The following is a 57,330-nucleotide window of genomic DNA, read 5'->3' on the forward strand; positions in this document are numbered from 1 at the left end:
CGCGACACCCTGGTGTCGCGCGCCCGCATTAGAAAGAAGACGAAAAGCAAGGCCTACGAGGAAGAACAATGAAATCCAGACTCGACAGATGGATGATGCTGCTCGCCATCGCGGCAGCAAGCACGGCACAAGCACAAACGCGCGTCGGAGGTAACCCGCTCGACTCCCTGCCCCAGATCAACGCGCCGAAAACCGGCCCGAACGTCACCGTGCAGGTCGCGCCCCAGGCACCGCAACTGCAGGAGCTGCTGTCGCGGCGCCTGACGCCGAAGACGTTCCAGGTCGAAGGCGTGAAGTCGGTGCCGTTCGACGAAATCTCGCGTCGCTTCACGCCCCTCGTCGGCAAGGACATCACGATCGGCGAGCTGATCGAAACCGCCAACGGCGTGACGAAGCTCTACCAGGATCGCGGCTACGCGCTGTCGTTCGCGTTCGTTCCCGCGCAGACGTTCGAGAACGGCGTCGTGCGCATCACGGTTGTCGAAGGCTACGTGTCGGACGTCAAGGTCACCGGCAAGCCCGGTGCGATGGAACCGAAGATTCGCGCGATCGCCGCGCATATCACGGCCGATCGCCCGCTTCGCCGCGCGACGTTCGAGCGCTACGTGAACACGTTCGGCCTGCTTCCCGGCCTCACGGTGAAAGCGAACGTGCCGCCGCCGCAAACCACCGATGGCGCCACGACACTCGAACTCGCGGTCGACCGCAAGCCGTTCAACGTCAGCACCGGTATCGACTTCAATCACCCGGGTGTCCAGGGCCTCATTACCGCGACCGAAAACGGCCTCACGTCGTTCGGCGAGCAACTGAGCATCTCCGCGCTGGCGCCGCCGGGACGCGACAAGCAAACCTACTTCGCATTCAGCGGTGCGGTGCCCGTCGGCAGCAGCGGCCTGATCACGCGCCTCGACGCGAGCACCTATCGCGGCAAGCCGACCGACAACCCGGGGCTGCCGTCGTATGTCCAGCGTACGGTCAAGAACGAAAAGCTCGGTCTTTCGGCATCCTATCCGATACTGTTGAACAACCAGCGCAGCCTGCTCGGCACGGTATCGGGCTATGCGGCGCACAACGAGGACAATTACCAGAACCAGATCAACGGCGCGACGCTCGACAACCGGTCGCAGGTTCGCGTGCTGCAACTGCAACTCGACTACACGAACGTCCAGCCGAAACAGGTGCGGAAGCTGAGCGTCAACGTCGCCAAGGCGTTCGACATCCTCGGCGCATCGAAATCGCAAATCGGCACGAACGGCGGCACCACGACGACCTATGCCGACCCGACATCGCTGACCTTCGTGCGCACCGGCGCGACCTTCACGCAAACCAACGAATGGCCGTTCCGGATCGGCACGTCGGTTTCGCTGACCGGGCAATACAGCCCCGACTCGCTGCCGACGTCTGAGCAGATCTCGTTCGGCTCGACGCGCTACGCGCTCGGCTACCAGCCCGGCGAAGCATCGGGCGACTCGGGATGGGGGATGTCGCTGGAGGTCAACCGCGGCTTCACGCCGGGCTGGACATACATGAAATCCGTCACGCCGTACATCGCGTATGACATGGCGCGCGTGTATCTGCACGCGGGCACGCCATCGCCGAGCCGCATGTCGTCGGTCGGCATCGGCGTGCGGTTCACCGACAGCCGTTTCTACAGTCTCGACCTGAACGTCGCGAAACCCGTCGGCGATGCGCCCGTCGAAAGCGCATCGCGCAGCCCGCGCATCAACGCAGCATTCTCGTATCAGCTCAACTGATCGTTCACCAAACAGCCCGCGTCACGCGGGCTGTTTCGATTAGAGTCCCCTCTATAAAACTTGGCGCGCGGTTTCACGTATTCTGGCGAAGCTCGCAACATGCCCGCCCCATGCAGACGGTCGTGCGGGCGCATCGAACACGACATGCAAAATCAAGGAGGATGACAATGATTCAACTGACCCGCCCGTTGCGCGCGCTGGCTGTCGCCGGCGCATTGCTCGCCTGTGCTGCCCACGCATTCGCACAAGCCGACAGCCCGATCGGCATGTGGCAGACGATCGACGACAACACGGGCAAGCCGAAAGCACTCGTGCAGATCGCCGACGAAGGCGACGGTGCGCTGTCGGGCAAGGTCGTCAAGGGCCTCGGCGCGAACGATACGCCCGATCGCCGCTGCACTGCCTGCTCGGACGAGCGCAAGGATCAGCTCATCAAGGGCATGACGATCATCAAGGCGATGAAGAAGGACGGCGATCACTGGGATGGCGGCAACATTCTCGACCCGGAAAACGGCAAGGTCTACAAGTGCAAGATGACGCTTGAAGATGGCGGCCAGAAACTCGTCGTGCGCGGTTACATCGGCGTGTCGCTGCTCGGCCGATCGCAGACCTGGGTTCGCCAGCAATAACGCGGCATGCGCTGAAACGCGCGGCTCAATGAAAAAATCGGCCTGCGACGAAGTCGTCAGGCCGATTTTCTTTGGGTGCGTGCGCAGCAGAAACCGACAGGCATCACGCCGCGTGCTTCATCGTGTCCGACGCATAACCACCCGGTGTGCGATATGCGGGTGCGGCGTTGCTACGCGCCTCCGCCGCCTTCGATTGCGTGTGCTTGCGCATTCGTGCGGACAACTCGTTGCAAAGATTCATGCCTGCGTCGCCATAGAGTTCACGCATGATATTCATCAACGTGCCCGTCTCGTGCCAGACCTTGAAGCGGCGATGGCACGTCTGATACGAAGGGTAACGGCGTGGCATGGCCGACCACGTTGCGCCGCTGTAGATCACCCATAGCACGCCGTTCAGAACGGCACGCGTATTGGCTAACGGCCGGCCGCGCAACTCGGTGCGCGGCTGCATTTCGGGCAGAAGCGGCACGACGCAGCGCCACTCGTGGTCGGTCAAATCGCGATACGGTGTCATGGACATCTCCAGCCTTGGTAACCATGACACAACGATATCGGCTCACCTCAACGATGAATATAAGACAAATCCGAAAATACCCCGAGATTCCGAGTATTTGACCGGAATTGACGTTTGAATCCCGTCAATTGCCGAAAATCGCAATCAAGTCAGCGAAGTATCGACGATGCGGCGCGGCGTTTCGAGATACTCCTTCGATTGCATCTCGGTAATTCGCGAGACAGTGCGCGTAAATTCATTGGCCATCGGGCCTTCGACGTACAACTGCTCCGCCGGCACCGCCGCGGACATCAGCAGCTTGACCTTGTGGTCGTACAGTACATCGATGAGCCAGGTGAAGCGGCGCGCCTCGGACGCCATCCGCGGCGACATCTGCGGCACCTCGGACAACACGATCGCGTGGAAGCGGCTCGCGAGTTCGAGATAGTCGTTCTGCGATCGCGGGCCGCCGCACAGCGTCGCGAAGTCGAACCATACGACGCCGTCCGCCTTGCGCAGCGCCTTCAGCTCGCGCTTCTCGATATGCAGGATCGGGCTCTCGTCGGGTACCGCGGCAAGCTGCGCGAATGCGTGGCGCAGTTCGCGATCGACGTCCGCGCCAAGCGGCGTGTGATACATCTTCACCTGCGCGAGCGTGCGCTGGCGATAATCGACGCCCGCGTCGACGTTGAGCACGTCGAGCTTGTCCTTGATCAGCGCGATCGCCGGCAGCATGCGGTCGCGATGCAACCCGTCCGGATACAGGTCGTCGGGATCGTAATTGGACGTCATCACGAACTGCACGCCGTTGTTGAACAGGCGGTCGAGCAGACGGTACAGGATCATCGCGTCGGCAATGTCCGATACATGGAACTCGTCGAAGCAGATCAGCCGGTAGCGCTTCGCGATGCGCCGAGCAAGTTCGTCGAGCGGATCGGCCTGCCCTTTCAGCTCCTCGAGCTCGCGGTGCACTTCGCGCATGAATTCGTGGAAATGCAGGCGCGTCTTGCGCTGCACGGGTGCGACCGCGTAGAAGCTATCCATCAGGAAGCTCTTGCCGCGACCGACGCCGCCCCACATGTAGACGCCGCGCGGGAGGTCCGGATGATTGATGAGCTTCTTGAACGCGTTCGAGCGGCGCGCCTTGTACTCGACCCACTCGTCGAAACAGCGCTGCAGGCGATCGACGGCCGCGCGCTGCGCGGGATCGGACTGATAGCCGCGCGTGGTCAGTTCGCGCGTGTAGTATTCGGTGACGTTCATCGGGCAAACCGGAAAGAACGAAGGCGAGCGGGAAACCCCGCCCGCCTTCGTCATGAGACGGCTGCGCCGGCCGATGGCCGGCAGGCGCTACACCGTGCTCAGCTGTTCAGCGAGCGCTTGTCGACGGCGAGCGCCGCTTCGCGCATCACTTCCGACATCGACGGGTGCGGATGGCAGATGCGGGCGATGTCTTCCGACGCCGCCTTGAATTCCATCGCCACGACGGCTTCCGCGATCAGGTCCGACGCGTTCGCGCCGATCACGTGCACGCCGAGCAGCTCGTCGGTCTTCGCGTCCGCGATCATCTTCACGAAGCCGTCCGGCGCGTTCATGCCGAGCGCGCGGCCGTTGATCGAGAACGGGAACTTGCCCGACTTGATCTCGCGGCCTTCCGCCTTCAGCTGCTGCTCCGTCTTGCCGACCCATGCGATTTCCGGGTACGTGTAGATCACCCACGGAATGCAGTTGTAGTCGATGTGCGGCTTCTGGCCGTCGATCACTTCCGCGACCAGCACGCCTTCGTCTTCCGCCTTGTGCGCGAGCATCGGGCCGCGCACCACGTCGCCGATCGCGTAGACGTTCGGCACCGCCGTGCGGCAGTGGTCGTCGACGTCGATGAAGCCGCGCTCGTTCGCCTTCAGGCCGATCGCCTCGAGGCCGAGGTTGTCGGTGTTCGGCACGCGGCCGACCGACACGATCAGGCGGTCGGCGTCGAGCGTTTGCGCGTTGCCGTCCTTGTCCGTGTAGGCGATCGACACGCCGTCCGCGGTCGTCTTCACTTCGCCGATCTTCACGCCGAGATGGATGTCGAGGCCCTGCTTCTTGAACAGCTTGGCCGCTTCCTTCGCGAGCGCTTCGTCGGCTGCGCCGAGGAATGCCGGCAGCGCTTCGAGCACCGTCACTTCAGCACCCAGGCGACGCCACACCGAGCCGAGCTCGAGGCCGATCACGCCTGCGCCGATCACGGCGAGCTTCTTCGGCACCGAGTCGAACGTCAGCGCACCTTCGTTGTCCGACACGATCTTGTTGTCGACCGGGATGCCCGGCAGGTGACGCGCCTTCGAGCCCGTCGCGATGATCACGTTCTTCGCGGTGACGACTTCGGTTTCACCCTCGCCGCTCACTTCGATCTGCACACCGGCGTCGGTCTTGCCGGCGAACTTGCCATGGCCCTTCAGCCAGGTGATCTTGTTCTTCTTGAACAGGAACTCGATACCGGACGTCATCTTCTCGACGATCGCGTCCTTGCGGCCGATCATCTTCGCGATGTCGATCTTCACGCCGTCGGCGGTGATACCGTGGTCGGCCAGGTGGTGCGACGCGTTCTCGAACTCTTCCGACGAAGCGAGCAGCGCCTTCGACGGAATGCAGCCGACGTTCAGGCACGTGCCGCCGAGCTTCAGCGCGCCGGCCGGGTTCTTCCACTTTTCGATACAGGCAACGGTCTTGCCGAGCTGTGCGGCGCGGATCGCGGCGATGTAGCCGCCGGGGCCTGCGCCGATCACGACGACGTCAAATTCCTTGGACATGACAATCCTTTCTTCTTGTGCATCCGCACGGTCGCGCGTCTGCGCGCCCGTGCGGAGCGGGTCAATGCGGTGAAACTCGGCTTACAGGTCGAGCAGCAGGCGTGCCGGATCCTCGAGCGCATCCTTCATCGCGACGAGCGACAGCACGGCTTCGCGACCGTCGATGATCCGGTGGTCGTACGACAGCGCGAGGTAGTTGATCGGGCGGATCACGATCTGGCCGTTTTCGACGACCGGACGTTCCTTCGTCGCGTGCACGCCGAGGATTGCCGACTGCGGCGGGTTGATGATCGGGGTCGACAGCATCGAGCCGAACACGCCGCCGTTCGAGATCGAGAACGTACCACCCGTCATTTCCTCGATCGACAGCTTGCCGTCCTTCGCCTTCTGGCCGAATTCGGCGATCTTCTTCTCGATGTCGGCGAGGCTCAGCTGATCCGCGTTGCGCAGGATCGGCACGACGAGGCCGCGCGGCGAGCCGACGGCGATACCGATGTCGAAGTAGCCGTGGTAGACGATGTCGTTACCGTCGATCGACGCGTTCACGAGCGGGAACTTCTTCAGCGCATGCACGGCCGCCTTCACGAAGAACGACATGAAGCCGAGCTTCACGCCATGTTCCTTCTCGAACTTGTCCTTGTACTTGTTGCGCAGCTCCATGACCGGAGCCATGTTGACTTCGTTGAACGTCGTCAGGATCGCGTTGGTCTGCTGCGATTCGAGCAGACGTTCGGCGATACGCGCACGCAGGCGCGACATCGGCACGCGCTGTTCCGGACGGTCGTTCAGCCAGGTCGTTGCCGACGCCGGCACCTTCACGTCCGGCAGCGACGGCTTCGCAGCGGCCTTGGCCGGTGCGGCGGCCGGAGCGGCCTTCGGTGCGCTGCCCGCGGCCAGCGCGTCGCCCTTCGTGACGCGGCCGTCGCGGCCCGAACCTGCGACGTCGCCTGCCGACAGGCCCTTCTCAGCCAGCAGCTTCGATGCGGCCGGCGATGCGGTGGTCGACGATGCGGCTGCGGCGACCGGCTGTGCTGCCGGTGCGGCTGCAGCAGGCGCTGCTGCCGGCTGGACTTCGGCGGCGCCCGCCGCTGCTTCGGCTGCACCTGCCTTCGCTTCGGTGTCGATCGTCGCGATCAGCTGATCGGCAACCACCGTGTCACCGTCGTTCTGCAGCACTTGCGCGAGCACGCCCGCGGCCGGTGCCGGCACTTCGAGCACGACCTTGTCGGTCTCGAGTTCGATCAGGATTTCGTCCTGCGCGACTGCTTCGCCCGGCTTCTTCTTCCACTGCAGCATGGTGGCTTCCGAAACCGACTCCGAAAGCTGGGGGACTTTGACTTCTACGATAGCCATGTGATTTTCCTGGATGCTTAATCTGGGGTGTGACGAGGTTCGTGCGATTCCTTCGGCCGAAACGGCGCGCAACGCGCCCGGCGGGCCAAAAGAGACGGGAAAGCGCAGCGCGCCTTCCCGTTTCGCTTCCGTCGGTTATTTCGCGATCGATGCGCTCTTCAGGCGGCCGAAAGCACCTTCGATCAGGGCCTTCTGCTGCTCGTAGTGCTTCGCGTAGTAGCCAACCGCCGGCGAGGCCGAAGCCGGACGGCCGCTGTATGCCAGCTTCTGCCCGTCCTTCATGCCTTCCTTCAGATGGTGCTCGACGTAGAACCAGGGACCCTGGTTCTGCGGCTCGTCCTGCACCCAGACCACTTCAGTCGCGTTCTCGTACTTCTTCATTTCCGTTTCGAACTGCTTGTGCGCGAACGGATACAGCTGCTCGATACGGATGATCGCGACGTCGTTCGCCTTCGCTTCGCGGCGATGTGCGACGAGGTCGTAATACACGCGGCCCGAGCATGCCAGCACGCGCTTGACCTTCTTCGCGTCGATGCCGCCGTCGGTTTCGCCCAGCACCGGCTGGAACGAACCCTTCGCCAGTTCCGACAGGTCCGACACGGCTTCCTTGTGACGCAGCAGCGACTTCGGCGTCGCGACGATCAGCGGCTTGCGGAACAGGCGGATCATCTGGCGACGCAGCAGGTGGAAAATCTGCGCCGGCGTCGTCGGCTGAACGACCTGCATGTTGTGATCCGCGCACAGTTGCAGGAAACGCTCGATACGGGTCGACGAGTGCTCCGGACCCTGGCCTTCGTAGCCGTGCGGCAGCAGCATCGTGAGACCCGACACGCGGCCCCACTTCACTTCGCCCGACGAGATGAACTGGTCGATCACGACCTGCGCGCCGTTGACGAAGTCGCCGAACTGCGCTTCCCACAGCACGAGCGTGTTCGGCTCGGCGGTCGAGTAACCGTATTCGAAGCCCAGCACCGCTTCTTCCGACAGCACCGAGTCGATCACCGTGAACTTCGCCTGGCCTTCGGCGATGTTCTGCAGCGGCACGTACGTGCCGTCGTTCCAGCGCTCGCGGTTCTGGTCGTGCAGCACCGCGTGACGGTGCGTGAACGTGCCGCGGCCCGAATCCTGGCCGGTCAGGCGTACCGAGTAGCCCGATGCGACGAGCGACGCGAACGCGAGGTGCTCGCCCATGCCCCAGTCGAGCGGCTGGTCGCCGCGCGCCATGTTGCGGCGGTCGTTGATCACGCGCTCGACGAGCGGGTGAACCTTGAAGTTCTCCGGAACCGTCGTGATGCGTTCGCCGAGGCGCTTCAGTTCGGCGAGCGGCACGGCCGTGTCGGCTGCATCCGTCCACTTGCGGTTCAGGAACGGCACCCAGTCGACCGCGTACTTGCTCTTGTAGTTCGACAGGACCGGGTCGACCGTGTGGTGACCGTCGTCCATCGCCTTGCGGTACGCCTTCACGAAGTTGTCGGCGTCTTCCGCGGTGATCACGCCCTGCTGCACGAGCTTCTCGGCGTACAGCGCACGGGTGCCCGGGTGCTGCGCGATCTTCTTGTACATCAGCGGCTGCGTGACGGCCGGCGTGTCCTGCTCGTTGTGACCCAGCTTGCGGAAGCAGACGATGTCGATCACGACATCCTTGTGGAACTGCATCCGGTAATCGATCGCGATCTGCGTCGCGAGGATCACGGCTTCCGGATCGTCGCCGTTCACGTGCAGCACCGGCGCCTCGATCATCTTGACCACGTCGGTACAGTACAGCGTCGAACGCGCATCGCGCGGGTCGGACGTCGTGAAGCCGATCTGGTTGTTGATGACGATGTGCAGCGTGCCGTGCGTGCCGTAACCGCGCGTCTGCGCGAGGTTCAGCGTTTCCATCACGACGCCCTGGCCCGCGAAGGCCGCGTCGCCGTGGATCTGCACCGGCAGCACCTGCAGGCCGTCTTCGTCGCCGCGACGGTCCATCCGCGCCTTCGCCGAACCTTCGACCACCGGGTTCACGATTTCGAGGTGCGACGGGTTGAACGCGAGCGACAGGTGGACCGGGCCGCCTTCCGTCGACACGTCCGACGAGAAGCCCTTGTGGTACTTCACGTCGCCGGCCGGCAGGTCGTCGACGTGCTTGCCTTCGAATTCGGCGAACAGGTCGGCCGGCATCTTGCCCAGCGTGTTGACCAGCACGTTCAGGCGGCCGCGGTGGGCCATGCCGATGATGATTTCCTGCACGCCGCGCTTGCCCGCGTGCTGGACGACTTCGTCCATCGACGCGATGAAGCTTTCGCCGCCTTCGAGCGAGAAGCGCTTCTGGCCGACGTACTTGGTGTGCAGGTAGCGCTCGAGGCCTTCAGCGGCCGTCAAGCGATTCAGGATGTGCTTCTTCTCGTCCGTCGAGAAGTTCGGCGTCGCGCGGGTCGACTCCAGACGCTCCTGCCACCAGCGCTTCTGCTCCGGATCGCTGATGTACATGTACTCGGCGCCGATCGTGCCGCAGTACGTGTCGCGCAGACCCTTGACGATGTCGCGCAGCGAAGCCTGGTCGAAACCGAAATACAGGTTGCTCGCGCTGTACGTCTGGTCGAGGTCGCCTTCGGAGAAGTCGTAGAACGCAGGTTCGAGTTCGGGAATGGCGGGACGTTCGCGACGCTTCAGCGGATCCAGATTGGCCCATTGCGAACCAAGGAAGCGATATGCGCTGATGAGGGACTGGACGTGGACTTGCTTGCGCGCCGCAGCCAGATTGGTGCCGCTTTCGCGCGGGATGAAGGCATTGGCCTTCGCTCGCTCGGCGAACGATTCGACGATCGGGAAATGCGCGACGTCATTGGCATTCGAACCGTCCGTTGCAGGCACATTCTGCAGCGCGTCGAAATACTCTCGCCAGTTCTCGGGCACTGACGCCGGATTATTGAGGTATGCATCGTACAGTTCTTCAACGTACGAAGCATTGCCGCCGAACAGATAGGAGTTCAGCTGAAACTGCTTCATTACATCTGACATTTTACGCTCACCTTTCTTCGAGCTTCTCGAGAAATAGCGGGTTACTCAACCTTCCGCGACACGGCCTGACCGTTTAGCGGATTGCGAATCAAGTCTTGCTTGGAAGGACCTAAAACTTGCGTGCGCGCAGCATATCACAGAACCGATACCAAAGTTCACGGCGAAATGTGCCTGAAAGCACCGCGTGGCGGGGTTTTGCCGGATTGCCACGCGCCCCGGTAACAGTGCTTTGCAGACAACCCGATTGCGCTCCGCGCAGATGCAAAAAAGGCTGCCCGGGGGCAGCCTTTTCCGTCATGCACGGGAACGGTCGAAACGCTTAGTCGACCGCGCCTTCGCGGCTCGCGCGGCGACGCTCGTGCTCCTTCAGGTGACGCTTGCGCAGACGGATCGACTGCGGCGTCACTTCGACCAGTTCGTCGTCGTCGATGAACTCGACCGCGTATTCCAGCGACATCTGGACCGGCGGCACGAGACGCACGGCTTCGTCGGTGCCCGACGCACGCACGTTGGTCAGCTGCTTGCCCTTGATCGGGTTCACGACGAGGTCGTTGTCGCGGCTGTGGATGCCGATGATCATGCCCTCATACAGCGCATCGCCCGGCTTCACGAACATGCGGCCGCGATCCTGCAGCTTCCACAGCGCATATGCCACGGCGGCGCCGTCGTCCTGCGAGATCAGCACGCCGTTGCGGCGCTCGAAGACCGAGCCTTCCTTGACCGGTGCGTACGAGTCGAAGATGTGGCTCATCAGGCCCGTGCCGCGCGTGAGCGTCAGGAATTCGCTCTGGAAGCCGATCAGGCCGCGCGCCGAGATCTTGTATTCCAGACGCGTGCGGCCGCGGCCGTCCGACGCCATGTCGAGCATCTCGCCCTTGCGGCGGCCGAGCTCTTCCATCACGCCGCCCTGGTGCTCGTCCTCGACGTCGACCGTCAGCAGTTCGTACGGCTCGTGCTTCGCGCCGTCGATTTCCTGCATCACGACGCGCGGACGCGACACGGCCAGCTCGTAGCCTTCGCGACGCATGTTCTCGACGAGAATCGTCAGGTGCAGTTCGCCACGCCCCGACACTTCGAACACCGTTTCGTCGCCGGTGTCCTTCACGCGCAGCGCGACGTTGTGGTTCAGTTCCTTCATCAGGCGGTCGCGGATCTGGCGGCTCGTCACGAACTTGCCTTCGCGGCCGGCGAGCGGCGACGAGTTGACGAGGAAGTTCATCGTCAGCGTCGGCTCGTCGACGGTGATCATCGGCAGCGCTTCCGGCGTATCCACCGCGCAGATCGTCGCGCCGATGCCGACGTCTTCAATGCCATTGATCAGCACGATATCGCCCGCTTCGGCCGACTCGACCTGCACGCGCTCGAGGCCCGTAAACGACAGCACCTGGTTGATCTTGCGGTTCAGCACGTCGCCTTCCGGGCCGAAGCGCATCACGACCGGCTGGCCCGGCTTGATGCGGCCGCGCGTGATGCGGCCGACGCCGATCCGGCCGACGTACGTCGAATAGTCGAGCGACGTGATCTGGAGCTGCAGCGGCGCTTCCGGATCGGCCGGGCGGACCGGCACGTGCTCGAGGACCGCCTCGAACAGCGGGCGCATGTCGCCCTCGCGCGCAGCCGGGTCGAGCGACGCATAGCCGTTCAGGCCCGATGCGTAGACGATCGGGAAGTCGAGCTGCTCTTCGGTTGCGCCAAGCTTGTCGAACAGGTCGAAGGTCTGGTTGATGACCCAGTCGATCCGCGCGCCCGGACGGTCGACCTTGTTGACGATGACGATCGGCTTCAGGCCGAGCGCGAGCGCCTTCTTCGTGACGAAGCGCGTCTGCGGCATCGGGCCCTCGACCGCGTCGACGAGCAGCAGCACCGAGTCGACCATCGACAGCACGCGCTCGACCTCGCCACCGAAGTCCGCGTGCCCCGGCGTGTCGACGATGTTGATGTGCGTGCCTTCGTATTCGACCGCGCAGTTCTTCGCGAGAATCGTGATCCCGCGCTCCTTTTCGATGTCGTTCGAGTCCATCACCCGCTCCGCAATCTGCTGGTTCTCGCGGAAGGTGCCGGACTGGCGGAGCAGTTGGTCGACGAGCGTAGTCTTGCCGTGGTCGACGTGGGCGATGATGGCGATATTGCGAAGGGCGCGGGTCATAGAAACCTGGAAATCGTTTGAACGCGCAAACGCGCCCGCTCGTTTTTCACGGGCGCGCGCATTGCAGTTTGGAAAGCATGAAATTATAGCACGTGGGCGTGTCGAGAGCTGGCGAGTACGTTGCAGCGCAACAAACCGGGCCTGCCCACCCTCCCCCGAACGCGCAAATCGACTGAAGGCGCCGCCTTCGGCAAGCCGAAAAACCTTATCGCTACAAGGGCTTCTGGCAACACAAAGCGCGCCCTTTGCCGTTCGATTAACATTTGCCGCGGCAAGCAATTGTACCTATAATGCTGCCTAGTCAACTATTGCAGTTTCAGGGTTTTATGTCGGATTCCTCTACCCCATCGCCCGTTTCGCCGCTGTCTTCGTATCAGATGAACGACAGCGTCGGTTATCTGATGTCGCGCGTGAAGTCGGTGATGACCAACCTCGTCACGCAACGCACGCAGGAAGAGCTCGGCATCACGGGCACGCAGGCGAGCATGCTGTTCATGATCGCGGTCGGCAAGTGCTCGACGGCCGCCGAACTCGCGCGCGAATACGGGATCGATGCGAGCGCGGTCACGCGCCTGCTCGACCGGGTCGAGAAACGCGGGCTGCTGTCCCGCGTCCGCAGCATCGAGGATCGGCGCGTCGTGCGCCTCGAGCTGACCGACGAAGGCCGCGCGCTTGCCGAACGGCTGCCGCCCATTTTCCGCAGCGTGCTCGACCAGGTGCTGGACGGGTTCACGCCGGAAGAAGTCGGGTTCCTGAAGAGCATGCTGCGCCGCATTCTCAGCAACTATTGCGAGACGGCCGGCGGCAGCATCGCGTAATAGTTGCCATAACAATTACTTTTGACAGATTAATGTAAGGAAATCCTTGCAGTGTCCATCATTCATTCCGAGTCAGGGGTCAGCGCGATGAAAACCTCCCCGTTGTCCGTGCGCACCGGGTCGTGCCGCGCCGCCGTCGCCGCCGCGGTCGCCGCACTCGCGCTGGCGGGCTGCGCGAACTACATCGGCATCAAGAGCGACAAGCAGATCGCCCCCGCGTCGCAATTCGAATCCGCCCAGAGCCTGCCGGCCCAGGGCGGCCAGTGGCCGGCGCTCGACTGGGCCAGCCAGTTCGGCGATCCGCAATTGCCGAAGCTGATCGACGAGGCCCTTCAGGGCAGTCCGTCGATCGCGCAGGCGCAGGCACGCATCGCGAAAGCGTCGTCGTACATCGAATCGTCGCGTTCGAACCTGCTGCCGAAGGCCGAGGCCAGCTATTCGTGGACGCGCGAGCTGTATTCGTCGAACGCGCTGTTCCCGCCGCCGTACGGTGGCCAGTGGTACAGCGAGAACAACGTGCTCGCGAGCGCGTCGTGGGAACTCGACCTGTGGGGCAAGAACCGCGAACGCCTGCACACCGCCGTGTCGCAGGAAAAGGCCGCCGAAGCCGACATGCAGCAAGCGCGCATCACGCTCGCATCGTCGGTCGCCCGCACCTATAACTCGCTCGCGCAGCTCTATGCGCTGCGCGACATCGCGCAACGCGAGATCTCCAACCGCGAGACGGTCGGCAAGATCACCGACGGCCGCGTGTCGGCCGGCCTGGATACCAACGTCGAACGCCAGACGGCCCGCGGCAACATCGCGACGACCCAGGCTTCGCTGTCGGATCTCGACGGCCAGATCACGACGGTGCGCTACCAGCTCGCCGCGCTGCTCGGCAAGGGTCCCGATCGCGGGCTGCAGATCGCGGCGCCCGTGATGAACCCCAGCGGCGCAGTCGCGCTGCCCGGCAACCTGCCGGCCGATCTCGTCTCGCGCCGCCCCGACATCGTCGCCGCGCGCTGGCAGGTCGAGGCGGCAATGCACGACGTGAAGGAAGCGAAAGCCGAGTTCTACCCCGACGTGAACCTCGCGGCCGGCTTCGGCTTCGATGCGTTCGGCTGGGGCAAATTCCTGAACTTCGCGAGCCGCCAGGCGCAGTTCGGCCCGGCGATCCACCTGCCGATCTTCGACGCCGGCGCGCTGCGCGCCCAGCTCAAGGGTCGCTATGCGGACTTCGACCTGTCGGTGGCGAACTACAACCAGACGCTGATCAACGCGCTGAACGACGTCGCAACGCAAGTCGCGTCGATCCGCTCGGTCGATCGCCAGATGGGCGACGCGCAGCGCGCACTCGACGCGTCGACGCGCGCGTACGATCTCGCCGTGATCCGCTACAAGGCCGGCCTGTCGCCGCAACTGCAGGTGCTGACCGCGGACAGCAACCGCCTCGCATCGGAGCAGACGGTGACCAACCTGAAGATGCGCCGACGCGACATGCAGCTTGCGCTGATCAAGGCGCTGGGCGGCGGGTTCGACGCGACCGGCACGCCGCTCGCCTCGCCCGACGCCGACAAGCCGACAAAACAGGCCGCCAACTGATCCGGCGCCACCACTACGCAGACACTCGAAATAACGGACGGAGAAAATCGCCATGAGCGACCCTCAACAAAACGCTGCCAGCGCACAGTCGCAGAACAACGGGAAGCGCAAACGGATGATGACGCTGCTCGTCGCGGTCATCGTGATCGCGGCCATCGCGTACGGCCTGTATTACTTCCTCGTCGCCCGCTTCCATGAAGGGACCGACGACGCCTACGTGAACGGCAACGTCGTGCAGATCACGCCGCAGGTCACCGGCACCGTGATCGCCGTGAAGGCCGACGATACGCAGACCGTCAAGGCCGGCGACCCGCTGGTCGTGCTCGACCCGGCCGATTCGCAGGTCGCGCTGCAGCAGGCGGAAGCCAACCTCGCGCAGACGGTGCGCCAGGTGCGCGGCCTGTTCGTCAACGACGACCAGTACCGCGCGCAGGTTGCGCTGCGCCAGTCCGACCTGTCGAAGGCCGACGACGATCTGCGCCGCCGCATGGCCGTTGCACAGACGGGCGCGGTGTCGCAGGAAGAAATCTCGCATGCGCGTGACGCCGTGAAGGCCGCGCAGGCGTCGCTCGACGCCGCGCAGCAGCAGCTCGCATCGAACCGCGCGCTGACCGCGAACACGACGGTCGCATCGCACCCGAACGTGCTCGCCGCGGCGTCGAAGGTTCGCGACGCCTACCTCGCGAACGCGCGTAACGTGCTGCCCGCGCCGGTCACCGGCTATGTCGCGAAGCGCTCGGTGCAGGTCGGCCAGCGCGTGTCCCCGGGCACGCCGCTGATGTCGGTGGTGCCGCTGAATGCCGTGTGGGTCGACGCGAACTTCAAGGAAGTCCAGCTCAAGCACATGCGCATCGGCCAGCCGGTCGAACTGACGGCCGACATCTACGGCTCGTCGGTCCCCTACCACGGCAAGGTCGTCGGCTTCTCGGCCGGCACCGGCTCGGCGTTCTCGCTGCTGCCGGCGCAGAATGCGACCGGCAACTGGATCAAGGTCGTGCAGCGCCTGCCGGTGCGTATCGAGCTCGACCCGAAGGATCTCGACAAGCATCCGCTGCGCATCGGCCTGTCGATGCAGGTCGACGTGGACATCAAGGACGAACGCGGCGACCAGCTCGTCAACGCGCCGAACACCGTCTACGAGACCAACGTGTTCGCGAAGTACGGCGACCAAGCCGACGCCGAAATCGCGCGCATCATCGCCGAGAACGCGGGCGGCAACGCAGCGGCCCCGGCCGCGGCGAAGTCGAACAGCGCCGCGAAGATGATGTAACCGCTCCGACTCCGGAAAAACTACCGACACATGGCACAGGCTCCTGTCTCCCACCCGCCCTTGCAGGGCGGGAAACTCGTGATCGGGACGATCGCGGTATCGCTCGCGGTGTTCATGAACGTGCTCGACACGTCCATCGCGAACGTCGCGATCCCGACCATCTCGGGCGACCTCGGCGTGTCGTCCGACCAGGGCACGTGGGTCATCACGTCGTTCGCGGTCGCGAACGCGATCTCCGTGCCGCTGACGGGCTGGCTGACCGACCGCTTCGGACAGGTTCGCCTGTTCCTCGCGTCGATCATCCTGTTCGTCATCTCGTCGTGGATGTGCGGGCTCGCGCCGAGCCTGCCGTTCCTGCTCGCGTCGCGCGTCCTCCAGGGTGCGGTCGCGGGGCCGATGATTCCGCTGTCGCAATCGCTGCTGCTGTCGAGTTACCCACGCGCGAAAGCGCCGATGGCGCTCGCGCTGTGGTCGATGACGACCCTGATCGCGCCGGTCGCGGGCCCGATCCTCGGCGGCTGGATCTCGGACAACTACTCGTGGCCGTGGATCTTCTACGTGAATATCCCCGTCGGCATCGCCGCCGCACTCGCCACGTGGTCGATCTATCGCACGCGCGAATCGACGGTGCGCCGCGCGCCGATCGACGGCGTCGGCCTTGCGCTGCTCGTGCTGTGGGTCGGCTCGCTGCAGGTCATGCTCGACAAGGGCAAGGATCTGGACTGGTTCGCGTCGACGACGATCGTCGCGCTCGCGCTGATCGCGATCATCTCGTTCGCGTTCTTCGTGATCTGGGAACTGACCGCCGAACACCCCGTCGTCGACCTGTCGCTGTTCCGCCGGCGCAACTTCACGGGCGGCACGATCGCGCTGGCTGTCGGTTACGGGCTCTACTTCGGCAACCTCGTGCTGCTGCCGCTGTGGCTGCAGACCCAGATCGGCTACACGGCAACCGACGCCGGTCTCGTGATGGCGCCGGTCGGGCTGTTCGCGATCCTGCTGTCGCCGCTGACCGGCAAGTTCCTGCCGCGCACCGACCCGCGCTACATCGCGACCGCCGCGTTTCTGATATTCGCGCTGTGCTTCTGGATGCGATCGGGGTACACGACGGGCGTCGACGAGTGGTCGCTCACGCTGCCGACGCTCGTGCAGGGTGTCGCGATGGCCGGCTTCTTCATTCCGCTCGTGTCGATCACGCTGTCCGGCCTCCCCGGTCATCGCATCCCGGCGGCGTCCGGTCTGTCGAACTTCGTGCGGATCATGTGCGGCGGTATCGGCACGTCGATCTTCCAGACTGCGTGGGATCATCGCAACAACTTCCACCACGCACAGCTGGTCGAGCAGGCCAACGTGTACAACCCGACGTTCAACCAGGCCGTCACGCAAATGGGCAGTCTCGGGCTGACGCAAGACCAGGCGCACGGCCTCATCAACAACCTGGCCACGCAGCAGGCCGCGCAGCTCGGCGTGAACGACCTGTTCTACATCTCGGCGGCGATCTTCGTGCTGCTGATTGCGCTGATCTGGATCACGAAGCCCGAACGCGCGGGCGGCGGCGATGCCGGCGCAGCGGCATCGGCGGCGCACTGAGCGTCACCGCGCACCAAACAAAAAAGCCCGGTCGAAATCGACCGGGCTTTTTTTGCTCCGACGGCGCGCTCGCGCCGCCTGGTCATGCAGCGGTCACGACGAGCCGTTCCGGTGCGAGCACACCGTTCGCCTTGCGCGCCACGCCGAGCAGCCGCGTTGCGTCGTAGACGCGCACGCGCTCGCCCTCGGCCGCATCGATCTGCGCAAGTTCCGACAGCGGCAGACGCTGGCCGTGCAGGAACCGCTTCGCACCCGCGTCGTCGAGCCGAACCGACGGAAACGTGGACAGCAATGCATCGACCGGCTGGAGCCATGCATCGCGCGCCGATTCGTCGGCGTCCGACAGCGCATCGAGCGTCACCGCATGCTCGAGCGTCAGCGCACCGACACCCGTGCGACGCAGCATCGTCAGATGCGCACCGCAACCCAGCGCCTCGCCGATATCCTCCGCCAGCGTGCGCACATAGGTGCCCTTGCTGCAGGTCACGCGAAACGTCACGTCGGGCAGCTCGCAGGCGAGCAGGTCGAGCGCATGGATCGTCACGTTGCGCCCTTCGCGCTCGACGGTCTGGCCCGCGCGCGCATATTCGTACAGCGGCTTGCCATCGCGCTTGAGCGCCGAATACATCGGCGGCACCTGCACGATTCCGCCGGTAAAGCGCACGAGCGCCGCTTCCACCGCCGCGCGGTCGCATTCGACGGGCCGCGTGTCGATCACTTCACCTTCCGCATCGCCGGTGGTCGTGCGCAAGCCGAGACGCATCGTCGCTTCGTAGGTCTTGTCGGCGTCGAGCAAGTCCTGAGAGAACTTCGTCGCCTCGCCGAAGCACAGCGGCAACAGGCCCGAAGCCAGCGGATCGAGCGTGCCGGTATGACCGGCTTTCTTCGCGAGCAGCAGACGCTTCGCGCGAATCAGCGCATCGTTGCTCGACAGGCCGACCGGCTTGTCGAGCAGGAGGACGCCATCCAGCGCGCGCCGGGGCACGCGCGGACGTTGGGGTGCTGCAGTCGTCATAGGCCGGTCGCGCTCAATCGTCCTTGATGGGTGCGTCGGCCTCGTCGTCGTCCTTCGCGCGCGTCGAGTTCGCTTCCTTGATCAGGCGCGACATTTCCACGGCCTTCTCGATCGTCTGGTCGTAGTGGAAATGCAGCGTCGGCACCGTATGGATGTGCAGGCGCTTGAACAGCAGGTTGTGCAAGTGACCCGATGCGTGGTTCAGCGCTTCCTGCGTCTTGACCGGATCGCCGGTCAGCGCCGTGAAGTAGATCTTCGCGTGCGCGTAGTCCGGCGTGAGTTCCACGCTCTGGATGGTGACGATGCCAATGCGCGGGTCTTTGACCTCACGCATGATGAGTTCGGACAGATCGCGCTGAATCTGATCGGCGATCTGAACGTTGCGATTGGGGGAAGTACGTTTCCTGGACATGATCGATCCCTGATTCGTTTATCAGGATAATGCGGCCGCCTTTGGCGGGCCGCCATGAAAAATGGGCGGGACAAGCCCAAGCCTGCCCCGCCCATGAGCCGATACGCGACGATTACAGCGTACGCGCGACTTCGGTCACTTCGAAGACTTCGAACTGATCGCCTTCCACGATGTCGTTGAAGTTCTTCACCGACATGCCGCACTCGAAGCCTTGCTTGACTTCCTTCACGTCGTCCTTGAAGCGCTTCAGCGATTCGAGTTCGCCCGTGAAGATCACGACGTTGTTGCGCAGCACGCGAACCGACGACGAGCGCTTGACGATACCGTCCGTGACCATACAGCCTGCGACCGCGCCGATCTTCGGCACCTTGAACACCTGGCGCACCTCGACCGTACCGGTGATGATCTCGCGCTTCTCCGGTGCCAGCATGCCCGACATCGCCGCCTTCACCTCATCCACTGCGTCATAGATGATGTTGTAGTAGCGGATATCGACGCCATTGGCTTCCGCGAGCTTGCGCGCCTGCGCATCTGCACGCGTGTTGAAGCCGATGATGACTGCCTTCGATGCCGTTGCAAGGTTGACGTCGTTTTCGCTGATGCCACCCACCGCGCCGTGCACGATCTGCACGCGCACTTCGTCGGTCGACAGCTTGAGCAGCGACTGCACGAGTGCTTCCTGCGAACCCTGCACGTCGGCCTTGACAATAAGCGGCAGGTTCTGCACTTCGCCTTCGCCCATCTGCTCGAGCATGCTTTCCAGCTTCGCGGCCTGCTGCTTCGCGAGCTTCACGTCACGGAACTTGCCCTGACGGAACAGTGCGATTTCACGCGCCTTGCGCTCGTCCGGCAGCACGATCACTTCCTCGCCCGCGCCCGGCACTTCCGACAGCCCCTGGATTTCGACCGGGATCGACGGGCCGGCTTCCTTCGTCGGCTTGCCGTTCTCGTCGAGCATCGCACGCACGCGGCCGTAGGCCGAGCCCGCGAGCACGATGTCGCCACGATTCAGCGTACCGGACTGCACGAGGATCGTCGCGACCGGGCCTTTACCCTTGTCGAGCTTCGCTTCGATCACGATACCCTTGGCCGGTGCTTCGACCGGTGCCTTCAGTTCCAGCACTTCGGCCTGCAGCAGCACGTTCTCGAGCAGATCGTCGATGCCCGCACCCGTCTTCGCCGACACCGGCACGAACGGCGAATCGCCACCGTATTCTTCCGGCACGACGCCTTCCGTGACCAGTTCCTGCTTCACGCGATCCGGATTTGCTTCCGGCTTGTCGATCTTGTTGATCGCGACGACGATCGGCACGCCACCCGCCTTCGCGTGGGCAATTGCTTCCTTCGTCTGCGGCATCACGCCGTCGTCGGCCGCCACCACCAGCACGACGATGTCGGTCGCCTTCGCGCCGCGTGCACGCATTGCCGTGAACGCTTCGTGGCCCGGCGTATCGAGGAACGTGATGACGCCGCGCGGCGTGTCGACGTGATAAGCGCCGATGTGCTGCGTAATGCCGCCCGCTTCGCCCGCCGCAACCTTCGCGCGGCGAATGTGGTCGAGCAGCGAGGTCTTGCCGTGGTCGACGTGACCCATCACCGTGACGACCGGCGGACGCGGCAGTTGCTCCGCATCGGTGGTCGCTTCGCCTTCGACGAGCAGCGCTTCCGGATCGTCCAGCTTCGCGGCAACCGCGCGGTGACCCAGTTCCTCGACGACGATCATCGCCGTTTCCTGGTCCAGCACCTGGTTGATCGTGACCATCTGGCCCATCTTCATCATCACCTTGATGACTTCCGAGGCCTTGATCGACATCTTGTGCGCGAGATCGGCAACCGAAACGGTTTCCGGCACGTGCACTTCACGGACGATCGGTTCGGTCGGCGCCTGGAACGACGATGCGCTGTCCTGGTGACGACCGCGACCCTTCGGGCCGCCGCGCCAGCCGCGGTCGACGCCGCCGCTCGAATCGCCGCGCGTCTTGATGCCGCGACGCTTCGCCGCGTCGTCCTGCCAGCCGCCCTTGCCAGCGCCCGGCTTCTTGTTGCGATCGCCCGCGCCTGCCGGTGCCTGCGTCGTTGCCGGTGCTGCGCCGGCCGGCTTCTTCACCGCCGGACGCGCCTGCGCACCTTCCGGCTTCGCCGGCTTGTGCAGCGTGCCCTTCGCTTCGGCCGGCTTCGGCGGCTCGACCGGCTTCGGCGGCTCGACTGCCTTGACCACGGCCTTGCGCGGCGTGTTCATCATTTCACGGATCGCACGCGCTTCGGCCTCGGCGGCCGCACGGCGCTTGCTGATCTCTTCCTGCTCGGCGCGCGCCTTGTCCGCCGCCTCACGGGCAGCATCCTCGGCCTTCTTCGCCGCTTCGCGCTGCGCCGCACGTTCGGCAGCCGCACGCGCTTCGGCGGCCACGCGCGCTTCGTCCTGCGCGGACTGCGCACCCGGTGCTTCCTGCTCGGCCGCGGCGGCCTGCTGCTGCGCTGCCGCCTGCTGCTGTGCCGCAGCGGCTTCGGCCGCGGCACGCTTCGCCGCAGCTTCTTCCTCGGCGCGACGGCGCTCGGCTTCGGCCGCTTCTTCGCGGGCGCGGCGCTCGGCTTCTTCGCGCTCCAGACGTTCCTGGCGTTCGCGCAACTCCTGCGCCTGCTTCTCGAGCAGTTCGGCCTCGCGGCGCGCTTCTTCCTCGCGACGCTTCAGTTCCGCATCGTCGTCCGCTTCGGCGACCTGCGCCTGACCCTGTTCCGCACCCTCGCTCACGTCGTCGCGCTTGACGAACGTACGCTTCTTGCGGACCTCGACCTGAATGGTGCGAGCCTTGCCCGTCGCGTCAGATTGCTTGATCTCCGACGTATGCTTGCGGGTCAGCGTGATCTTGCGCTTATCGCCGTCGGTTGCGCCATGCGACTTGCGCAAATGATCGAGCAGACGCGCCTTGTCCGTCTCGGACAGCACATCGTCTTCACTCGCTTTCTGGACGCCCGCTGCCTGCAGCTGTTCGAGCAGCACACCAGCAGGCATTTTCAGTTCCGCGGCAAATTGGGCTACGTTGTTACTCGCCATTCATTCCTCTTAGTGCAAGGACCGATTCCTTGCTGTTAGCATCGGGTCAGGCCATACGGCCGCCATCAAATCAGTGCGCCATGGTCATTTCTCACTGGAACCAATGTTCACGTGCTTTCATGATCAACGCCTTAGCGGCATCCTCTTCCATCCCGGTCATGTCGACCAGTTCATCCACAGCCAGCTCGGCGAGATCGTCTCGCGTCTGCATGCCGTGTTCGGCCAGCTTCGCAAGCAACTCCGGCGTGATGCCGTCGAGGCTCTTGAGATCCAGCGCTGCGTTCTCGACCTTTTCTTCGTTCGCGATGGCCATCGTCAACAGCGCGTCGCGTGCGCGGTTGCGCAGTTCATGCACGGTGTCCTCGTCGAACGCTTCGATTTCGAGCATTTCGTTGAGCGGCACGTAAGCGATTTCTTCGAGGCTCGTGAAGCCTTCGTCGATCAGGATGTCGGCAACTTCTTCGTCGACGTCGAGACGCGCCATGAACAGCGCACGCAGCCGGTCGCGCTCTTCACCCTGCTTCAGGGCGGATTCGTCCGGCGTCATGATGTTGATCTGCCAGCCGGTCAGTTCGCCGGCAAGGCGAACGTTCTGACCGCTGCGGCCAATCGCGACAGCCAACTCGTTCTCGTCGACGACCACGTCCATCGAGTGCTTTTCTTCATCGACGACGATCGACTGGACGGCTGCCGGCGCGAGCGCGCCGATCACGAACTGGGCGGGATCCTCCGACCATAGCACGATGTCGATGTTTTCGCCACCGAGCTCGTTGCGCACGGCCTGCACGCGGGAGCCGCGGATGCCGACGCAGGTGCCGATCGGATCGATCCGCTTGTCGTATGCGATGACGCCGATCTTCGCGCGCACGCCCGGGTCACGGGCCGCCGCCTTGATTTCGAGCAGGCCCTGCTCGATTTCCGGCACTTCCATCTCGAACAGCTTCATCAGGAACTCGGGTGCCGTACGCGACAACTCGATCTGCGGGCCGCGCGCGGTGCGGTCGACCTTCGCGATGTACGCACGCACGCGGTCGCCCACGCGCAGGTTTTCCTTCGGGATCAGCTGATCGCGGCGCAGCAGCGCCTCGACACGGCCCGATTCGACGATGAAGTTGCCCTTGTCGAGGCGCTTCACCGTACCCGTCATGATCTTTTCGCCGCGCTCGAGGTAATCGTTCAGGATCTGCTCGCGCTCCGCGTCGCGCACCTTCTGCAGGATCACCTGCTTCGCGGCCTGCGCGCCGATGCGGCCGAACTCGATCGACGGCACGGGTTCCTCGACATATTCGCCGACTTCGACGTCGGGCTTCTGCTCACGTGCTTCGAACAGCAGGATCTCGCGATCCGGCTCCTGCAAGCCTGCCTCGTCGGGCACGACGAGCCAGCGACGGAAGGTTTCGTGCTCGCCGCTTTCGCGATCGATATGGACGCGGATTTCGGCGCCTTCGTCGAACAGCTTCTTGGACGCGGACGCGAGCGCAGCCTCGAGGGCGCCCAGCACCACATCCTTTTCGACGTTTTTCTCGCGCGCCAGCGCATCCACCAGCATCAACACTTCGCGACTCATTATTTGCGGCTCCTAAAGTCAACTTGCGGAATCAGGCGGGCTTTATCGATATCGGCCAGCGTGAAATCCAGCATGGCCGCCTCGCCCTTCTTCCCTTCAAATTCCAAACCGATCGTTTCGCCATTCGGCGCGTGCAGAATGCCCCGGTACGTCTTGCGCCCGTCCAGCGGCTTTTTCAAGGTCACGGAAACTTCGCTGCCAGCGAAGCGCTCGAAGTCGGCCAGCTTCTTCAACGGGCGGTCGAGTCCCGGGGACGAGACTTCGAGCCGTTCGTAATCGATGTTTTCGACCGTCAAGACGTGCTGGAGCTGACGCGTGACCTTTTCGCAATCTTCGAGCGAGATGCCGGCAAGCTGATCGATATAGATGCAAAGCATGCCGCGCCCGGTGCGCTCGAGATCCACCAGCTCGTAGCCGAGCCCGGTGACCGTGGTTTCTATCAGTTCCGTCAGTTGCACAGTGTCCTCTCAGGTGTTCGCGCCCGCCGCTCGCGATTACACCCGCGGGCGCGCGCCTTAGCCGGCGCAGGAAGCGCTACCCGAGATGCCTAACCGTTTCAGCAAAAAAAAATGGGCGGAACGCCCATCTTCTTACTGGTGGTCGCACCTGAGCCGCACATTGAATCCGTACGCCCAGCGACTCCGCGATTATAGCGATTTTTGGCGCAAACGCCAAGCCAGCCGGTAAAAGCAGCGCGTCGCCTGCCTTTACGGACCAAAAATGCGAAATCGGACTGCCCGATCGCCCGGCGCCATCCTGCCGCGCCGGAAATCGGCCATGCCGGCGGCCATCCAGCGGCACGCGGCACATATATACAGTCGAAAGCAATTAACGCAATGCGTCGTGCCGACAAAACCGGACGGATGCCGATCGTGCCGGCACGCCGGCGGCCTTGCGCCGCCGCGTGCCCGAACGCTCAGCGGCTGCGCGTGCGGCTGCGTTGCGGACGCTGGCCGCCACGCGGGCCGCCGCTGTTGCCGCCGCCTTCGGGGCGATTGCCGTTCGGATTGCGATTGCCACCCTTGGGACCACCGCGCTTGGGGCCCGTGCTCTCACGCTTGGGGCCTGCGCCGTATGACGCGCGGTTGCCATCGACATCACGGCCGCCGCCAGCGCGGTTCCCATCTCGGCCGCCACCGCCCGAGCGGTTGCCATCGCGGGCGCCGCCAGCACGGTTGCCATAGCCCGACGGCGCAACCGGCAGGCTGCCGTAGCCGCTCAGGCCCGGCAGGCCCGGCCCGCCGCGCCGACCGCCGCCGCGACGCGGCTGGTCGAGCTGGCCGTGCGTCGTCAATACCGGCTCACGGCTGATGAACCCCATCGACGTCTCCATCGGATCAGGCTGACGACGCTCGGCCGGACCGGCACCGCCGCGCTTGCCCTTCTCCTCGGACGGCGCCTTCAGGCCGACGGTCGCCATCAGCTTGCGCACCTGCGCGTCGTCGAGCTCCTCCCAGCGGCCGCGCTTCAGGCCGCGCGGCAGCGGGATCGGGCCGTGACGCGTACGGATCAGCCGGCTCACCATCAGGCCGGCCGCCTCGAACATCCGGCGCACTTCGCGGTTGCGGCCTTCGGCCAGCGCGACGTGATACCAGTGATTCGTGCCTTCGCCACCGCCGTCGCGGATACGCAGGAAGTTGGCCGGACCATCATCCAGCTCGACGCCGTGCAGCAGCTTTTGCCGATTGCCTTCGGTGAGCTCGCCGACAACCCGCACCGCGTACTCGCGCTCCACGCTGTAGCGCGGATGCATGAAGCGGTTCGCAAGGTCACCCGAAGTCGTCAGCATCAGCAGACCTTCGGTATTGAAGTCGAGGCGACCCACCGCCAGCCATTTCGCCGTCTTCATCGGCGGCAGGCGGTCGAACACCGACGGACGGCCTTCCGGATCCGCATGGCTGACGATCTCGCCCGTGGGCTTGTGGTACAGCAGCACGCGCGGCGGCTTGTTCGGCAGCTTGCGCTTGACCGGCTTGCCGTTGATCCGCACCTGGTCGGTCGGCATGATGCGCTGACCGATGTGCGCGGGCTCGCCGTTCACCGACACACGGCCGGCGACGATCAGTTCTTCCATTTCGCGGCGCGAGCCCATGCCCGCTTCCGCCAGCACCTTGTGAAGCTTCGGCGCATCGTCGTCCGGCGACAGCACGCGCTTGTTGGCCGGCTGGCTGCGGCCGCGACGCAGCATCGGCGCACGCACGCCGCTGCCGCCCGCGGAGTTGTCCGCATCGAACGCCGGCGACGTCACGTAGGCGAACAGTTCGTCCTGGGACGCATCGCCTTCCGCCTTCACCGGGCCACCTTCAGCCTTCGGTGCACCACCGCGTCGACCCTGGCCGCCCTTGGCCGCGCCTTCGCGCTTGCCAGCGGCGGGCTTGCGACCGCCCTTGGCCGCACCTTCCTTGCGCGGCGCACGCGCCGGCTGCGCTTCGGCGGCCTCGGCCGGCTGCGCATCCGCGCCTTCACCGCCCTGCGACTCGTCTTCGGCGCCCTTCGACTTGGCCGCCGCGCGACGGCGCGCGATCAGGCTGCGCGGGCCTCGCCGCAGACCGCGGCGGGGACGGTCGTCGCCACCCGCGGCCGAAGCGTCCTGCTCCGGTGCATCGTCGGCACGCGCTGCCTGCACGGCAGGCGCGGACGATTCAATATCGTGGATATCTGTCAAAACAACCTCAAAATGTCAGGTCTCGCGCCCGGCGCGGGCGCGGCAAGAAGTTGGCCGCGTTCAGGCGCGACGCTGTTCGGGTTCTGCTTCGTCGTCCGGCAGCGCGTCGGCGCCGATGGGCGCACTGGCGCTTCGTACGGCATCCGCGAGACTGTCGGACGTGTCGTCCAGCATCTCGCAGTCCGCGGGACGGGAACGGGACGCGTCGGCCTGAACAGCCTCGCCGGGCATGTCGCCGGCCGCTTCCGCTCCGTCTCCGGCAGCCGTTTCGGCGGCCGGCTTGCGATCTTCCTCGCTCCAATCCGCGCGCAGCGGCTCGGGCTGCGCACCGGTCGGCGCTGCTTCGGCACCAACCTGTTCCGCTTGTTCCATTTGTTCCGTTTGCCCGCGATCAGCATCAAGCGTATCGCGGCTCGGGATTTCCTGCGTCGTCGCGACGTCCGTCACGCCATCGCCCGGCAATTCGGCCGATCGGCCGGCGGACACCTCTTCCGCCTGCGCTTGCGGCACGTCGTCCGTTGCGTCGTCGGCAACCGGCACGTCACCCTCGAAGTCGATTGCCTGCTGCGCAAGCAGCGCGGCCTCGATGTTCGCGGCCGGCTCTTCGAGCGCGGGCAGGTCGTCGAGCGCCTTCAGGCCGAGATCGTCGAGGAACTGCTTGGTCGTCGCGTACAACGCCGGGCGTCCCGGCACGTCACGATGACCGATCACCTCGATCCAGCCGCGATCCTCGAGCTGCTTGACCACCTGCGTATTGACCGTCACGCCGCGAATCTCTTCGATGTCGCCGCGCGTGACGGGCTGCCGGTACGCGATGATCGCGAGCGTTTCGAGCACCGCGCGCGAATATTTCGGCGGCTTCTCGGGATGCAGGCGATCCAGATAGTGACGCATCGCCGGCTTGCTCTGAAAGCGCCAGCCGGTCGCCAGCGCCACCAGTTCGACCCCGCGGCCGGACCAATCCTGTTTCAGATCTTCGAGCAACGTGCGGACCGTGTCAGCCGACACGCCGTCGGCAAAGAGCTTGCGCAAATCGCCGAGCTTCAGCGGTTCCTGCGCGCAGATCAAAGCAGTCTCGAGGACGATCTTCGCCTCTTGGGTATTCATGCAGCTAGGCCAGACCCTGTGGTCAAACGAACCGGATCAACAAACAGACGAAATGAACGGAAGACGCGCTCGCCCGATTCTGATCGGTCATATTGATGGGAGCACGAACCGGGGGCGGCGAACCAACTTCAGGCCAGGCCCAAACCGGACGGAACAGCACGGCTCAACGACGGAACCGCGTGACTGAGCGCCATATTACGCAAAATTGCCCGGTGCGTAAAGATGGACCGAGCGGGCCGCCGCCAGTGCGCCGCGTCCGCTCCGGCCCTGCTTCAGCGGGCGGCCGCGCCGCGCGCGAGGAACCGGCGCAGCCGCTCGACGCCCGCGTCGAGTCGTGCCGGATCACACGCGTAGCACCAGCGCACGAAGCCTTCCCCCTCCGGGCCGAATGCACGCCCGGGCGCAAGACCGAGCCCCGCTTCGCGCACCAGCGTCTTGCAGAACGCGAGACTGTCGGCCGCGCCCGGCAAACGCAGGAACACGTACATCGCGCCCGGCGGAGGCGGCACCTCGACACCCGGCAGCGTCCGCAGCGCGGCGACCAGGTGATCGCGGGCGTCACGCAGCGCCGAGACGAACGACTGTACGAACGGCTCGCCGTCGCGCAGCGCGACCTCGCCCGCGGCCTGCACGAAGCCCGGCGCGCACGACGTGTTGTATTCGACGAGCTTCGACAGATCGCCCATCACCGATGCCGGCGCAATCAGCCAGCCCAGCCGCCAGCCCGTCATCGCCCACGCCTTCGAGAACGAATTCACGACAACGACCCGCTCGTCGCGCGAAGCGATATCGAGGAACGACGGTGCACCGCCCGCGCCGAACGCGAGCCGTTCATACACCTCGTCGGCGACCAGCCAGATACCGTGACGGCGGCAATGGGCGAGCACGGCCTGCTGATCGTCGCGCGACATCGTCCAGCCGGTCGGATTGTTCGGCGAGTTGATCAGCAGCATCCGCGTATCGGGCGTCAGCGCCGCGAGCAGCCGCCCGACATCGAGCTGCCAGCCCGCATCGCCATAGTCGAGCGACACGCATTCGACCTGCGCGCCGAGGATCTTCGGGATCTCGACGAGATTGGGCCAGAGCGGCGTCACCGCGACGACGCGTTCGCCCGGCCCGACCAGCATCTGCGCGGCCAGCATCAGCGCGCTGACGCCCGAACTGGTCACGGCCACCGTGTCGGCCGCCGTCGCACCATGCCGCGCGCTGACATAGGCAGCAATCGCGTCACGCAGCGGCGCAGTGCCGAGGTTGTGCGTGTAGAAGGTCGCGCCGTCGCGCAGCGCCGCCGCTGCGGCGTCGCGGATGAAGTCCGGCGTCACGCGATCGGATTCGCCGAACCAGAACGGCAGCATGTCCGGCACGCCGAAGCCGGCGTTCGCCACCTCGCGGATCAGCGACGGACGCAGCGCGCGCACCGCGGCACGTGCCGCCGGCTCGCCGGTCACCGGAAAGGAATCTGCGGAATGCGTCATCGAGAACCATCGCCCAGAGACACGATCCGCGTAGTGTACCGGCCTGTGAGCCGGGCCGGCGCACGCCGGGGCACGTCAGTCGAGATCTTCCGCCCTCGCCGGCATCTGCCGCACGAGTTCCCAGATCGCCTGCGCCGCGGGCGACAATGACCGGTCGCGACGGCGCACCAGCTCGACGGTGCGCTCGGTGCGCGGCGTGAGCGGCCGCGCGACGAGTGTCGAGCCGGCCGGCAGCGGCAGCGACAGCCACGGCTGCACGCTCACGCCCACCCCGGCCTCGACGAGCCCGAACACGGTCGCCGAATGCCCGAGCTCCTGCATGACCGTCGCATTGACGTGATGGGCGGCCAGCGCGGCATCGATCAGCGGCCGGCTTCCCGACGCATGATCGAGCAGCACGAGGCGCTCGCCGTCCAGCGCCGTCCACGGCACCTCGGCACGTGCCGCGAGCGGATGGTCGGCACGCGCGACGAGGCAGAACGAATCGGTCATCAGCGGTTCGCAGACGAGATCGGCGACCGTGAGCGGCCCGATCACGACGCCGAAATCGACCTCGCTCGACTTCACCTTGCGCAACACATCGCTCTGCACGTCGTCGCGCAGGCCCAGCGTCACGAACGGAAACTGGCGCTCGCACGATGCAACCACGCGCGGCATCAGCCTGCACGCGATCGTCGGGCTTGCCGCGACGATCACGCGCCCGCGGCGCTGCTCGCCGATCTCGCGAATCTCGCGCAGCGTGTCGTCGAGATCGTCGATCAGGCGCGACACGCTCGCGATCAGGTTCGCACCGACGTCGGTCAATTGCACGTCGCGCGTCGTGCGGTCGATCAGCTTCAGCCCGAGCTCGGCCTCGAGCTCACGCACGCAGCGGCTGACCGCGGACTGCGTGAGCCCGATCTCGTCGCCCGCGCGACTGAAGCTCTTGAGCCGCGCTACCTCGATGAATACGCGAAGCTGGCGCAGCGTGACGTTCATCTCCTGACCTCATCAATCGTCGATATCAATGCACGATTTTAATGCGTGAATCCGGTGCCGATGTACGAATCCGGCACCTGCCGCACATGTTTCGCTGCGGTGCAATATCTACGCAAACGCACGTGGTGCGGGCGAACTGCACAAGATTGGTGATTGTCCCGATTTGCTGGCGGGTTATTTTGGCGTCTTATACGCCCCTAGCTGACTTAGCCGTTAGCTCGCTGCCAAGCGGCTCTCGAGGGATTCACCTCCGACATGGCACGCTTCGTGCATTACCTGGCGCACAGGGCGCAGGTTTCGTCGGACGGAAGAGCAGAAACGCCGCTGCCGGCCAACCGGACGCCCCCACCCGGCACTCGACGATCGAGTGCTTGAAGAGTGCGCGGCGCAGGGCAGCGCACCGGAGTTAGCTTCGCTGAGGTGAGGACATGATGCTGTTCGACGATTTGAGAGATAACGAGTGGGCGCTGGTCGAAGGTCTGTTTTGCTCGGAACCCGCACGGAGTGAGCGACGCGGCCGTCCCCGCGTGGAAGCCCGCTCGGTGGTAAATGCCGTGCTGTGGGTGCTGTCGACGGGCGAAGGCTGGTCCAAGCTGCCGGGACGCTATCCGTCGCCGCCGACCTGCCGCCGTCGCTTCGACGAATGGCAGGCGGACGGCACGCTCGCCGAAATCGTGAAGCGACTCGGCACGAGCGGCCGGCAGATTTCGCTGCGCGGGCGCATCGGCGCAAGCGCCGCGAAGCCGCCCGCACCGCCGAGCCGCGACCGGCTGCGCGGCGCCTTCTGGACCAATCCGGAATCCTGGCGCGCGCCCGTCAAGATGGCGTAACGAATGCTCGATCGGGCGGCTTCGGCCGCCCGGTTTCTTTCCGCGACGCGATCTTTTCGCGACGCCTGCATTGCCATCGATTACCGTTGTCGTGCCGCGATACATCTATTTACCATTATTTACAGCAAGCCTGCACTCCCACGCTTACCTTAGCGATATATCAACAGGCCGCGTCGACGGCTTGAAGGGAGCCCCGCCATGAAAACAATGTCACTGCTCGTCGCATGCGGCATTGTCATTTCGCTGGCGCTGACCGCTCCAGTTCACGCCGATGATCGCGTGAAACCGCCCCATCACCAGCAGGATCACCGGAATACCGTCCGCCAGCCGCCGTCCGCTGCGCAGTCGGGCCGGCAGACCGTGCCGCGCGGCGACCTGCGCGGCGACATTGCCAGCAACGCGCGTGCGCGCATCAGCTCGCAGCCGGCCGACATGCCGCGTCATCCGTAGAACTGCGAACTTCAGGATTTCATCAAAGAAAATGCCCGCTTTCGGGAACTGCGCCGCATGCGACGAGTCACATCGTTGCCATGAGCACAGCGTGGCAGCAGCAAAAGTATCCGGTACGCCCGTATCCTCGCGATACGGGCTTTTTTTTGACGTCGCCGGCTGTGCGGCGACGCCCGAGCGGGATGTGCGCCGCTACAGGCGGCTTTCGAGAATCGCCACGGCGCTCGCTTCGCTCAATGCGTAGTCGTCCATACGGCGATCGGTCCAGGAAAGTAATTTCTCGTCACGTTCGAGGCGCGAAAATTCGGCTCGACCGTTATCGGTCAGCACCGCGATGTCGACCGGTGCGTGGAAACCCGGCGCAGGGGCAACGGTCTTCTGCCTGACCGTGTCCATCAGCCCGAGCGACCGGAGATATTCGAACACGCCCGGGCGGCGTGCCCACGGAACCTGGCGGTACTGCACTCGTCTCAATGCGTCGAGCACCGCTTCGTTGGAATACGTGGCCATCTCGATTCTTTCTTAAAGTGCAGCGACAATGCGAAGCGGCGCGCCGGGCGGGGTCTCCGCCCGCCGATACCGCCACCGGTTCTGGGGGCCGACGTTCGGCGTCGCATCAGGGCCGGATCATCAGCCGTCCATAAAAAGACACCATACCCCAATCAAATTGATTCTGTTCGATTCATTTGTACTTCTCTTCATCTGTTTCATGCTCTGCCGCAAGCGGCGGCGAACCATCGCGATCGCCGCCGTTGCGCTGTTCTGGCTGCTCGCGACAGGCTGGCTCGCGGCACCGCTGATCGCCTGGACCGAGGCGGGCGTCACGCCGGTCGAACACCCTGACATGCGCGGGCGAACCACGCTGATTCTCATCGGCGCCGGAACGCGTCATACCGACACCGGGCTGCGGCCGCCACCCGACGGAGTCGCGCGCATCCACAAGGTTGCGGCGCTCTATCGCATGTGCCGGCAGCAGGCCGAGCGCTGCACCGTGGTGATGTCGGGCGGCGACCCGCAGCACCACGGCGAAACCGAGGCGGCCGTATACGGCCGCCAACTCGTGGCGGAAGGCGTCGCCCCCGCCGACCTCGTTCTCGAACCGAACAGCCGCACGACCTACGAAAATGCGAAATTCACTGCGTCTATACTACGCCCACAGTATGACGACGCACGCATTCTCGTCACGTCGTCGTACCAGATGCGCCGCGCCTTGCTCGATTTCCGCCGTTTCGGCCTCGATCCGCAGCCTGTTTATGCGAATCTCCGGCGCGCGCAGACGGGCTGGCTGCCGCGCTGGCGCAATTTGGCCAACGCCGAGCAAGCGCTGCACGAACTGGTCGGCATCGCGCAATTCCACGTCTATCGATGGCTCGGATGGTTCTGACGACTGCACGGAAACGGCAGCGGAAATGGCGGCGCCAATCAGGATGGCAAGCGCGTGACGAAATTCACAAACTGTTGCGCGACTTCAACGGGGCCTTGCGTTGCGCCTCGATCCGATGCACATTGATCCGTCACTTTTGTTACACTCGACACGCACTCGATTGCAGTCGCCAGACAAAACGGCAACACTCGGGTTCATCACCACTTAGCGGAGGTAAAGCAATGAAGAAGACGTCCCTGGCTATCCTGGTAGCGATGTCGGCGCTGACTGGCGCAGCGTATGCGCAAGAGAGCACGGAAATCAAGACCATTACCGATCCGGCCAAGATCTCCGAGATCGAGCAGCGCGCGCAAGCCCTGCAACAGCAGCAAGCGGCCGAGGCCGCTCAGCCGGCGATGCAAGAAGAGCATCACCACGGCAAGAAGGCTGCTCACCACAAGGCAGCGGCGAAGAAGGCCGGCAAGAAGGCCGCCAAGGCCGCAGACGCTGCCAGCCAGTAAGTTCGGCGGCACCGCACAAGTAAAAAGCCGAATCCGGGCAACCGGGTTCGGCTTTTTTGGTTGCGGTGCCCGTGCGCTGTGCTAAAGTCGCGCACCGAAATTTTCCACCCGTGCGCACCCCGGTGCGGAGGACAGCATGAGCAACATTCAACTCGACATCGAGTGGACCGAAGCCGCCACTCGCCAGATCAAGCAACTGATGCCCCGCGGCTCGGCCGACGCGTTTCTCGCGCTGCCGCCGATCGAGTGCCTGCCGATGGAGGGCGACGTGCTTTTCCTCGGCCCGCAAGGCAAGCAGCAACCGTTCATCGTTGCCGAGCGCCAGTATCACCACGACGGCGACGCCGACTGGACGATCATCCTGATCCTCGACGTACCCGGCACGTCGCACTGACGCGCCGCGGCGACCGGATACGTCCGGTCGCCCCACCCTGCTCAGACGAGCTTCGACAGCACGCGGATTTCGGAACGTTCGATCCAGTCCGCGGCCGCTTCGCGATACGCGAGAATGTGCGCGGAACGCGCATGGGCGGCCAGCGCCTCCTCGCTCTCCCAGCGCTCGACGAATACGAACCGCGCGGGCTCCTTCAGGTCCCGATGCAGGTCGTACTGCAATGCCCCCGCTTCGTTGCGGGTCGGCTCGACGATCCCTTCCAGCGCGGTGCGCAGTTTTTCCTCGGCGCCCGGCTTCGCCACGATCAGCGCCACGACTGCAATTTCCGCCATTCCCGACTCCTTCTTTGAGAAAAGTCCGAGAATACGCGAATCACGCAGCGGCCGCGCCGATGCGCGGCTGTACGACGGCCCCAAAAAAATAGCCCGCGCTTCAGAGAAGCGCGGGCGAAACCGTCGCCCTACGAGGATAGGCGACGGGGCCATCGAGATCCGCACGCTGGCGCGGATCGTCATCAGTTGCGCCGGCGCTTGTCGCACCGGCATTTGAAGACGTCGATACCGTTGATCTGGCGCTCGCGGCGCACACCCGGTACCTGACGCTGTCCTCCCTGCTCTAACGATTCCAACATATAAAGCAGGTTGCGTGCCAGGCCTTGCACGCCAATCACGCCGTTGATTTATAAGGACAATTTCCTCACCCACGCCAATATGACGCGTGCGCTGCCGCCGTAACGCGCGGATGTTACGTAACGTCACGAGGAGGGACCGAACCTCTCGCACATGTGCGCGCCGGCGAGCGGCCATGAAAAAAGCCCGCCAGATGGCGGGCTTTTCGCGGGTGCGGAGAAGCGTCGAGATCAGCGGAGCTGATTCACGAGCAGCCCCATGATCTGGCGAGCCGCTGACGACGTGTCGAGCGCGCCCGAATCGTCGATTACCGCGACGCGCGTCTGGTCGGCCGTGAGCGCCTTCACGTTGACGCGGTACTGCTTCGCCTGCTTTTCCTTCTTGCCGTGGAACAGCTGGCTCCAGAAGCCCTGTTCGGCCGAGGTCAGATCCTTCGGATCGACGTAGCGCACGAAATACAGGCCCTTCGAGCGATCGCGATCGTCGACCGTGAAGTTCGCGCGATCGAGCGCGAGACCGACGTGCAGCCACGACCGGTCGTACGGTTCGCCCAGCGTGACTTCGGACGGCACCGCGGCCGCATCGGCGGCATCGCTGCCTTGCGCCGACGTGCGCGACACGTTCTGCGCGGCAATCGCGGCGGCAGCCTTCGACGATGCGTCGTCGTCGGCCTTCTTTTCCTTCGGCACCACGTTGTCCTTGATGTTCGCGATCGGCGGTTCGCCGTTTTTCGCGCGCTGCTCGTTCTGCGCGAGCACCGCCATCAGCCGCTTCAGGTATTCGGTCTCCAGCGCCGGATCGTTCGGCTTCGGTTCCCACTTGCTCGAATCGTTGTTCGAGCCCGTGATCGCCTCGCGCATTCCCTTCTGGCTGATGAACACGTAGGTGCCGCCGTTCGGCGCCGAATCGAGACGCGTGCGGTACTTGTTGCGCTCGGCCGTCACGTACGAGTTGCCCATCGCCTTCGAGATCACGCTGCGGATCAGGCCGTCGTTGATCTGCGGATGGGTTTCGTTCCAGTCGGTTTCCATCACGCCCTTGTCGCGCTGGTCGACGACGAGCAGGAAGCCCTGCTCCTGCCAGAAACGGCGGACCTGCGGCCAGATGTCGGCCGGCTGCTTGCCGTCGATCACGAGCCAGCTCTCGGTGCCGTCGCGCTGGATGTGCATGCCGGTCACGGCCGGAGCGACGGTGTCCAGGGCGGGCGCCGCCTTCTGGACCTGCTGTAGCGCAGACAGGGAAGTCGCGCCGCCCTGGGGCGGCAGCGAACGCTGATCGGCCGTCTCGTCGAGCATGTTGGGCGGCACTGCGAGCGACGCTTCTTTCGATTTCGAATCGCTCTTGTAGTCCACTTTCGTGGGCGACGACGTACCGCAACCGGCAACGAGCGCGCCGGTGGCGAGCACTGCAGCGAACCGCATGGTAAGACGAAGATCAGTCATGTTCGGGGAATCCTCTTCCGCTAAATCACGGCGCTTTCCGTGGATCAACCTTGGATTTTACCGGGGCCGCGCCGCGATGTGCAAAAAAGCGACCGGCAAGAAAAAACCCGCGTCAGCCTAAGCCGACGCGGGTTCTTGTCTGGTCGGGGCGAGAGGATTTGAACCTCCGACCACCTGCACCCCATGCAGGTACGCTACCAGGCTGCGCTACGCCCCGAAAGAAGAAAAGTATAACAGACACTTTTCCTATTTAGAATCGGGTCGCATGCATTTTGTGAATGTTCTTGTGAAATTTTTTGGCGTGACGGCACCGATACGGGCGCGGACGCCCCTGCCAGCACGACCTGCGCCCCGACTGCACGGCTCGCGCCCCACACTCACCGATTGCGCGCGATGCAGATGACCGTCAGGCCGGCAACGCGGTTGAAGCGGAACATCGGCAACTCGATACGACAGATCATCTTGAGCAAGCCGTTGACGAGCGGATGGTGGCGGCGCAATTGCGACGCCGGCTCGCGCGGATGCGGGCGCGCCCGCTCGCCCAGCCGCAATGCCGCCGCAAGCGGGAACGTGAGACCGAAGTAGTAGGCGCCACGCTCGACGTCGAGCCCCGCACGACGAACCACATCCTCGAGACCGCCGAGCGTATAGCGGCGCTTGTGCTCGAGAAAATCGTCGTGCCCGCTCCAGAGGAACTGGAACGCCGGAACCGTGATCAGGAACCGGCTGCCCGGAGGCGCCCCTGCCACATACTGCGACAGCAGCCCGACGTCGTCGTCGACATGCTCGAGCACGTCCATCAGCAAAACGAGATCGGCATCGAATCGGTCGACGGACCGCCGGAAATGGATGGGCTTGCCGGCCGCCTCGCCATCGGTATCGTCGGCGTAGCTCGTATCGACGCACCACGCTTCCGTCGCCTGCGTGCGTTCGAGCAAATGCTTCGAGAAAAAACCGGAGCCGGCACCGACGTCGAGTATCCGGTTCGCGCCCGACGCGCCGAGGAACCGGCGGATCGCGCTCGCCTTCGACGCGTAGTACCAGTGATCGCCCACCCCCGCACCCAATACGTCGACTTCCTTCAGATCCATGGCGCTTCCCCGTGATGGCTACCGTGCTTTGTTCGATCCAGCCACTGATGCCGATCTTACTCGCCGCCGCCGCCGATCGTAACCGTCAACGATACGCGGCCCGCGACGGCAACCCGCATTCTTCCCTAATCGAAAAGGACGATGGCCGCTTCGCCGCACATCGCTACCGTGCGGTTACCCGGCGCGACATCGATGCGCACGGCCAACCGTCCGACTGCATGCCGATCGATCCGGCCCGCCCCGGCTTTGCCGCGTCGCGCGCGATACAGGGAGCGGCTTCGGTCACCACCGCGGTCGCGACTTCTTGTAATCGTCTTCGACAAAGGGCATTGAATGCATCAGAAAAACGAAATCTCCCGTCGAGATTTTCTCCGGCTGGGTGCCGGCACGATCGGCGTGGCACTGGGGAGCACGTCGCTTCTGTCCGCATGCGGCGGCGACTCGATTTCGGTCGCGCCCGTCACGACGCCACGACTGAGTTCGGCGTCGAACTTTCGCGACACGGCCGGACCGAACGGAACCGGCTATGTGACGGCCAGCGGCGCGACGATGAAGAAAGGCCTGATCTATCGGTCGTCCGCGCTCGCGTTGTCCGCCGCCGACGTCGGCACCGTCGGCACGCTGGGCATCAAGCAGGTCTGCGACCTGCGCACGCCCGCCGAGATCAAGACGCAGCCTGATGTGCCGCTGGCCGGCGCGACGTGGCAAAACCTCAACGTGCTGGGTGCCGCCAGCATCGACCCGCTTCCGACCACCGGCGCAACCGCGACGGCCTTCATGCAGAGCATGTACCGGGCGTTCGTGACGTCGGACACCGCGCATGCGAGCTATCACGCGCTATTCACCGGGTTCGCCGGCGCCGGCGAAAACCTGATCTTCCACTGCACGGCCGGGAAGGATCGCACCGGCTGGGCGACCGCCATCCTGCACACGATCCTCGGCATCCCCCAGCAAACGATTCTCGCCGACTACCTGCTGACCAACGTCTACAGCGCCTCCACCATCGCCGCGTCGGTTGCCCAGGCTCAAAAAGCCGGCGGGCAAAATGCGGCAGACCTGATGACCGCGCTGCAAGGCGCTCACACCGATTATCTGCAGGCGGCGTTCGACCAGGTCACGGCGTCGTACGGCTCGATGACGTCGTACATCGACAACGGCCTGCAACTCGACCAGGCAACGCTGAGCGCCATCCGGCAGCGCATGCTGATCTGACCTGGCCCACGGGCGACCGCGACGGGGCCGGATCGCACGCGGCGTTCGACCGCACCGGCCAAGCGCGTCGCGAATCCGGTGAAACCCGCTCCGGCCAAGGCTGACGGCGGGTTTGTCCGGTCGTCTCGAAACGCGCCTGCCGACGGTCCGCACCAACCAAACGACCGTTTGATCCGGTCACCCGGCCAGCCCGAATCCATTGTCCCGCAGCGCGCCGGCTCGCCGCGCCCGCGCGCCCGTTGTTTGGTAACGCCGCTCTAGCGCGCTATGACACACTGCACCGCATCGACGCTCGCGCCGCGCGTTGGCGCGCACCGCCGTCGATCACGACAAGACATGGAGACAGACGATGCGGAATGCGGTCCGGCGCGGCCATCGCTCGCCTTTGGCAATTTTCGACTGGATTTCCGGCCCGCGACGCGCGGCCGCCCCGGTCGGGTACAAGACAACCCGCGTATTCGGCTGTGGCGCGCTTGCGCTTGCGCTCGCGCTGCTCTGCGCCGGCTGTGCAGAATCGTCCGCGCAACGCGACGGCAACCCGCCGGTCGCGTCGACGAAGATCGAACGCACCAAAGCCGAACGCCTCGCCCGCGAGCAGCAGGTCGCGCGCGCCGTACCGTCGCTCGCGTCGATCAGCCTCACGCAACCGCGCCCGTTTTCGCTGCGTGACTCGGGCCAGAACGGCGCAATGACGTTCCTGCGTGACGTCGATTTCCGCATCGTCAACAACCTCGGTTTCTTCATCCACCAGTTGTCGGCCACGCTCGTGCCGACACAGGCCGGTGCGCCGATCGTGTTCGACGATCCGACGAGCTTCGAGATCGACGTGCACCAGGGCACGGTCACGCTCGACAATGCGAAGCTGACCGCCCTCTTCAATACTTATATCTTCGGCTACCGCAACGCGCCGCTGCGCAACCTCGCGGTATCGGCCGGCGACGGCGTGATCCATCTGCAAGGCGAAATGCAGCGCGATGGCTGGGTGCCGTTCTCGCTGACCGGCACGCTCGCGATCCGCGACGGCAGCCAGCTCGTGTTCCACCCGACCGGCGTGCGCGTATCGGGCATCAACGCACAGCCCGTGATGCGCGCGGCCAACGTGAAGATGGCCGACCTGCTGAAAGTCCAGACGCCGATCGCGCGGCTCGCCGGCGACGATCTCGTGATGTCGGTCGACAAGCTGATGCCGCCGCCGCGCCTGAAGCTCACGATCACCGCGTTGCGCGTGACACCGGCCGGCCTCGACCTGACGCTCGACGACGGCACGCATGCCGGCTTCGCGATGCCCGCGAACGCACCGCAGCAGGCAATGGTCATTCGCGGCGGCGACGTGAAGTTCATGCGCTCGATGCCGATGAACGCGGACATCCTGATCGGTCCGGTCGATCCGGCGAAACGCGACCAGACTTTCGTGTTCGATCTGTATCACTATCGCGACCAGGTCTCGGCCGGCTACTTCAATTTCGACGAAAACGGTGCGATGGCAATCCGGATGCCTTCGTACACGGGCCCGGCCAGCGGCGCGCTGCTCGGCAACGCAGCCGCGCGCCTGAACGACAGCTTCCTCGCCACACAGCAGAATGCGCTGCGCGACGTGCGCCAGCACTGGGAAGCCTACGCGCTCGCGGCGGACACCGTGCGACCCGGGATGCAGAAGGTCGCGATGCGGCGCTCGTCGACCACGCCGTTCAACGAGCGCCACGTGTCGAACCGCAACCCGACGATCCATCTGCGCAACGTCGACTTCAACCTGTCCGGCGACATCGGCTTCCATGTCGAGGATCTCGACGTGGAACTCGTGTCGAAGCGGCCCGGCGAACCCGTCGATCTCGACGATCCGAACCAGTACGACATCCGCATTCTCGGCGGCACGGTCGTCGAGTCGTGGAAGGCGATGTCCGCGCTCTTCAACAACTACCTGCTCGACTACTCGCCGCGTTCGCTGAACGACCTGCAACTGAGCGCGGACGGCCAGAACCTGCGTGTCCAGGGCGGCATCAAGCTGTGGAATCACGTGCCGGGCGTCTGGCTGCCGACCGACATGAAGGGCTCGCTGACCGTGCTCGACGACCGGCACCTCGCGTTCAAGCCGGCCCAGGTGTCGGTGCTCGGCATTCCGCAGGCAAAGCTGCTGCGCTCGCTCGGCATCGAGCTCGCTTCGCTGACGCCGCTGCAGCGGCGTGGCGCGGAACTGCGCGGCGACACGCTCGTGCTCGACCAGTACACGGTGTTCCCGCCGCCCGTGCTGAACGGCAAGCTCGGGCAAGCAACGGTCGAGCGCGACGGGCTGCGCCTCACGTTTCGGCGCGCGGCGGGCGCGCCCGCGCCGAAGCGGCCGCAGATCGATGCGCCGAGCTACATGTGGATGGAAGGCGGCGACATGAAGATGTTCAACGTGCTCGAACTGAACGTGCGCGCGCTGATCCGGAATTCGGCCGAGGCCGGCCCGATGCGTTTCGACCTGTACGGTTACCGCAGCCAGGTCGCGCAGGGCTCGGTGCGAATGCTGCCGGACGGCACGCTGGTCGTCGACATGGGACAGAAGAATCCGCTCGCATCGCGCTGATGCGCATGCGCGACACGCATGAAAAAAGCCCGGTGGCGCTTCGCCAACCGGGCTTTTCATTTGATGCTTCGGGCTTCGTTCTTCGCGCTCAGTCGTGCTTCAGTCCGTCGATCACGTCGAGCAATGCCTGCCGCAACGCAACGACATCGACGGTGGCGCCCGGCTTGCCCGGCACGCGCGCGTCGGCGACCTGAACGTCCTGCTCGACGGGCGCTGCCGCCGCGGCACGCTCGCCGCCCGGCGAATCGAGCCGGTTGCGCGCGCCGTTGATCGTGAACCCCTGCTCGTACAGCAACTCGCGGATCCGCCGGATCAGCAGCACCTCGTGATGCTGGTAATAGCGACGATTGCCGCGCCGTTTCACCGGCCGCAGCTGAGTGAATTCCTGTTCCCAATATCGCAGTACATGCGGCTTGACCCCGCACAGTTCGCTGACTTCACCGATCGTGAAGTAGCGCTTCGCGGGAATCGGAGGCAAGACGACTTTCTCAACCGTAGTGGTCATCGTCGGTTAACCGTCGGTAAAGGGTGCGCGGCGGCCGCGCGGAGACGTCAGCGCGCGGAGTGTTACTCCGTGCCGTTTTCGACCAGCGCCTTCAGCTTCTGGCTCGCGTGGAAGGTTACCACCCGGCGTGCCGCGATCGGAATAGCCTCGCCCGTCTTCGGATTGCGGCCCGGGCGCTGCGGCTTGTCGCGCAGCTGGAAATTGCCGAACCCCGACAGCTTGACGCTTTCGCCGTTTTCGAGCGCGTCGCGGATGACTTCGAAAAACGCCTCGACCATGTCCTTCGCTTCACGCTTGTTCAGCCCGACGCTGTCGAACAGCAGCTCCGCCAGTTCCGCCTTCGTCAGCGTGGGCGTCTCGGTGGACGCCGGCGCCGAAGCGTCGCGGTTCATGGCGCTGCGTTGCGCCGTCAGGAGGGCTTCGAATTCACTCGAGGTCATGTCGTTCATATCTGCCATACAGCGCGTTAAATCAAAACTTACGATGGGGAAAAAGCCGCCCGCGAACGGGCGGACCGTCTCCTTAGCCGCGCAGACGCGCACCGGCGCGAGCCATCCGCTCGACCAGCGTCTGGATCGCCTGATCGACGACCTCGTCCTGTAGCGTGCCAGCCGCGTCCTGCAGCGTCACGCGGAAGGCAAGGCTCTTCTCGTGCGCGGCGAGACCACCGGAAGTATTTGATTTTGCACGAAATTCGTCGAAGAGTACAACCTTCTGAACGAATCGGCAGGCCTCTTCGGCAAGCGCCTTCTTCATTTCGTCGAAAAGTGCCTGAACCTCGACCGCCTGATCGACGACAACGGCGATATCACGACGGACCGGCGGGAATTTCGACACGTCGGTCGGCGCGGGCAGCGCACGCGCAATCAGCGCGTCCGCGTCGATCTCGAACATCACCGGCGCGTGCGGCAGCTCGTACTTCTGCATCAGGCGCGGGTGCAGTTCGCCGATCCAGCCGACCGAACGGCCATCGACTTCGATGCGCGCGCTGCGGCCCGGATGGAGGGCCGGATGCTCGGCCTTCACGAAGCGTGCGGCCGCGGGCGCGAGCAGCGCCTCGAGATCGCCCTTCACGTCGAAGAAATCGACCGCGCGGGTCGCCGCGCCCCACTGCTCGTCGAGCGCCGGGCCATAGGCAAGCGCGCCGACGCGCTTCGGCTGCGCATGGCCTTCCACCGCCAGCTCGCCGGCCTTCACCGACGGATCGGCGAGGAACACGCGGCCCGACTCGAACACGCGCACGCGGTCGGCACGGCGGTTCAGGTTGTGGCGCAGCACGGCGATCAGGCTGCCGAACAGCGTCGTGCGCATCACCGAAAGCTGGCTCGCGATCGGGTTCAGCAGCCGGATCGGGTTGTCGTTACCCGCGAAATCGCTCTCCCACTCCGCATCGACGAAGCTGAAGTTGACGGTTTCCGCATAATCGCGCGCGGCAAGCGCGTGACGGATGTCGTGGATCGAGCGCCGCGCCTCGTTGGTCGCGCGCATTTCGCTCGTCGCGACCGGCGGACGCGCCGGGATCTTCTCGAAGCCGTAAATGCGCGCCACTTCCTCGATCAGGTCTTCCTCGATCTCGATGTCGAAGCGGTGCGACGGCGGCGTGACGAGGAACGCGTCGTCGTCACGCTCGAACGGCAGGCCGAGGCGCGTGAAGATGCTGGCGATCTCGTCGGCGCCGATCTTCACGCCGATGATGCGGTTCGCGCGCGACACGCGCATCTTCACCGGCGCGCGCTGCGGCAGGTTCACGGACTGATCGTCGACCGGGCCGGCCTTGCCGCCGCAGATCTCGAGAATCAGTTGCGTGATGCGCTCGACGTGCTCGACGGTCGTCGCGTAATCGACACCGCGCTCGAAACGATGCGCCGCATCGGTCGAGAAGTTGTACTTGCGCGCGCGGCCGCGGATGCTGTCCGGCCACCAGAACGCGGCTTCCAGGTAGATGTTGGTCGTGTCGAGCGTGACGGCCGTGCTGTCGCCGCCCATGATGCCGGCCAGGCTTTCCACGTGGCGGTCGTCCGCAATCACGCCGACCGTTTCGTCGAGTTCGACCGTGTTGCCGTTGAGCAGCTTCAGCGATTCGCCGCGCTTGCCCCAACGCACTTCAATACCGCCGTGAATCTTGTCGAGATCGAACACGTGCGACGGGCGGCCGAGCTCGAACATCACGTAGTTCGAAATGTCGACGAGGGCCGACACGCTGCGCTGGCCCGAACGCTCGAGGCGCTCGACCATCCACTGCGGCGTCTTCGCATGCGCGTTCACGCCGCGGATCACGCGACCCGAGAAACGGCCGCACAGATCGGGGGCGGCAATGCGCACCGGCAGCGTCTCGTCGAGCTCGACGCGCACCGGGCGGATGTCGACCGGCGTCAGCGGCGCGCCGGTGATCGCGGCCGTCTCGCGCGCGATACCGAACACGGACAGGCAGTCGGCCTTGTTCGGCGTCAGCTTGATTTCGAAGATCGTGTCGTCGAGATTGAGCGTCTCGCGAATATCCTGACCGACCGGCGTGTCTTCCGGCAGGATCAGCAGGCCACTGTGATCCTCGGACAGCTTCAGTTCGCGCGCCGAGCACAGCATCCCCTGGCTCTCCACCCCGCGCAACTTCGACAGCTTGATCGCGAACGGCTTGCCGCCCTCTTCTGCCGGCGGCAGTTCCGCGCCGACCAGCGCGACCGGCACCTTGATGCCGGGCGCCACGTTCGGCGCGCCGCAGACGATATTCAGCGTCGCGCCGGTGCCGGCGTCGACCTGGCAGACATTGAGCTTGTCCGCATCCGGATGCTTGGCGACTTCGAGCACGCGGCCGACGACGATCTTCGACGTCGGCGGCGCGGCCTTGCTCAGCGATTCGACTTCGAGCCCCGCCATCGTCAGCGCGTGCGACAGTTCGTCGGTCGTCAGCTGCGGGTCGACAAAGGTTCTCAACCAGGATTCAGGGAATTGCATGGATGTCTACGTTCGAAACAGGTTAGATCGACGCCCGGGCCCCGTCGGATCGTCCGTCGGGGCGTGCGCGGGCACAGGTCGGCGCGGCGAGCGGCGTTATGCGAACTGGCGCAGGAAACGCAGGTCGTTCTCGAAGAACAGCCGGAGATCCTGGACGCCATAGCGCAGCATCGTCAGGCGCTCGAGGCCACTGCCGAACGCAAAGCCGATGTAGCGCTCGGGATCGAGGCCCATGTTGCGAATCACCGTCGGATGCACCTGCCCCGAGCCGGAGATCTCGAGCCATTTGCCAGCGTTCTTGCCTTGCTCGAACATCATGTCGATCTCGGCCGACGGTTCCGTGAACGGGAAATACGACGGACGGAAGCGCACGAGGATGTCGTCGCGCTCGAAGAATTTTTTCAGGAAGTCGGTGTAGACGCCCTTGAGGTCGGCGAAGCTGATGTTCTCGTCGATCCACAGCCCCTCGACCTGATTGAACATCGGCGAGTGGGTCGCATCGCTGTCGACGCGATACGTGCGGCCCGGCGCGATCACCTTGATCGGCGGACGGTTCATGCGCGCATAACGCACCTGCATCGGGCTCGTGTGCGTGCGCAGCAGCAACTGACGGTCGTCGGCATCCTTGCCTTCGACGTAGAAGGTGTCCTGCATCGAACGCGCCGGATGGTTCTCCGGGCTGTTCAGCGACGTGAAGTTGTACCAGTCGGTCTCGATTTCGGGGCCGTCGGCCACATCGAAACCGATCGAGCCGAAAATCTGTTCGACCCGCTCCCACGTGCGCATCACGGGGTGCAGGCTGCCTGCGCCGGCGCCACGACCCGGCAGCGTCACGTCGATCGCTTCGGCAGTGAGGCGCTGATTCAGCAGCGCGTCGGCCAGTGCCTGGCGACGGGCGGTCAGCGCGGCTTCAACCTGCTGCTTCACGACGTTGATGCGTGCGCCTTCGGTCTTGCGTGTTTCGGGATCGAGCTTGCCGAGGCCCTTCAGCAACTCGGTCAGCGCACCCGACTTGCCGAGAAAGCGTGCTTTCTCGTTTTCGAGCGTGGTGATGTCGGCAGCCTGTTCGAAGGACTGCTGCGCGTCGGCGACAATCTGGTCCAGATCCATAGATCCCATCATTTCCAACGTCATTCGGTCTTGGCGAGCGAAACTGCTCCACCAAACAAAAAAGGGGCTCGGAAGAGCCCCGTTTTCGCTGCAGCGGCCGAGACTACCGGAGCATCGCTGCAACTAACCACGCAGTGCTAATTTCGCAATTAGGCTGCAACGGCGGCTTTCACCTGCTTGACGATCGCAGCAAAAGCAGCCTTGTCGAACACCGCCATATCGGCCAGAACCTTACGGTCGAGTTCGATCGACGCCTTCTTCAGGCCGTTGATGAACACGCTGTAGGTCATGTCGTGCTGGCGGACTGCCGCGTTGATACGCGTGATCCACAGTGCGCGGAACACACGCTTCTTGTTGCGGCGATCGCGGTACGCGTACTGGCCAGCGCGCATCACCGCCTGCTTGGCGATGCGGTAGACGTTATTGCGGCGGCCGCGATAACCCTTGGCCAGGTTGATGATCTTCTTGTGGCGGGCCCGTGCGGTTACCCCACGTTTGACTCGAGGCATATTTCTCTCCTTAGAGTATCGATTGAGGGGTTACGCGAACGGCAGCATTGCGCGGACGGAGTTCAGATCGGAATCATGAACTGCCGTTGCGCCGCGCAGGTGGCGCTTGTTCTTCGTGGTTTTCTTGGTCAGGATGTGACGCTTGAAGGCTTGACCGCGCTTGACGGTACCGCCCGGACGCACCACGAAGCGCTTTGCAGCGCTCTTCTTGGTCTTCATCTTAGGCATGACGAACAACTCCAGTTTATTAGATGGCGATGGGTGTGCGGTTGGCTTGCGCCCTTGACCCGCCCTTCGAAACCCAGTCCACTTGTGTACGGCGAACTGCTTGCGCAGCCACCGTCATTGTTGGCACGCCGCCCTGACCGGGCAACGCACCGAACCACTGTCGAACCTGCGCGCGAAGCGCGCGGGCCCGTTACTTCTTTTTCTTCGGCGAGAGCACCATGATCATCTGGCGCCCTTCCATCTTCGGCATCTGCTCGACCTGGCCGACTTCCTCGAGATCCGTGCGCAGACGCTCAAGCATCCGCATACCGATTTCCTGGTGAGCCATTTCGCGACCGCGGAAACGCAACGTGATCTTCGTCTTGTCGCCTTCTTCGAGGAAGCGCACGAGGTTGCGGAGCTTGACGTTGTAATCCCCGTCATCGGTACCCGGGCGGAATTTGACTTCCTTGACCTGGATGACCTTCTGCTTCAGCTTCGCTTCGTGCTGCTTCTTCGATTCCTGGTACTTGAACTTGCCGTAATCCATCAGACGGCAAACCGGGGGAACCGCTTGCGGCGCGATTTCCACCAGGTCAACATCCAGTTCTTCCGATTTACGGAAAGCATCAGCGAGTTTTACGATACCGAGCGGTTCGTTCTCGATCCCGACCAGACGCACTTCCGGCGCAGTGATTTCACCGTTGATGCGATGCGACGACTTATCAGTAGCGATGTTACGTTTCCTCTAAAAATTAAAAAAACGAGCCGCGCTGCCAGGGCGGTTACTTGAACGAGCGCAGGTCTTCCTGCAGACGCTCAACGAAGGCATCGACCGGCATCACGCCAAGATCGACGCCGCCACGGGCACGCACGGCTACCGTTTGCGCATCACGCTCCTTATCACCCACGACGAGGAGATAAGGCACCTTTTCCAGCGTGTGCTCGCGTATTTTATAGCTAATCTTCTCGTTGCGCAAATCGGCCGTCACTCTAACCCCTTGTTTTTGCAACGTTTGGGCCAGAGACTGCGCATATTCGACCTGATTTTCGGCGATATTGAGCACAACAGCCTGAATCGGCGCGAGCCAGACCGGCATCGCACCAGCGTGGTGCTCGATCAGAATGCCGAGGAATCGCTCCATCGAACCGACGATCGCACGGTGCAGCATCACCGGCCGGCGGCGGCTGTTGTCTTCCGCGACATACTCGGCGCCGAGGCGCTCCGGCAGCATCATGTCGAGCTGCAGCGTGCCGCACTGCCACGAACGGCCGAGCGCATCCTTGATGTGATACTCGATCTTCGGACCGTAGAACGCACCCTCGCCCGGCAGCTCTTCCCACTTGAGGCCGCACGCCGTCAGCGCTTCACGCAGCCCCTGCTCGGCACGATCCCACGTTTCGTCGGAACCCATGCGCTGCTCCGGACGCAGCGACAGCTTGATGTCGATGTGGTCGAAGCCGAAATCGCCGTACACGCTCATCGCGAGTTTGTTGAACGCGATCGACTCGGCAATGATCTGGTCTTCCGTACAGAAGATGTGCGCATCGTCCTGCACGAAGCCGCGCACGCGCATCAGGCCGTGCAGCGCGCCCGACGCCTCGTTGCGGTGGCACGAACCGAATTCCGCGTAACGCAGCGGCAGGTCACGGTACGAGCGCAGGCCGTGCTTGAACACCTGGACGTGCCCCGGACAGTTCATCGGCTTGATCGCGTAGTCGCGCTTCTCCGACTCCGTCGTGAACATGTTCTCGCGGTAGTTCTGCCAGTGACCCGACGCTTCCCACAGCGAGCGGTCCATGATCATCGGCGTCTTGATCTCGAGGTAACCGGCTTCGTTCACACGACGGCGCATGTACTGCTCGACCTGCTGCCACAGCGCCCAGCCCTTCGGATGCCAGAACACCATGCCCGGCGACTCTTCCTGCATGTGGAACAGGTCGAGCTGCTTGCCGAGCTTGCGGTGGTCGCGCTTTTCCGCTTCCTCGAGCATGTGCAGGTATTGATCCTGGTCTTCCTTCTTCGTCCAGGCCGTGCCGTAGATGCGCTGCAGCTGCTCGTTCTTCGAATCGCCGCGCCAGTAGGCGCCCGCGACCTTCATCAGCTTGAAGACCTTCAGCTTGCCGGTCGACGGCACGTGCGGGCCACGGCACAGGTCGGTGAAGCCGCCGTGCGAATACAGCTTGATGTCGTCGCTCTGCGGAATCGATTCGATGATCTCGGCCTTGTACTTCTCGCCGATGCTGCGGAAGTACCCCGCGGCCTCGTCGCGCGACACGACGCGGCGCGTCACGGGCTCGTCCTTCTTGGCGAGCTCCAGCATGCGCTTTTCGATCTTCTCGAGATCTTCCGGCGTAAACGGACGCTGATACGCGAAGTCGTAATAGAAGCCATTGTCGATCACCGGACCGATCGTCACTTGCGCTTCCGGATACAGTTCCTTCACTGCGTACGCGAGCAAGTGCGCGGCCGAGTGACGGATGATGTCGAGGCCGTCGGCGTCCTTGTCCGTGACGATAGCGAGCGACGCGTCGCGGTCGATCACCGCGGACGTATCGACGAGCTCGCCATCGAGCTTGCCACCAAGCGCAGCCTTCGCAAGGCCGGGACCGATCGAGGCTGCAACCTCGGCAACTGTCACCGGATGCTCGTATTGTCGAACTGAGCCGTCAGGCAAGCGTATCGAAACCATAGCAATCTCCGTGATGCCGACAGTGGGCGGCAGACCAAACACGCGATATAAAAGTCACGCGCGAAAATTTCGCGACAAAAAAAATGCGGCCCCGCTTTCGAGGGGCCGCATTCGATACTTCACTCAAACTGAAAGGGCGAAAACGTTCCTCGACTAGCGTCGGTCCGAAAAGGTTTCGGTCAACGTTCGCGGTGTCATAACCGTATTCGCCTTGTTTGCGTTGAGTTATTTACTGCATCGAATACCCGGAAACCGGGCATTCTCAATTCGTTGGTAGGCTCGATTGGACTCGAACCAACGACCCCCACCATGTCAAGGTGGTGCTCTAACCAGCTGAGCTACGAGCCTAGAGAAGCTGAAATTATATGGAGCTGCTGTCCGTTTGGCAAGTCTTTTTATGCGGTCGCAGCAAAATAACCGTGTTCCAACCCCATCATGCCTTCCGCCCCGCCCGCACGACGCCCTGCACCTCGCCAAGCAGCGTGCAGGCGCGCTGCACCTGCGCCGAGTTCGACACCTCGACCGTGAACTGCATGAATGCCGCATTGCGACGGCTTTGCGTCTTCACGCCGACCACGTTCATCTTTTCGCGCGCGAACACTTCGGAGATGTCGCGCAGCAACCCCTGCCGGTCGCTCGCCTCGATCATCAGGTCGACCGGATAGACGGACGCGCCGCGCCCGCCCAGCACGTCGGCCGACCAGGTCGTCTGCAGTACGCGTTCCGGCGCGCGCTCGACCATCCGGCGAAACGTCGGGCAGTCGGTGCGGTGGATCGACATCCCCTTGCCGCGCGTGACGAAACCGCTGATCGGATCGGGCGGCGCCGGACGGCAGCAGCGCGCGAGCTGAGTCAGCAGCGCGTCGACGCCCACGACCAGCACGCCGGTCGACGCGCCGTGCGCCACGCTCGCGCCGCTGCTGCGTTTCTCGAAATCGGCAGGCGCCTCGGGCGCCGGTTCAGGCGGCGGCGCATCGGACAGCGCGTGCTCGACGTGGCGCAGACTGAACTCTTCCTTGCCGACGACCGAGAACAACTCCTCGGGCGACTTGAAGCCGAGCTTCGCGGCGAGGTTGTCCAGGCTGACCGACGTCTTGCCCTCGCGCTGCAGCGTCTTTTCGACGAGCGCCCGACCATGCGCGACGTTTTCTTCCTGCTCGATCGAGTTGAACCACGCACGCACCTTCTGCCGCGCGCGCGGACTCTTCAGGTAACCGAGCTGCAGGTTCAGCCAGTCGCGCGACGGCCCGCCCTCCTTCACCGCGACGATCTCGACCGTCTGGCCGTTCGCGAGCGACGTATTCAGCGGCACCATCACGCCGTCGACGCGCGCGCCGCGGCAGCGATGGCCGAGTTCGCTGTGCAGGTGGTACGCGAAATCGACCGGCGTCGCGCCCTGCGGCAACGCGATCACGCGCGCCTGCGGCGTCAGCACGTAGATGTGGTCGTCGTCGAGCGACGTCTCGCGCAATTGCGCCCACGCCTGGTCGCCCGACACCTCGGTGCCGTCCTCGACGTCATCCTTCCACGCGAGCAACTGGCGCAGCCACGCGATCTTCTCGTCGTATTTGTCGCTCGCCGAGAACTGGCCGCCGTAGCCGCGCGTGCCAGCCTCCTTGTAGCGCCAGTGCGCGGCAACGCCGTACTCGGCGAAGCGGTGCATCTCGTGCGTGCGGATCTGCACTTCGAACGCGCGGCCGTCGTCGCCGATCACGACCGTATGCAGCGACTTGTAGCCGTTCGGCTTCGGCCGCGAGATGTAGTCGTCGAACTCTTTCGGCACCGGCTGCCACAGGTGATGCACGATACCGAGCACCGTGTAGCAATCCTTGATGTCGGGCACGATCACGCGGAACGCGCGCACGTCGTACAGCTCGGCGAAATCGAGCTCCTTGCCGCGCATCTTGCGCCAGATGCTGTAGATATGCTTCGGCCGGCCGCTCACGTCGGCCTGGATGTGCGCTTCCGCCAGCTCATGCTGCAGCCGCTCGATCGCTTGTCTGACGTACGCCTCGCGTTCGATGCGCTTTTCGTCGAGCAGTTTCGCGATCCGCTTGTAGGTGACGGGATCCTCGAAGCGGAACGCGAGATCCTCGAGCTCCCACTTCAGTTGCCAGATACCGAGACGGTTCGCGAGCGGCGCATAGATCTCGAGCGTCTCGCGCGCGACGTCGGGCGGCGGGTCGATCTTCGCGGCCGCGTAGTAGCGCAGCGACTGCAGCCGCGACGCAAGCCGGATCAGCACCACGCGGATATCCTGCGCGAACGCGAGCAGCATCTTGCGCAACGCCTCGATCTGCGTGCGCCGCTCTTCCGCTGCGTCACGTCCCGCGTCGGCCACCGCATTCTGCGCGGCACGCAGGCTGACGGTGCCGAGCCGCAACAGCTTGCGCACGTCGGACACGAGCCGCGCCACTTCGTCGCCGAAACGCTCGGTCAGCTCGCGCTCGGGGTCGCTCAGGTGCGGCGTCAGCACGAACAGCGCGGCGGCCTGCATCGCGGACGGATCGACGTTCAGCGTGCGCATGATCGACGCCGTGCCTGCCGAGTGGTCGGCGAGCAGTTCGCCCGACGACAGGCGTGCATCGCCGGCCCGCTCGCGCACGAATGCGAGCACGTCGTCGAACGACGGTGCCGAAACGGGGGAAGCGGAAACGGACTCGGTCATTGCACGGCCTGGCGTAATACGGTCATCGTCGAGCGACGCTCAGCTCCGCTGGGCGGCGACGACCACGATCTCGACGAGCAGCGCCGGATCCGCGAGCTTTGCCTCGACGGTGGCGCGCGGCGGCGTGTTGCCTTGCGCGACCCACGCGTCCCACTCCGCATTCATGCCTTCGAAGTTCGCCAGATCCGAGATGTAGATCTGCACCGACAGCAGATGCGCCTTGTCGCTGTTCGCTTCGGCGAGCAGGCGATCGATGTGGCCGAGCACTTCGCGCGTCTGGCCCTTGATGTCCTGCGTGGTGTCTTCGGCGATCTGGCCGGCCAGATACACGGTACCGTTGTGGATCGCGGTTTCGGAGAGACGGGCCCCGACGTGGTGACGAATGACTGCCATGGAATGTTCCGGTCGTGAGTGGATGATGAATCGGACGGCGACACGGCCCGCGTGCCGCCGAACCGCATATTATGACGCGTTTATGCGACGCCTTCGACGAAAAACCGCCGCGCGAGCGTTATCTGGTCGGCGCTGATGAATGCCGGCGCGTGACCCGCACCCGGAATCTCGACCTGCGTCACATGCCGGCCGCGACGCATCATTTCGGCCACCGTGTCACGCGACAGCAGGTCGGATGTCTCGCCGCGCACGACGAGCAGCGACGCGTCCGTCGTCTCGATGGCGCGCCACAGCGCCGCCTCGCCGAGTGCGGCCAGTTCGGGCGTCGTCGCCTTGAACGGTTCGGCGATGCGCGGATCGTAGCGCATCGTCCAGCCGCCTTCGGGCAACTCGCGCAGCAGCGGTCCGTTGATCTCGCGCCACTCGTCGCCGGTCAGCGCGCCGAACGGCAACGACAGCGACGTCAGGTAATCGATGCCCTCCTGTTCGGTCGCAAAGCGCGGCTGCACGCCGAGATATTCGCCGATGCGCGTCAGCGAATCAGGCTCGATGCGCGGGCCGACGTCGTTGACGATCATCCGGCGCAGCGGCGAACCGGGCAGCCCCGCGAGCGCCAGGCCGATCAGGCCGCCCATCGACGTGCCGAACCAGTCGACCGATTCGACGTCGAGCCGCGCGATCAGCGTCACCATGTCGGCCACGTATTGCGGAATCGCGTAGAGCCGCGGATCGGCCAGCCGGTCGGACTGGCCGCGCCCGACGACATCGGGGCACACGACGCGATACGTATCGGACAGCGCGGCGGCGAGCCGATCGAAATCACGCCCGGAACGGGTCAGGCCATGCACGCAGACCAGCACACGCGGGTTGGCGGGATCGCCCCACTCGGTATAAGCGACGTGGTGCAGGCCGGCAACGCTCGCACACTGCACGCGCCGCTGGCGAGGAACCGGGGGATTCGCTGGAATTGTTGGCATCGTTGGCATCCTGTCGAACGGGGGCGACGCGCGGGACAACGGTTGCGACGCCCGATGCAAACGATTGTAAACCGCTTCCGCCGCACGGGTCCGCCCACCGGGCGCCGGGCAGGCGGCGCGGTCCCGCGTAATGACAAACGCCCCGCATGCCGTCGTCCGGCATGCGGGGCGTCGACACCGCGCCTGCGCGCGGAGAACTCAGGCGACCGCGCTGACGTCGAGCGGCGCGCCCGTCTTCGCCTGGATCTCGTCGGCGCTCACGCCGTCGGCGAGCTCGAGGACCTTCAGGCCGGCCGGCGTCACTTCGATCACGCCGAGATCGGTGATGATCAGGTCGACCACACCGACACCGGTCAACGGCAGGTTGCACTCTTCGAGGATCTTGTGCTGGTCGCCCTTTGCGACATGCTCCATCAGCACGACGACGCGCTTCACGCCCGCGACGAGGTCCATCGCACCGCCCATCCCCTTGATCATCTTGCCGGGGATCATCCAGTTCGCGAGGTCGCCCTGCTTGCTGACCTGCATCGCACCGAGGATCGCGAGGTTGATGTGGCCGCCGCGGATCATCGCGAACGAGTCGGCCGACGAGAAGATCGACGAACCCGGCAGCGTCGTGACGGTCTGCTTGCCGGCGTTGATGAGATCGGCGTCGACTTCGTCTTCGGTCGGCGACGGGCCGATGCCGAGCAGGCCGTTCTCCGACTGCAGCCACACCTCGACGCCTTCCGGCACGTGGTTCGCGACGAGCGTCGGCAGGCCGATGCCGAGGTTCACGTAGAAGCCGTCCTGCAGTTCCTTCGCCGCGCGCGCGGCCATCTGGTCACGATTCCAGGCCATGTCAGTCTCCTTTCGCGCGTACGACGCGTTGTTCGATGCGTTTTTCGGGCGTCGCGTTCAGCACGATGCGCTGCACGAAAATCCCCGGCGTATGGACCTGGTCCGGATCGAGTGTGCCGTTCTCGACGATCTCCTCGACCTCGACCACGGTGATCTTGCCGGCCATCGCGCACATCGGGTTGAAGTTGCGCGCGGTGCGGCGATAGATCAGGTTGCCGGACTTGTCGGCCTTCCAGGCCTTCACGAGCGCGACGTCGGCCGTCAGTGACGGCTCGAGCACGTAGTGGCGATCGCCGAACTGGCGCGTTTCCTTGCCTTCCGCGATCACGGTGCCGTAGCCAGTATTCGTGAAGAATGCGGGGATGCCCGCGCCGCCCGCGCGCAGTTTTTCGGCGAGCGTGCCTTGCGGCGTGAATTCGAGCTCGAGTTCGCCCGCCAGGTACTGGCGCTCGAACTCCTTGTTCTCGCCGACGTACGACGAGATCATTTTCTTGATCTGGCGCGTTTCCAGCAGCAGGCCGAGGCCGAAACCGTCGACGCCCGCGTTGTTGCTGATGCAGGTGATGCCCTTGACGGCCGAATCGCGCAACGCCGCGATCAGCGCCTCCGGAATCCCGCACAGGCCGAAGCCGCCCACCGCGAAGGTCTGTCCGTCGCGGACGATCCCTTCCAGCGCGGCAGCCGCGCTTGGATAGACTTTGTTCATCTGTTGTCCCTTCCTCTATGGAAACCAGCAAAACCGGTTCACGCGCCCACGTGGCCCGCAAGCCCGCCGCATCATTCTATGCATGCACGGCGATGCCTGCGTCGAGGCGCGCTTTTTTATGTCGCGGCAAACCGCCGCGAGATGCCTGAAAGGGTACGATGCGGCGCGGATGCGGCACAATACGCAAAAATACATAAGCGTTTGCCTCCGCTTGCCTGCGCCATGCCCGCTCTCGATTACCAGACTGCCTTCCACCTCGCGCCGCTCGGCCTCGTCCTGTCGCGCGATCGCGTGATCGAGGACTGCAACGACGCGCTCGCGTCGATCTTCCGCTGCGCGCGGGCCGACCTGATCGGGAAATCGTACGAGGTGCTCTACCCGTCGACGGACGAATTCCAGCGAATCGGCGAGCGTATCGCGCGCGTGATGGCCGCGAACGGCATCTACTCGGATGACAGAATCATGAAGCGGGCGGACGGCGAGCTGTTCTGGTGCCACGTGACGGGCCGCGCGCTCGACCGCACCGCGCCGCTCGCGGCCGGCGTCTGGACCTTCGAGGATTTGAGCGCGACGCGCCGGGTCGCCGTCGAGCTGACCCCGCGCGAACGCGAGATCGCCGCGCAGCTCGCGACCGGCAAGACCAGCAAGCAGATCGGGCGCGTGCTCGACATCAGCTCGCGCACGGTCGACATCTACCGCGCACGGCTGATGCGCAAATACGGGACGAACAATACGCCGGAGCTGCTGCAGCGCCTGCTTGGGCACTGAACGGCGGTTCCCGGATGACAATCGGCCGCGTAAAGCGGCCGATTCGGGAAACCATGGTTATGGGGCGTGACCGGCGCCGGCCTCACCCTGTCGACGCTCACCCGATCTTCGTCGCGAGCGCGCGCTCAATCGTGTCGCGCAGCAGTTGCGGCAGCGGCACCGACTTGCCGAGCGCGTAGTCGACCCATACGCAACGCGCCTTGCCGCGCGCATAGACGTGCTGCGGATCGTCCGCGCGCGTGAGCTCGAAACCGGTGTCGAAGCTGCTTCGGCCCGGTTTCGCGGCCGACATCTTCGCGATCACGTCGCCCGGATAGTGCAGTTGCTTGAGAAACTCCATCGACGCCGTGACGATCACGGGCCCCTGTCCCTCGCCGTTGCCGCCGGCAATGCCGAGCTCCTCGAACCACGAGATCCGCGCCTGTTCCATATAACGGAAATAGACCGTGTTGTTCACGTGGCCGAACGCATCCATGTCGCCCCAGCGGATCGGCATCGACATCTCAAATACGGGTGAATAATCGCTTGTTGCACTCATTGCAGTCTTCTTTATTGCTGAATGTCATCCGCTCAGGCGAGGCCGAAGCCGTCGTCGGCGGAGATAATCGAGCCATTGATGAACTGCGACTCGTCGGCCGCGAGCAGCAACAACAGCCCGTCGAGATCCTGCGGCTTGCCGACGCGCCGGCGCGGCAGCATCGACTGCAGCTTCTGGCCCTGCTCGGTTTCCCACAGGTAATGATTGATTTCGGTATCGATATAGCCCGGACAGATCGCGTTGACGTTGATCCCGTGGCGTCCCCATTCGAGCGCCATCGCGCGCGTCATCTGCACGACCGCGGACTTGCTCATCGCATACAGCCCGATCTGCGGGAACGCGCGCAGCCCGGCCACCGACGCGATGTTGATGATCCGGTACGGCGGCTTGCCGTTGCCGTTCGCGCGCATCATCATCCGCTTCGCGACTTCCTGCGCGACGAAAAATGCACCGCGCGTGTTGGTATCGAACACGAACTCGAAATCGGCCGGCGTCACGTCGACGAGCTTCTGCATCGTCGAAACGCCCGAATTGTTCACGAGGATGTCGATCGTGCCGGCTTCCGTCTCCGCGTGCGCGACCGCCGCCTTGATGCTCTGGACGTCGGTGACGTCGAGCGACACGACGTGCGCGGCGCCGCCCGCCGCCTCGATTTCCGCACGCAGTTCCTTCAGGCGTTCGACGCGGCGGCTTGCGAGCACGACCTTCGCACCGGCCTGCGACAGTACCTGCGCAAAGCGCTGCCCAAGGCCGCTCGACGCGCCCGTGACCAGCGCAACCTTGCCTTCCAGATTGATCGATCGACCCATTTGCACATCCCCTTTCGATGTCATTTCGCCGCCACGGGCAGCACGGCCCGCGCGGCATTACCGTAGCACAAAAATAGAACGATCGTGCTAATCTAGCCGCATGCTGTTGCGGCAAGCGTTTCGTTTCGCAGACAATACGCTCCCGAATAAAAGCATTCTAACGGTTAGAGGAACGCCAATGACCCCCGCAAGCCTCATCGAGCAATACGGCCCGCGCGAATCGATGGAATACGACGTCGTGATCGTCGGCGGCGGCCCCGCCGGGCTGTCGGCGGCGATCCGGCTCAAGCAGCTGGCCGCCGAGAAAGGCACCGAGATCGGCGTGTGCGTGCTCGAGAAGGGTTCCGAGATCGGCGCGCACATCCTGTCGGGCGCGGTGATGGACCCGCGCGCGATCACCGAGCTGTTCCCCGACTGGAAGGAACAGGGCGCGCCGCTGAACGTCGAGGTGACGGAAGACCGCTTCCTGTTCCTGTCCGAGAAAAGCGCGGTCACGACGCCGAACTGGGCGCTGCCCGAGAACTTCAAGAACCACGGCAACTACGTCATTTCGCTGGGCAACGTCACGCGCTGGCTCGGCCAGCAGGCCGAAGCGCTGGGCGTCGAGATCTTCCCGGGCTTCCCGGCCGCCGAGATCCTGTACAACGACGACGGCTCCGTGAAGGGTGTCGCGACCGGCAACATGGGCGTGGGCAAGGACGGCGAGCCGACCGAGAACTTCCAGCTCGGCATGGAGCTGCACGCGAAGTACACGCTGTTCGCCGAAGGCTGCCGCGGCCACCTCGGCCGCCAGCTGATCTCGAAGTTCAAGCTCGACGCAAACGCCGAGCCGCAGGCGTACGGGATCGGCATCAAGGAACTGTGGGAAATCGATCCCGCGAAGCACAAGCCGGGCCTCGTGATCCACACGGCCGGCTGGCCGCTGAAGTCCGATACCTACGGCGGCTCGTTCCTGTATCACATGGACAACAACCAGGTCGTGGTCGGTTTCGTGGTCGGCCTCGGCTACACGAACCCGTACCTGTCGCCGTTCGAGGAATTCCAGCGCTACAAGACGCACCCGTCGATCCGCGCGTTCNCTTCGTGGTGGGCCTCGGCTACACGAACCCGTACCTGTCGCCGTTCGAGGAATTCCAGCGCTACAAGACGCACCCGTCGATCCGCGCGTTCCTGGAAGGCGGCAAGCGCGTATCGTACGGCGCACGTGCGATCACCGCGGGCGGGCTGCTGTCGCTGCCGAAGACGGTGTTCCCGGGCGGCGCGCTGATCGGCGACGACGCGGGTTTCCTGAACGCATCGCGGATCAAGGGCAGCCACGCGGCGATCAAGACCGGCATGCTGGCGGCCGACGCCGCGTTCGACGCGCTGCAGGCCGGCCGTCAGTCGGACGAACTGAACGCATACCCGGACGCCTTCAAGCAGTCGTGGCTGTACACGGAGCTGTACCGCGCACGCAA

General features: G+C 64.5%; 47 protein-coding genes, 2 tRNA genes and 2 pseudogenes. 15 read left to right on the plus strand and 36 right to left on the minus strand.

Features of this window, described 5'->3' with window-relative positions:
* Nucleotides 1–68: 68 nt before the first annotated feature.
* Together ACTRWB_RS20655 and ACTRWB_RS20660 are read left to right on the plus strand one after the other, a co-directional pair.
* The gene (locus tag ACTRWB_RS20655; protein ID WP_129514410.1) at nt 69–1,754 is read left to right on the plus strand and encodes a ShlB/FhaC/HecB family hemolysin secretion/activation protein; all 1,686 of its coding nucleotides are present in this window, start codon (nt 69–71) and stop codon (nt 1,752–1,754) included.
* A gap of 167 nt (nt 1,755–1,921) precedes the next feature.
* Nucleotides 1,922–2,383 carry a DUF2147 domain-containing protein gene (locus tag ACTRWB_RS20660; RefSeq protein WP_129514409.1) on the plus strand — a complete coding sequence of 154 codons (462 nt, stop codon included), beginning with the start codon at nt 1,922–1,924 and terminating at the stop codon, nt 2,381–2,383.
* A gap of 103 nt (nt 2,384–2,486) precedes the next feature.
* Here ACTRWB_RS20660 and ACTRWB_RS20665 read toward each other — a convergent pair whose 3' ends face one another.
* From ACTRWB_RS20665 to typA, 6 genes are all read right to left on the minus strand, one after another.
* A complete protein-coding gene (locus ACTRWB_RS20665) occupies nt 2,487–2,897 on the minus strand; it encodes a transposase (protein ID WP_193098231.1) in 411 nt (136 codons plus the stop codon).
* A 144-nt stretch (nt 2,898–3,041) separates the two neighbouring features.
* Nucleotides 3,042–4,139 (minus strand): cell division protein ZapE, encoded by a 1,098-nt coding sequence (zapE, locus tag ACTRWB_RS20670; RefSeq protein WP_193098230.1) that lies wholly within the window; start codon nt 4,137–4,139, stop codon nt 3,042–3,044.
* Nucleotides 4,140–4,237: 98 nt separating this feature from the next.
* Nucleotides 4,238–5,668, minus strand: coding sequence for a dihydrolipoyl dehydrogenase (lpdA, locus tag ACTRWB_RS20675; RefSeq protein ID WP_193098229.1), 1,431 nt, complete (start codon nt 5,666–5,668; stop codon nt 4,238–4,240).
* 81 nt (nt 5,669–5,749) lie between these two features.
* Nucleotides 5,750–7,021 carry a 2-oxoglutarate dehydrogenase complex dihydrolipoyllysine-residue succinyltransferase gene (gene odhB / locus ACTRWB_RS20680; RefSeq protein WP_048244020.1) on the minus strand — a complete coding sequence of 424 codons (1,272 nt, stop codon included), beginning with the start codon at nt 7,019–7,021 and terminating at the stop codon, nt 5,750–5,752.
* Nucleotides 7,022–7,156: 135 nt separating this feature from the next.
* Nucleotides 7,157–10,021, minus strand: coding sequence for a 2-oxoglutarate dehydrogenase E1 component (locus ACTRWB_RS20685; protein ID WP_129514405.1), 2,865 nt, complete (start codon nt 10,019–10,021; stop codon nt 7,157–7,159).
* Nucleotides 10,022–10,340: 319 nt separating this feature from the next.
* A complete protein-coding gene (gene typA, locus ACTRWB_RS20690) occupies nt 10,341–12,167 on the minus strand; it encodes a translational GTPase TypA (RefSeq protein ID WP_048244023.1) in 1,827 nt (608 codons plus the stop codon).
* A gap of 326 nt (nt 12,168–12,493) precedes the next feature.
* Here typA and ACTRWB_RS20695 point away from each other — a divergent pair, with 326 nt between their 5' ends.
* The 4 genes from ACTRWB_RS20695 (at nt 12,494) to ACTRWB_RS20710 (ending at nt 17,429) form a co-directional block, all read left to right on the plus strand.
* Entirely contained in the window at nt 12,494–12,985 is a 492-nt protein-coding gene (locus ACTRWB_RS20695; protein WP_129514403.1) for a MarR family winged helix-turn-helix transcriptional regulator, read from the plus strand.
* 87 nt (nt 12,986–13,072) lie between these two features.
* Nucleotides 13,073–14,569, plus strand: a complete 1,497-nt coding sequence (locus tag ACTRWB_RS20700) for an efflux transporter outer membrane subunit (RefSeq protein ID WP_129514402.1) — start codon at nt 13,073–13,075, stop codon at nt 14,567–14,569.
* A 52-nt stretch (nt 14,570–14,621) separates the two neighbouring features.
* Nucleotides 14,622–15,839, plus strand: coding sequence for an HlyD family secretion protein (locus ACTRWB_RS20705; RefSeq protein ID WP_419687140.1), 1,218 nt, complete (start codon nt 14,622–14,624; stop codon nt 15,837–15,839).
* 30 nt (nt 15,840–15,869) lie between these two features.
* Nucleotides 15,870–17,429 (plus strand): DHA2 family efflux MFS transporter permease subunit, encoded by a 1,560-nt coding sequence (locus ACTRWB_RS20710; protein ID WP_129514400.1) that lies wholly within the window; start codon nt 15,870–15,872, stop codon nt 17,427–17,429.
* A gap of 82 nt (nt 17,430–17,511) precedes the next feature.
* Here the strand turns inward: ACTRWB_RS20710 and truB are convergent, their stop codons facing one another.
* The 9 genes from truB to ACTRWB_RS20755 form a co-directional block, all read right to left on the minus strand.
* On the minus strand, nt 17,512–18,444 hold the full coding sequence (gene truB, locus ACTRWB_RS20715; RefSeq protein ID WP_129514399.1) for a tRNA pseudouridine(55) synthase TruB: 933 nt from the start codon (nt 18,442–18,444) through the stop codon (nt 17,512–17,514).
* Nucleotides 18,445–18,457: 13 nt separating this feature from the next.
* A complete protein-coding gene (rbfA, locus tag ACTRWB_RS20720; RefSeq protein ID WP_446903097.1) occupies nt 18,458–18,856 on the minus strand; it encodes a 30S ribosome-binding factor RbfA in 399 nt (132 codons plus the stop codon).
* Nucleotides 18,857–18,968: 112 nt separating this feature from the next.
* On the minus strand, nt 18,969–21,908 hold the full coding sequence (gene infB / locus ACTRWB_RS20725; RefSeq protein WP_129514397.1) for a translation initiation factor IF-2: 2,940 nt from the start codon (nt 21,906–21,908) through the stop codon (nt 18,969–18,971).
* A gap of 91 nt (nt 21,909–21,999) precedes the next feature.
* The gene (gene nusA, locus ACTRWB_RS20730; RefSeq protein WP_048244039.1) at nt 22,000–23,475 is read right to left on the minus strand and encodes a transcription termination factor NusA; all 1,476 of its coding nucleotides are present in this window, start codon (nt 23,473–23,475) and stop codon (nt 22,000–22,002) included.
* Nucleotides 23,475–23,933 (minus strand): ribosome maturation factor RimP, encoded by a 459-nt coding sequence (gene rimP / locus ACTRWB_RS20735; protein WP_006752291.1) that lies wholly within the window; start codon nt 23,931–23,933, stop codon nt 23,475–23,477. The genes nusA and rimP overlap by 1 nt, the downstream gene beginning before the upstream one ends.
* Before the next feature lie 458 nt (nt 23,934–24,391).
* The gene (gene rluB, locus ACTRWB_RS20740) at nt 24,392–26,140 is read right to left on the minus strand and encodes a 23S rRNA pseudouridine(2605) synthase RluB (RefSeq protein ID WP_446903098.1); all 1,749 of its coding nucleotides are present in this window, start codon (nt 26,138–26,140) and stop codon (nt 24,392–24,394) included.
* Between the two features lie 60 nt (nt 26,141–26,200).
* Entirely contained in the window at nt 26,201–27,247 is a 1,047-nt protein-coding gene (gene scpB, locus ACTRWB_RS20745) for an SMC-Scp complex subunit ScpB (RefSeq protein ID WP_446903099.1), read from the minus strand.
* A gap of 272 nt (nt 27,248–27,519) precedes the next feature.
* Nucleotides 27,520–28,722: a pyridoxal phosphate-dependent aminotransferase gene (locus ACTRWB_RS20750; RefSeq protein WP_446903100.1), complete on the minus strand. Its 1,203-nt coding sequence runs from the start codon at nt 28,720–28,722 to the stop codon at nt 27,520–27,522.
* A gap of 75 nt (nt 28,723–28,797) precedes the next feature.
* Nucleotides 28,798–29,700, minus strand: coding sequence for a LysR family transcriptional regulator (locus ACTRWB_RS20755; protein ID WP_047900515.1), 903 nt, complete (start codon nt 29,698–29,700; stop codon nt 28,798–28,800).
* 431 nt (nt 29,701–30,131) lie between these two features.
* Between ACTRWB_RS20755 and ACTRWB_RS20760 the strand changes: the two are divergent.
* Nucleotides 30,132–30,527, plus strand: a pseudogene (locus ACTRWB_RS20760) (transposase); the annotation flags it as partial.
* Nucleotides 30,528–30,728: 201 nt separating this feature from the next.
* Nucleotides 30,729–30,980 carry a hypothetical protein gene (locus tag ACTRWB_RS20765; protein WP_446903101.1) on the plus strand — a complete coding sequence of 84 codons (252 nt, stop codon included), beginning with the start codon at nt 30,729–30,731 and terminating at the stop codon, nt 30,978–30,980.
* A 192-nt stretch (nt 30,981–31,172) separates the two neighbouring features.
* On the opposite strand, the gene ACTRWB_RS20770 is transcribed toward ACTRWB_RS20765, so the two are convergent.
* On the minus strand, nt 31,173–31,490 hold the full coding sequence (locus ACTRWB_RS20770) for a hypothetical protein (RefSeq protein ID WP_446903102.1): 318 nt from the start codon (nt 31,488–31,490) through the stop codon (nt 31,173–31,175).
* A 157-nt stretch (nt 31,491–31,647) separates the two neighbouring features.
* Here ACTRWB_RS20770 and ACTRWB_RS20775 point away from each other — a divergent pair, with 157 nt between their 5' ends.
* The 3 genes from ACTRWB_RS20775 to ACTRWB_RS20785 all read left to right on the plus strand — a co-directional run bounded on the left by ACTRWB_RS20775 (nt 31,648) and on the right by ACTRWB_RS20785 (nt 33,258).
* A complete protein-coding gene (locus ACTRWB_RS20775) occupies nt 31,648–32,364 on the plus strand; it encodes a YdcF family protein (RefSeq protein ID WP_446903103.1) in 717 nt (238 codons plus the stop codon).
* Between the two features lie 221 nt (nt 32,365–32,585).
* Complete coding sequence (locus ACTRWB_RS20780; RefSeq protein ID WP_011351789.1) at nt 32,586–32,864, plus strand: hypothetical protein; 279 nt, start codon at nt 32,586–32,588, stop codon at nt 32,862–32,864.
* A 136-nt stretch (nt 32,865–33,000) separates the two neighbouring features.
* Complete coding sequence (locus tag ACTRWB_RS20785; RefSeq protein ID WP_034184019.1) at nt 33,001–33,258, plus strand: hypothetical protein; 258 nt, start codon at nt 33,001–33,003, stop codon at nt 33,256–33,258.
* A 41-nt stretch (nt 33,259–33,299) separates the two neighbouring features.
* Here ACTRWB_RS20785 and ACTRWB_RS20790 read toward each other — a convergent pair whose 3' ends face one another.
* The 4 genes from ACTRWB_RS20790 to ACTRWB_RS20805 all read right to left on the minus strand — a co-directional run bounded on the left by ACTRWB_RS20790 (nt 33,300) and on the right by ACTRWB_RS20805 (nt 36,420).
* Nucleotides 33,300–33,590 (minus strand): putative quinol monooxygenase, encoded by a 291-nt coding sequence (locus ACTRWB_RS20790; RefSeq protein ID WP_089467938.1) that lies wholly within the window; start codon nt 33,588–33,590, stop codon nt 33,300–33,302.
* A gap of 527 nt (nt 33,591–34,117) precedes the next feature.
* The gene (gene bamC, locus ACTRWB_RS20795; protein ID WP_129514390.1) at nt 34,118–35,329 is read right to left on the minus strand and encodes an outer membrane protein assembly factor BamC; all 1,212 of its coding nucleotides are present in this window, start codon (nt 35,327–35,329) and stop codon (nt 34,118–34,120) included.
* Between the two features lie 140 nt (nt 35,330–35,469).
* Nucleotides 35,470–35,546, minus strand: a tRNA-Pro gene (locus ACTRWB_RS20800).
* Nucleotides 35,547–35,706: 160 nt separating this feature from the next.
* Nucleotides 35,707–36,420, minus strand: a complete 714-nt coding sequence (locus tag ACTRWB_RS20805; RefSeq protein ID WP_446903104.1) for a class I SAM-dependent methyltransferase — start codon at nt 36,418–36,420, stop codon at nt 35,707–35,709.
* Nucleotides 36,421–36,753: 333 nt separating this feature from the next.
* On the opposite strand from ACTRWB_RS20805, the gene ACTRWB_RS20810 reads away from it, so the two are divergent.
* Together ACTRWB_RS20810 and ACTRWB_RS20815 are read left to right on the plus strand one after the other, a co-directional pair.
* Nucleotides 36,754–37,632, plus strand: coding sequence for a tyrosine-protein phosphatase (locus ACTRWB_RS20810; protein WP_446903105.1), 879 nt, complete (start codon nt 36,754–36,756; stop codon nt 37,630–37,632).
* Nucleotides 37,633–37,981: 349 nt separating this feature from the next.
* The gene (locus ACTRWB_RS20815; RefSeq protein ID WP_446903106.1) at nt 37,982–40,198 is read left to right on the plus strand and encodes a hypothetical protein; all 2,217 of its coding nucleotides are present in this window, start codon (nt 37,982–37,984) and stop codon (nt 40,196–40,198) included.
* An 88-nt stretch (nt 40,199–40,286) separates the two neighbouring features.
* Here the strand turns inward: ACTRWB_RS20815 and ACTRWB_RS20820 are convergent, their stop codons facing one another.
* From ACTRWB_RS20820 to ACTRWB_RS20885, 14 genes are all read right to left on the minus strand, one after another.
* On the minus strand, nt 40,287–40,703 hold the full coding sequence (locus tag ACTRWB_RS20820) for a MerR family transcriptional regulator (protein WP_193098219.1): 417 nt from the start codon (nt 40,701–40,703) through the stop codon (nt 40,287–40,289).
* A gap of 62 nt (nt 40,704–40,765) precedes the next feature.
* A complete protein-coding gene (locus tag ACTRWB_RS20825) occupies nt 40,766–41,152 on the minus strand; it encodes an integration host factor subunit alpha (protein WP_046545481.1) in 387 nt (128 codons plus the stop codon).
* Nucleotides 41,153–41,225: 73 nt separating this feature from the next.
* Nucleotides 41,226–43,655, minus strand: coding sequence for a phenylalanine--tRNA ligase subunit beta (gene pheT / locus ACTRWB_RS20830; protein WP_446903107.1), 2,430 nt, complete (start codon nt 43,653–43,655; stop codon nt 41,226–41,228).
* Between the two features lie 96 nt (nt 43,656–43,751).
* Nucleotides 43,752–44,765, minus strand: a complete 1,014-nt coding sequence (pheS, locus tag ACTRWB_RS20835) for a phenylalanine--tRNA ligase subunit alpha (protein WP_446903108.1) — start codon at nt 44,763–44,765, stop codon at nt 43,752–43,754.
* 149 nt (nt 44,766–44,914) lie between these two features.
* Entirely contained in the window at nt 44,915–45,274 is a 360-nt protein-coding gene (gene rplT / locus ACTRWB_RS20840) for a 50S ribosomal protein L20 (RefSeq protein WP_004192938.1), read from the minus strand.
* Nucleotides 45,275–45,304: 30 nt separating this feature from the next.
* On the minus strand, nt 45,305–45,502 hold the full coding sequence (rpmI, locus tag ACTRWB_RS20845) for a 50S ribosomal protein L35 (protein WP_004191477.1): 198 nt from the start codon (nt 45,500–45,502) through the stop codon (nt 45,305–45,307).
* Nucleotides 45,503–45,692: 190 nt separating this feature from the next.
* Nucleotides 45,693–46,217 (minus strand): translation initiation factor IF-3, encoded by a 525-nt coding sequence (gene infC / locus ACTRWB_RS20850; protein ID WP_071734130.1) that lies wholly within the window; start codon nt 46,215–46,217, stop codon nt 45,693–45,695.
* 49 nt (nt 46,218–46,266) lie between these two features.
* Nucleotides 46,267–48,174, minus strand: coding sequence for a threonine--tRNA ligase (gene thrS, locus ACTRWB_RS20855; protein WP_193098216.1), 1,908 nt, complete (start codon nt 48,172–48,174; stop codon nt 46,267–46,269).
* Between the two features lie 271 nt (nt 48,175–48,445).
* Nucleotides 48,446–48,522: transfer RNA gene (locus ACTRWB_RS20860), tRNA-Val, on the minus strand.
* Nucleotides 48,523–48,607: 85 nt separating this feature from the next.
* Nucleotides 48,608–50,842, minus strand: a complete 2,235-nt coding sequence (locus tag ACTRWB_RS20865; RefSeq protein ID WP_446903109.1) for a RelA/SpoT family protein — start codon at nt 50,840–50,842, stop codon at nt 48,608–48,610.
* A gap of 39 nt (nt 50,843–50,881) precedes the next feature.
* Nucleotides 50,882–51,235, minus strand: a complete 354-nt coding sequence (locus ACTRWB_RS20870) for a RidA family protein (protein ID WP_014897238.1) — start codon at nt 51,233–51,235, stop codon at nt 50,882–50,884.
* An 80-nt stretch (nt 51,236–51,315) separates the two neighbouring features.
* On the minus strand, nt 51,316–52,212 hold the full coding sequence (locus ACTRWB_RS20875) for an alpha/beta fold hydrolase (RefSeq protein ID WP_193098214.1): 897 nt from the start codon (nt 52,210–52,212) through the stop codon (nt 51,316–51,318).
* Between the two features lie 198 nt (nt 52,213–52,410).
* Entirely contained in the window at nt 52,411–53,052 is a 642-nt protein-coding gene (locus tag ACTRWB_RS20880) for a CoA transferase subunit B (RefSeq protein WP_065500190.1), read from the minus strand.
* Between the two features lies 1 nt (nt 53,053).
* Nucleotides 53,054–53,758: a CoA transferase subunit A gene (locus tag ACTRWB_RS20885; protein WP_011545238.1), complete on the minus strand. Its 705-nt coding sequence runs from the start codon at nt 53,756–53,758 to the stop codon at nt 53,054–53,056.
* Between the two features lie 222 nt (nt 53,759–53,980).
* Here ACTRWB_RS20885 and ACTRWB_RS20890 point away from each other — a divergent pair, with 222 nt between their 5' ends.
* Nucleotides 53,981–54,526 carry a LuxR C-terminal-related transcriptional regulator gene (locus ACTRWB_RS20890; protein WP_048244073.1) on the plus strand — a complete coding sequence of 182 codons (546 nt, stop codon included), beginning with the start codon at nt 53,981–53,983 and terminating at the stop codon, nt 54,524–54,526.
* 97 nt (nt 54,527–54,623) lie between these two features.
* Here the strand turns inward: ACTRWB_RS20890 and ACTRWB_RS20895 are convergent, their stop codons facing one another.
* Complete coding sequence (locus ACTRWB_RS20895) at nt 54,624–55,064, minus strand: acyl-CoA thioesterase (RefSeq protein WP_048244075.1); 441 nt, start codon at nt 55,062–55,064, stop codon at nt 54,624–54,626.
* A 32-nt stretch (nt 55,065–55,096) separates the two neighbouring features.
* On the minus strand, nt 55,097–55,873 hold the full coding sequence (locus tag ACTRWB_RS20900; RefSeq protein ID WP_048244077.1) for an SDR family oxidoreductase: 777 nt from the start codon (nt 55,871–55,873) through the stop codon (nt 55,097–55,099).
* Between the two features lie 178 nt (nt 55,874–56,051).
* Between ACTRWB_RS20900 and ACTRWB_RS20905 the strand changes: the two are divergent.
* Nucleotides 56,052–57,330: pseudogene (locus ACTRWB_RS20905) on the plus strand (NAD(P)/FAD-dependent oxidoreductase); the annotation flags it as partial.

This window comes from Burkholderia sp. YIM B11467, assembly GCF_052952715.1.

Excerpts from the sequence above, each read along its gene's own strand:
- ACTRWB_RS20655 (WP_129514410.1), top strand. The coding sequence starts at position 69 with ATGAAATCCAGACTCGACAGATGGATGATGCTGCTCGCCATCGCGGCA.
- ACTRWB_RS20660 (WP_129514409.1), top strand. The coding sequence starts at position 1,922 with ATGATTCAACTGACCCGCCCGTTGCGCGCGCTGGCTGTCGCCGGCGCA.
- ACTRWB_RS20665 (WP_193098231.1), bottom strand. The coding sequence starts at position 2,897 with ATGACACCGTATCGCGATTTGACCGACCACGAGTGGCGCTGCGTCGTG.
- zapE (WP_193098230.1), bottom strand. The coding sequence starts at position 4,139 with ATGAACGTCACCGAATACTACACGCGCGAACTGACCACGCGCGGCTAT.
- lpdA (WP_193098229.1), bottom strand. The coding sequence starts at position 5,668 with ATGTCCAAGGAATTTGACGTCGTCGTGATCGGCGCAGGCCCCGGCGGC.
- odhB (WP_048244020.1), bottom strand. The coding sequence starts at position 7,021 with ATGGCTATCGTAGAAGTCAAAGTCCCCCAGCTTTCGGAGTCGGTTTCG.
- ACTRWB_RS20685 (WP_129514405.1), bottom strand. The coding sequence starts at position 10,021 with ATGTCAGATGTAATGAAGCAGTTTCAGCTGAACTCCTATCTGTTCGGC.
- typA (WP_048244023.1), bottom strand. The coding sequence starts at position 12,167 with ATGACCCGCGCCCTTCGCAATATCGCCATCATCGCCCACGTCGACCAC.
- ACTRWB_RS20695 (WP_129514403.1), top strand. The coding sequence starts at position 12,494 with ATGTCGGATTCCTCTACCCCATCGCCCGTTTCGCCGCTGTCTTCGTAT.
- ACTRWB_RS20700 (WP_129514402.1), top strand. The coding sequence starts at position 13,073 with ATGAAAACCTCCCCGTTGTCCGTGCGCACCGGGTCGTGCCGCGCCGCC.
- ACTRWB_RS20705 (WP_419687140.1), top strand. The coding sequence starts at position 14,622 with ATGAGCGACCCTCAACAAAACGCTGCCAGCGCACAGTCGCAGAACAAC.
- ACTRWB_RS20710 (WP_129514400.1), top strand. The coding sequence starts at position 15,870 with ATGGCACAGGCTCCTGTCTCCCACCCGCCCTTGCAGGGCGGGAAACTC.
- truB (WP_129514399.1), bottom strand. The coding sequence starts at position 18,444 with ATGACGACTGCAGCACCCCAACGTCCGCGCGTGCCCCGGCGCGCGCTG.
- rbfA (WP_446903097.1), bottom strand. The coding sequence starts at position 18,856 with ATGTCCAGGAAACGTACTTCCCCCAATCGCAACGTTCAGATCGCCGAT.
- infB (WP_129514397.1), bottom strand. The coding sequence starts at position 21,908 with ATGGCGAGTAACAACGTAGCCCAATTTGCCGCGGAACTGAAAATGCCT.
- nusA (WP_048244039.1), bottom strand. The coding sequence starts at position 23,475 with ATGAGTCGCGAAGTGTTGATGCTGGTGGATGCGCTGGCGCGCGAGAAA.
- scpB (WP_446903099.1), bottom strand. The coding sequence starts at position 27,247 with ATGAATACCCAAGAGGCGAAGATCGTCCTCGAGACTGCTTTGATCTGC.
- ACTRWB_RS20750 (WP_446903100.1), bottom strand. The coding sequence starts at position 28,722 with ATGACGCATTCCGCAGATTCCTTTCCGGTGACCGGCGAGCCGGCGGCA.
- ACTRWB_RS20755 (WP_047900515.1), bottom strand. The coding sequence starts at position 29,700 with ATGAACGTCACGCTGCGCCAGCTTCGCGTATTCATCGAGGTAGCGCGG.
- ACTRWB_RS20765 (WP_446903101.1), top strand. The coding sequence starts at position 30,729 with ATGAAAACAATGTCACTGCTCGTCGCATGCGGCATTGTCATTTCGCTG.
- ACTRWB_RS20770 (WP_446903102.1), bottom strand. The coding sequence starts at position 31,490 with ATGGCCACGTATTCCAACGAAGCGGTGCTCGACGCATTGAGACGAGTG.
- ACTRWB_RS20780 (WP_011351789.1), top strand. The coding sequence starts at position 32,586 with ATGAAGAAGACGTCCCTGGCTATCCTGGTAGCGATGTCGGCGCTGACT.
- ACTRWB_RS20785 (WP_034184019.1), top strand. The coding sequence starts at position 33,001 with ATGAGCAACATTCAACTCGACATCGAGTGGACCGAAGCCGCCACTCGC.
- ACTRWB_RS20790 (WP_089467938.1), bottom strand. The coding sequence starts at position 33,590 with ATGGCGGAAATTGCAGTCGTGGCGCTGATCGTGGCGAAGCCGGGCGCC.
- bamC (WP_129514390.1), bottom strand. The coding sequence starts at position 35,329 with ATGACTGATCTTCGTCTTACCATGCGGTTCGCTGCAGTGCTCGCCACC.
- ACTRWB_RS20805 (WP_446903104.1), bottom strand. The coding sequence starts at position 36,420 with ATGGATCTGAAGGAAGTCGACGTATTGGGTGCGGGGGTGGGCGATCAC.
- ACTRWB_RS20810 (WP_446903105.1), top strand. The coding sequence starts at position 36,754 with ATGCATCAGAAAAACGAAATCTCCCGTCGAGATTTTCTCCGGCTGGGT.
- ACTRWB_RS20815 (WP_446903106.1), top strand. The coding sequence starts at position 37,982 with ATGCGGAATGCGGTCCGGCGCGGCCATCGCTCGCCTTTGGCAATTTTC.
- ACTRWB_RS20820 (WP_193098219.1), bottom strand. The coding sequence starts at position 40,703 with ATGACCACTACGGTTGAGAAAGTCGTCTTGCCTCCGATTCCCGCGAAG.
- ACTRWB_RS20825 (WP_046545481.1), bottom strand. The coding sequence starts at position 41,152 with ATGAACGACATGACCTCGAGTGAATTCGAAGCCCTCCTGACGGCGCAA.
- pheT (WP_446903107.1), bottom strand. The coding sequence starts at position 43,655 with ATGCAATTCCCTGAATCCTGGTTGAGAACCTTTGTCGACCCGCAGCTG.
- pheS (WP_446903108.1), bottom strand. The coding sequence starts at position 44,765 with ATGGATCTGGACCAGATTGTCGCCGACGCGCAGCAGTCCTTCGAACAG.
- rplT (WP_004192938.1), bottom strand. The coding sequence starts at position 45,274 with ATGCCTCGAGTCAAACGTGGGGTAACCGCACGGGCCCGCCACAAGAAG.
- rpmI (WP_004191477.1), bottom strand. The coding sequence starts at position 45,502 with ATGCCTAAGATGAAGACCAAGAAGAGCGCTGCAAAGCGCTTCGTGGTG.
- thrS (WP_193098216.1), bottom strand. The coding sequence starts at position 48,174 with ATGGTTTCGATACGCTTGCCTGACGGCTCAGTTCGACAATACGAGCAT.
- ACTRWB_RS20865 (WP_446903109.1), bottom strand. The coding sequence starts at position 50,842 with ATGACCGAGTCCGTTTCCGCTTCCCCCGTTTCGGCACCGTCGTTCGAC.
- ACTRWB_RS20870 (WP_014897238.1), bottom strand. The coding sequence starts at position 51,235 with ATGGCAGTCATTCGTCACCACGTCGGGGCCCGTCTCTCCGAAACCGCG.
- ACTRWB_RS20875 (WP_193098214.1), bottom strand. The coding sequence starts at position 52,212 with ATGCCAACAATTCCAGCGAATCCCCCGGTTCCTCGCCAGCGGCGCGTG.
- ACTRWB_RS20880 (WP_065500190.1), bottom strand. The coding sequence starts at position 53,052 with ATGGCCTGGAATCGTGACCAGATGGCCGCGCGCGCGGCGAAGGAACTG.
- ACTRWB_RS20885 (WP_011545238.1), bottom strand. The coding sequence starts at position 53,758 with ATGAACAAAGTCTATCCAAGCGCGGCTGCCGCGCTGGAAGGGATCGTC.
- ACTRWB_RS20890 (WP_048244073.1), top strand. The coding sequence starts at position 53,981 with ATGCCCGCTCTCGATTACCAGACTGCCTTCCACCTCGCGCCGCTCGGC.
- ACTRWB_RS20895 (WP_048244075.1), bottom strand. The coding sequence starts at position 55,064 with ATGAGTGCAACAAGCGATTATTCACCCGTATTTGAGATGTCGATGCCG.
- ACTRWB_RS20900 (WP_048244077.1), bottom strand. The coding sequence starts at position 55,873 with ATGGGTCGATCGATCAATCTGGAAGGCAAGGTTGCGCTGGTCACGGGC.